General features: G+C 63.0%; 37 protein-coding genes (2 of these 37 cut by a window edge). 9 read left to right on the top strand and 28 right to left on the bottom strand.

What is annotated here, in order from left to right:
- Window positions 1-512, top strand: partial view of a TonB-dependent receptor gene (locus K2U94_RS04735; protein WP_243066111.1) — the 3' portion only. Its footprint begins 1,918 nt before the window's first position; the window shows 512 of its 2,430 coding nt (coding positions 1,919-2,430); the start codon falls outside the window, past its left edge; its stop codon occupies window positions 510-512.
- Window positions 513-781: 269 nt separating this feature from the next.
- Here K2U94_RS04735 and msrA read toward each other — a convergent pair whose 3' ends face one another.
- The 4 genes from msrA to K2U94_RS04715 all read right to left on the bottom strand — a co-directional run bounded on the left by msrA (window position 782) and on the right by K2U94_RS04715 (window position 4,119).
- On the bottom strand, window positions 782-1,468 hold the full coding sequence (gene msrA, locus K2U94_RS04730) for a peptide-methionine (S)-S-oxide reductase MsrA (RefSeq protein ID WP_243066110.1): 687 nt from the start codon (window positions 1,466-1,468) through the stop codon (window positions 782-784).
- 12 nt (window positions 1,469-1,480) lie between these two features.
- Entirely contained in the window at window positions 1,481-3,280 is a 1,800-nt protein-coding gene (locus K2U94_RS04725) for a cytochrome c biogenesis protein DipZ (RefSeq protein WP_243066109.1), read from the bottom strand.
- A gap of 1 nt (window position 3,281) precedes the next feature.
- On the bottom strand, window positions 3,282-3,749 hold the full coding sequence (msrB, locus tag K2U94_RS04720) for a peptide-methionine (R)-S-oxide reductase MsrB (RefSeq protein WP_243066108.1): 468 nt from the start codon (window positions 3,747-3,749) through the stop codon (window positions 3,282-3,284).
- A 100-nt stretch (window positions 3,750-3,849) separates the two neighbouring features.
- Complete coding sequence (locus K2U94_RS04715) at window positions 3,850-4,119, bottom strand: acylphosphatase (RefSeq protein ID WP_243066107.1); 270 nt, start codon at window positions 4,117-4,119, stop codon at window positions 3,850-3,852.
- A 238-nt stretch (window positions 4,120-4,357) separates the two neighbouring features.
- On the opposite strand from K2U94_RS04715, the gene K2U94_RS04710 reads away from it, so the two are divergent.
- Window positions 4,358-6,031, top strand: coding sequence for a SulP family inorganic anion transporter (locus K2U94_RS04710; protein WP_243066106.1), 1,674 nt, complete (start codon window positions 4,358-4,360; stop codon window positions 6,029-6,031).
- A gap of 96 nt (window positions 6,032-6,127) precedes the next feature.
- On the opposite strand, the gene K2U94_RS04705 is transcribed toward K2U94_RS04710, so the two are convergent.
- The 7 genes from K2U94_RS04705 to K2U94_RS04675 all read right to left on the bottom strand — a co-directional run bounded on the left by K2U94_RS04705 (window position 6,128) and on the right by K2U94_RS04675 (window position 14,077).
- Window positions 6,128-6,589 (bottom strand): hypothetical protein, encoded by a 462-nt coding sequence (locus tag K2U94_RS04705; RefSeq protein WP_243066105.1) that lies wholly within the window; start codon window positions 6,587-6,589, stop codon window positions 6,128-6,130.
- A gap of 255 nt (window positions 6,590-6,844) precedes the next feature.
- Window positions 6,845-8,518, bottom strand: coding sequence for a thiol reductant ABC exporter subunit CydC (cydC, locus tag K2U94_RS04700; RefSeq protein WP_243066104.1), 1,674 nt, complete (start codon window positions 8,516-8,518; stop codon window positions 6,845-6,847).
- Window positions 8,515-10,290 carry a thiol reductant ABC exporter subunit CydD gene (gene cydD / locus K2U94_RS04695; protein ID WP_243066103.1) on the bottom strand — a complete coding sequence of 592 codons (1,776 nt, stop codon included), beginning with the start codon at window positions 10,288-10,290 and terminating at the stop codon, window positions 8,515-8,517. Before cydD ends, cydC begins: the two co-directional genes overlap by 4 nt.
- Before the next feature lie 66 nt (window positions 10,291-10,356).
- Window positions 10,357-10,485: a cytochrome bd-I oxidase subunit CydX gene (cydX, locus tag K2U94_RS04690; RefSeq protein ID WP_243066102.1), complete on the bottom strand. Its 129-nt coding sequence runs from the start codon at window positions 10,483-10,485 to the stop codon at window positions 10,357-10,359.
- 15 nt (window positions 10,486-10,500) lie between these two features.
- Window positions 10,501-11,652 carry a cytochrome d ubiquinol oxidase subunit II gene (gene cydB / locus K2U94_RS04685; protein ID WP_243066101.1) on the bottom strand — a complete coding sequence of 384 codons (1,152 nt, stop codon included), beginning with the start codon at window positions 11,650-11,652 and terminating at the stop codon, window positions 10,501-10,503.
- A gap of 10 nt (window positions 11,653-11,662) precedes the next feature.
- Window positions 11,663-13,240, bottom strand: coding sequence for a cytochrome ubiquinol oxidase subunit I (locus K2U94_RS04680; protein ID WP_243066100.1), 1,578 nt, complete (start codon window positions 13,238-13,240; stop codon window positions 11,663-11,665).
- Between the two features lie 258 nt (window positions 13,241-13,498).
- Window positions 13,499-14,077 (bottom strand): ferritin-like domain-containing protein, encoded by a 579-nt coding sequence (locus tag K2U94_RS04675; RefSeq protein WP_243066099.1) that lies wholly within the window; start codon window positions 14,075-14,077, stop codon window positions 13,499-13,501.
- A gap of 160 nt (window positions 14,078-14,237) precedes the next feature.
- On the opposite strand from K2U94_RS04675, the gene K2U94_RS04670 reads away from it, so the two are divergent.
- Window positions 14,238-14,696 carry an RrF2 family transcriptional regulator gene (locus tag K2U94_RS04670; protein WP_243066098.1) on the top strand — a complete coding sequence of 153 codons (459 nt, stop codon included), beginning with the start codon at window positions 14,238-14,240 and terminating at the stop codon, window positions 14,694-14,696.
- Here the strand turns inward: K2U94_RS04670 and K2U94_RS04665 are convergent.
- Together K2U94_RS04665 and K2U94_RS04660 are read right to left on the bottom strand one after the other, a co-directional pair.
- Window positions 14,651-15,124 carry an RrF2 family transcriptional regulator gene (locus K2U94_RS04665; RefSeq protein WP_243066097.1) on the bottom strand — a complete coding sequence of 158 codons (474 nt, stop codon included), beginning with the start codon at window positions 15,122-15,124 and terminating at the stop codon, window positions 14,651-14,653. The two genes, K2U94_RS04670 and K2U94_RS04665, sit on opposite strands and share 46 nt — an antisense overlap.
- A 49-nt stretch (window positions 15,125-15,173) precedes the next feature.
- Window positions 15,174-16,697, bottom strand: coding sequence for an FAD-dependent oxidoreductase (locus K2U94_RS04660; RefSeq protein ID WP_243066096.1), 1,524 nt, complete (start codon window positions 16,695-16,697; stop codon window positions 15,174-15,176).
- 329 nt (window positions 16,698-17,026) lie between these two features.
- On the opposite strand from K2U94_RS04660, the gene cls reads away from it, so the two are divergent.
- On the top strand, window positions 17,027-18,457 hold the full coding sequence (gene cls, locus K2U94_RS04655; RefSeq protein ID WP_243066095.1) for a cardiolipin synthase: 1,431 nt from the start codon (window positions 17,027-17,029) through the stop codon (window positions 18,455-18,457).
- An 81-nt stretch (window positions 18,458-18,538) separates the two neighbouring features.
- On the opposite strand, the gene K2U94_RS04650 is transcribed toward cls, so the two are convergent.
- The 5 genes from K2U94_RS04650 to K2U94_RS04630 all read right to left on the bottom strand — a co-directional run bounded on the left by K2U94_RS04650 (window position 18,539) and on the right by K2U94_RS04630 (window position 24,491).
- Entirely contained in the window at window positions 18,539-19,957 is a 1,419-nt protein-coding gene (locus tag K2U94_RS04650; RefSeq protein WP_243066094.1) for a hypothetical protein, read from the bottom strand.
- A gap of 470 nt (window positions 19,958-20,427) precedes the next feature.
- On the bottom strand, window positions 20,428-21,213 hold the full coding sequence (locus tag K2U94_RS04645) for an ABC transporter ATP-binding protein (RefSeq protein WP_243066093.1): 786 nt from the start codon (window positions 21,211-21,213) through the stop codon (window positions 20,428-20,430).
- Window positions 21,210-22,454 (bottom strand): KpsE/RkpR family capsule polysaccharide export protein, encoded by a 1,245-nt coding sequence (locus K2U94_RS04640; RefSeq protein WP_243066092.1) that lies wholly within the window; start codon window positions 22,452-22,454, stop codon window positions 21,210-21,212. The genes K2U94_RS04645 and K2U94_RS04640 overlap by 4 nt, the downstream gene beginning before the upstream one ends.
- Before the next feature lie 19 nt (window positions 22,455-22,473).
- The gene (locus K2U94_RS04635; protein WP_243066091.1) at window positions 22,474-23,298 is read right to left on the bottom strand and encodes an ABC transporter permease; all 825 of its coding nucleotides are present in this window, start codon (window positions 23,296-23,298) and stop codon (window positions 22,474-22,476) included.
- A complete protein-coding gene (locus K2U94_RS04630; protein ID WP_243066090.1) occupies window positions 23,295-24,491 on the bottom strand; it encodes a KpsE/RkpR family capsule polysaccharide export protein in 1,197 nt (398 codons plus the stop codon). The genes K2U94_RS04635 and K2U94_RS04630 overlap by 4 nt, the downstream gene beginning before the upstream one ends.
- Before the next feature lie 192 nt (window positions 24,492-24,683).
- On the opposite strand from K2U94_RS04630, the gene K2U94_RS04625 reads away from it, so the two are divergent.
- The 3 genes from K2U94_RS04625 (at window position 24,684) to K2U94_RS04615 (ending at window position 28,196) form a co-directional block, all read left to right on the top strand.
- Window positions 24,684-25,748: a hypothetical protein gene (locus K2U94_RS04625; protein WP_243066089.1), complete on the top strand. Its 1,065-nt coding sequence runs from the start codon at window positions 24,684-24,686 to the stop codon at window positions 25,746-25,748.
- Between the two features lie 94 nt (window positions 25,749-25,842).
- On the top strand, window positions 25,843-26,907 hold the full coding sequence (locus K2U94_RS04620; protein WP_243066088.1) for an SAM-dependent methyltransferase: 1,065 nt from the start codon (window positions 25,843-25,845) through the stop codon (window positions 26,905-26,907).
- The gene (locus tag K2U94_RS04615) at window positions 26,871-28,196 is read left to right on the top strand and encodes a glycosyltransferase family 4 protein (protein ID WP_243066087.1); all 1,326 of its coding nucleotides are present in this window, start codon (window positions 26,871-26,873) and stop codon (window positions 28,194-28,196) included. The genes K2U94_RS04620 and K2U94_RS04615 overlap by 37 nt, the downstream gene beginning before the upstream one ends.
- Window positions 28,197-28,295: 99 nt before the next feature.
- Here the strand turns inward: K2U94_RS04615 and K2U94_RS04610 are convergent, their stop codons facing one another.
- Window positions 28,296-29,651, bottom strand: a complete 1,356-nt coding sequence (locus K2U94_RS04610; protein ID WP_243066086.1) for a glycosyltransferase family 4 protein — start codon at window positions 29,649-29,651, stop codon at window positions 28,296-28,298.
- A gap of 166 nt (window positions 29,652-29,817) precedes the next feature.
- The gene (locus K2U94_RS04605) at window positions 29,818-30,621 is read right to left on the bottom strand and encodes an FkbM family methyltransferase (RefSeq protein WP_243066085.1); all 804 of its coding nucleotides are present in this window, start codon (window positions 30,619-30,621) and stop codon (window positions 29,818-29,820) included.
- A gap of 222 nt (window positions 30,622-30,843) precedes the next feature.
- Here K2U94_RS04605 and K2U94_RS04600 point away from each other — a divergent pair, with 222 nt between their 5' ends.
- Together K2U94_RS04600 and K2U94_RS04595 are read left to right on the top strand one after the other, a co-directional pair.
- Entirely contained in the window at window positions 30,844-33,027 is a 2,184-nt protein-coding gene (locus tag K2U94_RS04600; protein ID WP_243066084.1) for a glycosyltransferase family 4 protein, read from the top strand.
- 165 nt (window positions 33,028-33,192) lie between these two features.
- Window positions 33,193-34,746, top strand: a complete 1,554-nt coding sequence (locus K2U94_RS04595; RefSeq protein ID WP_243066083.1) for a hypothetical protein — start codon at window positions 33,193-33,195, stop codon at window positions 34,744-34,746.
- 86 nt (window positions 34,747-34,832) lie between these two features.
- Here the strand turns inward: K2U94_RS04595 and K2U94_RS04590 are convergent, their stop codons facing one another.
- The 8 genes from K2U94_RS04590 to K2U94_RS04555 all read right to left on the bottom strand — a co-directional run.
- Window positions 34,833-36,224: a sulfotransferase family protein gene (locus tag K2U94_RS04590; RefSeq protein ID WP_243066082.1), complete on the bottom strand. Its 1,392-nt coding sequence runs from the start codon at window positions 36,222-36,224 to the stop codon at window positions 34,833-34,835.
- Between the two features lie 58 nt (window positions 36,225-36,282).
- Window positions 36,283-37,200, bottom strand: a complete 918-nt coding sequence (locus tag K2U94_RS04585; RefSeq protein ID WP_243066081.1) for a hypothetical protein — start codon at window positions 37,198-37,200, stop codon at window positions 36,283-36,285.
- 277 nt (window positions 37,201-37,477) lie between these two features.
- Window positions 37,478-38,848, bottom strand: a complete 1,371-nt coding sequence (locus K2U94_RS04580; protein ID WP_243066080.1) for a tetratricopeptide repeat protein — start codon at window positions 38,846-38,848, stop codon at window positions 37,478-37,480.
- Window positions 38,845-40,857: a preprotein translocase subunit SecA gene (locus K2U94_RS04575; protein WP_243066079.1), complete on the bottom strand. Its 2,013-nt coding sequence runs from the start codon at window positions 40,855-40,857 to the stop codon at window positions 38,845-38,847. The genes K2U94_RS04580 and K2U94_RS04575 overlap by 4 nt, the downstream gene beginning before the upstream one ends.
- The gene (locus tag K2U94_RS04570; RefSeq protein ID WP_243066078.1) at window positions 40,850-42,997 is read right to left on the bottom strand and encodes a peptidase M50; all 2,148 of its coding nucleotides are present in this window, start codon (window positions 42,995-42,997) and stop codon (window positions 40,850-40,852) included. The genes K2U94_RS04575 and K2U94_RS04570 overlap by 8 nt, the downstream gene beginning before the upstream one ends.
- A complete protein-coding gene (locus tag K2U94_RS04565) occupies window positions 42,994-44,859 on the bottom strand; it encodes a GAF domain-containing protein (RefSeq protein ID WP_243066077.1) in 1,866 nt (621 codons plus the stop codon). Before K2U94_RS04565 ends, K2U94_RS04570 begins: the two co-directional genes overlap by 4 nt.
- A gap of 32 nt (window positions 44,860-44,891) precedes the next feature.
- Window positions 44,892-45,656, bottom strand: coding sequence for a SapC family protein (locus tag K2U94_RS04560; RefSeq protein WP_243066076.1), 765 nt, complete (start codon window positions 45,654-45,656; stop codon window positions 44,892-44,894).
- 219 nt (window positions 45,657-45,875) lie between these two features.
- Window positions 45,876-57,671: the final stretch of an LEPR-XLL domain-containing protein gene (locus K2U94_RS04555; protein ID WP_243066075.1), read on the bottom strand. The gene runs 16,818 nt beyond the window's last position; 11,796 of the gene's 28,614 nt are visible here — the last part of the coding sequence; its start codon lies off the right edge, out of view; it ends in the stop codon at window positions 45,876-45,878.

Genomic DNA, 57,671 nt, shown 5'->3' with positions numbered 1-57,671 from the left:
GCCAGGGCGTCGAAGCGCAGATCAATTACCGCAAGGGCCCCTTCACCGTCCGCGCCACCTACGCCTATATCGACGCGACCTTCCGCAACTACCTGACGCTCGGCTCGAACAGCCCTTCAGCCGACGCCAGCGGCAATATCTATGTCGTCCCCGGCGACCAGATCCCGCTGATCCCGCGCCAGCGCGCGAAAATCAGCCTCGACTGGGACATCAATTCCAGAACCCGCGTCGGCGCGGACGTCCTCATCACCGGGCCGATGCGCTATGCCGGCGACGCCTCCAACCAGCAGCCGCAGATTCCGGGCTACGCCACCGTCTCGCTCAACGGCGCCTACAAGATTACGCGCGATGTCGAGGTCTTCGCCCGCGCCGAAAACTTGCTGAACCAGCGCTATTACACCTACGGGACCTATTTCGACACGTCGTCCCTGTTCCAGGCCTTCACCAATCCGGAAATGCTCGTCCCCTCCCAGCCTTTGTCCTTCTACGCCGGCCTGCGGGTGAAGTTCTAGAGCGTTTTCCGACCATATTGACGCAATCTGTTCGCTTTCGGAGAGACGATCCGGCAAGCGCGCGCCGAAGAGCGCATTGGGGATGCGGTCGAGGCGCGCGCGACGCCGGGCGTCCGCCGAAAGCGAACCCTTCGGGCCGGGGGCTTTCGCGCCGTCGCGGCGTCGGTCGGCTCGGCCGTGTCCCCGACACGGCCGTCGCCACCCTCCTGGCCACGGCGCGAAATCCCCTCGGCAGACTGCGTCAATATGGTCGGAAAACGCTCTAAGACTTACCGCGCGACAATCCCGACCAGGACCGGCCGGTCGCGATATGAGCCCGGATAGAGCCGACGCAAGGCGGCGATCTTGGGCAGATCGTTGATGACGATATAGGGATAGTCGGGATTGAGCGCCAGAAAGTCCTGATGATAGGCCTCGGCCGGATAGAAGGTCTTGCCCGGCTCGATGGTCGTCACGATCGGGGCGTGAAAGGCGTGGGCCTGATCGAGCTGGGTGATATAGGCCCGCGCTATGCTCGCCTGCCCCTCGTCGCTCGGGAAGATCGCCGAGCGATATTGCGTCCCGTAGTCCGGGCCCTGCCGGTTCAGCTCGGTCGGGTCATGGGCCACCGCGAAATAGATTTGCAGGATGCGCCCGAGACTGGTTTTCGTCGGATCGAAAGTGACCCGCACCGATTCGGCATGGCCGGTGTCGCCCCGGCTGGTCAGGTCGTAATGGGCGGTCGCCGCGACGCCGCCGGCATAGCCGGAAACCGCCCGCGTCACCCCCTTCACATGCTGGAAAACGCCCTGCACGCCCCAGAAACAGCCGCCGGCGAGCACAATGCTCTCCGGCCCCTGATGTATCATCTCGTCCTGAATGGGCGCGGGAATGGTGTGCGGCTTTTCGTCGGCCCTGGCGGTGGCGGCGCCGAGAGCCAGCGCCGCCGACAGAATGAGACTTTTCACGATTTTCATGAGCATTCCCTCTCAGCCGAAGGTGAAGGCATAGGCGCGCACGCCCGGATCGAGGAATTCGATCCGGAACAGGCGGTCGCGAATGTCGCCGGACTGGCGGACGAGCTGGTAGAGGCGGTCGCCGGTCACTGTCCCCTCGCCCTGCGCATTGACATCCACCCCGTGGCTGGCGCCGGGGACCGCGCCATCGACCGTCACCTTGAAGCGCACCGGCTTGCCGTCGGCGCCGGGTCCGAGAACCAGATTGAGATCGCGGGCGTGGAAGCGGAAGAATATGGCGCCGCCCGGCTTATCGAGTTCGGCGCGCTCCTCCTGGACCGTCCAGTCGCCGGCCAGGCTCCATTGGTTGAGCTTGAGGTCGGCGACGCCCTCATAGGCATGGGCGCGATCCTGAACGGCGCCGTCGGGCGAGGCGAAATTTTCGGCGCGGCCATAGCCGATATAGGTCTCCGGCGATTTGAGCGCGGCGAAGTCGGGCGCCGCCTCGACGCCTGACGCCTTGTCCAGGACCGGCTTCGACGGCGCGACCGCATGTCCGGCCTCGGCCAGAAGCTCCTGGATCGCCTTTTCGGTTTCGGCGTAATCGCCCTCGCCAAAATGCTGATGGCGCAGATGGCCGCGCGCGTCGATGAGATATTCCGCCGGCCAGTACTGATTGCCGAAAGCGCGCCAGATCGCGTAATCGTTGTCGATCGCCACCGGATAGTCGATGTGAAGGTCGGCGACCGCGCGCTTCACATTGGATATGTCGCGCTCGAAGGCGAATTCGGGCGCGTGGACGCCGATCACCACCAGACCCTGATCGCGGTATCTGTCGGCCCAGGCCCGGACATAGGGCAGGGTCCGCAGGCAGTTGATGCAGCTATAGGTCCAGAAATCGACCAGCACCACCTTGCCCTTAAGCTCCTTCCAGGTCAGCGGCGGCGAATCGAGCCAGGCGACGGCGCCGGTCAGCGCCGGGGCCGGGCCGTCGTCCGGCAGGTTGGCAACGAGACGCGCAGGCTCCGCCTTCAACGCACCCGCGCCGGCCTTCATCATCATCGCGCCCTCGCCCGGCGCCATGACGACCGAGGCCTTCTGGTCGGCGGCGGCATGCGCAGGCGTGAATTTGTCGATGAGCGCCTGTTCCCATTTGTCGGTGCTCGCCAGCGACAGATTGGCGAGAAAGCCGGTGTCGGCTCCAAGCGCGATGGCCGCGACCGCGACCAGCACCGCGACGCCGAAACCGCGCCGCGCCCATTCGCCGATGCCGAGCGAACGCTTCATCGCCGCGAAAACCTTGCCGCCGATGAGCAAAGCCAGAGCGAGCGAGGTCGCCGCGCCGAGGCCATAGGCGAGCAGCAGGAAAGAGGTCCCGGCGCTCGCGCCCTTGAGCGCCGCGCCGGTCAGAATGACGCCGAGGATCGGGCCGGCGCAGGGCGCCCACAACAGGCCGGTGGCGACGCCGAGCAGCAAGGACGCGCCGATTCCGCCCTCCCCGTCCGCGCGCTGCGACAGACGGCCGCCGAGGGAAACCAACGGCGCCGACAGCCGCTCGGAGAGCCCCGGCCACAGCAGCGCGAGGCCGAACAAAGCCATCAGCGCCAGAGCGAGATCGCGGCCGATGGAATTGGCGTGGGCCGCCCAGCCGCCGCCGACGGCGGCGAGCGTCGCGACCAGAGCGAAGGTCATGGCCATGCCCAGCAGCATGGGCAGGCCGCGACGCCCGAAAGATCGCCCGGCGCCGGCGAAGACGAAAGGCAGAACGGGGAGGATGCAGGGGCTGGCGATGGTCAGGGCGCCGCCCAGGAAGGCGAGCAGGTAGAGGATCATGTCAGGCCGCCTTGAATTTCAGCGCCGCGCCGTTCATGCAATAGCGCAGGCCCGTCGGCTTGGGACCGTCGTTGAAGACATGGCCGAGATGGCCGGCGCAGCGCGCGCAATTCACCGCCGTGCGGACCATGCCGAAGGAGCGGTCCTCCTTCTCGGTCACTGCATGGGGGAGCGGGGCCCAGAAGCTCGGCCAGCCGGTGCCGCTGTCATATTTGGTCGCCGAGGAATAGAGATCGAGGTCGCAGCCGGCGCAGGCGAAAATCCCCTTGCGCTTCTCGTGCAGGAGCGGGCTGGTGAAGGGCCGCTCGGTGCCGTCGCGGCGCAGAATCTCATATTGGTCGGGCGTCAGAAGCTTGCGCCATTCGGCGTCGCTGTGGACGATCTTGTCCTCGGCGGCGGCGGCCTGCGCGGCGCCCCCGGCGAGCGCGGCGCAAGCGATGAGGCCGAAGGTCGCGCGACGAGTGAACATGGGCTTTCTCCCGATTGCTGGAAATGTGTTCAAGCGGGATACGCGCGCCGCCGCGCTTCGTTACGCCTCAACCAACAAAATCTCGGCCGGATCAACAGCCTCAGGCGCTGGAGGCGATGACGAAGCCGCCGCTTTCGGGAGGATCGCCGTCCTCGACCACTTTCAAGGCGCGCACCTGGGCCATGGAGGGGCCGGCGCGCATGGCGTCGACCAGAGCGTCGAGATCGAGCGCCGCGCCGCTGACCCGCGCCTCGACGGCGCCGTCCCAGCGATTGCGCACCCATCCGGACAGTTGCAGGCGCAGGGCGGCGCGGCGCACGAATTCGCGATAGCCGACGCCCTGAACGCGGCCCTCGACAACAATCAGCAAGGATTTTGTCTCGTTTCCGGTCACTACCCGTCCGCCAGAACGATCAATGCGTCGTCATGATCTCCAGAATCCGGGCCCTGGGACGCAGATTCAAGCTTATCGCCCTTCGCGATCGATCGCCAAGCCCCATTGCGGGTTGCGACGATCGCGCGATCATGGTTCGCGATACTGGTCTGGCTGACATTTCAGGTTTAATCTGATCGACGCGCCTGGGCGCCTTTTCGCGGGGACTGACCCAATGACGACGCCATCCCACGCCGATCCCACGCCGCGCACGGACGCCAACGCTTTCCGTTTCGATCTCGTCGCCGGGCTCACCGCCGCGGCGGTCGTCCTTCCCAAGGCGATGGCTTATGCGACCGTCGCGGGCCTGCCTCCCGAAGTCGGGCTCTATACCGCCTTTGTTCCCTGCGCCATTTACGGCCTGCTCGGCTCGTCGCGCGTGCTCAGCTTCAGCTCGACGACGACCCTCGCGATATTGGCGGGAGCGGAACTCGGAACGGTCGCGCCGAACGGCGATCCGGCCAGGCTCATTGCCGCGACGGCGACTCTGACTGCGCTCGTCGGCGTCTTCCTCGTCCTCGCGCGCCTGTTGCGCCTCGGTTTCGTCGCCAATTTCATCTCCAGCCCGGTGCTGACCGGATTCAAGGCGGGCGTCGGGCTTGTCATCCTGCTGGACCAGGCGCCAAAGCTGCTCGGGGTCCATTTCACCAAACATTCCTTCTTCGCCGATGCGGTCGCCCTGGCGCATCACCTCACCGACGCCTCCCCGCCGACGCTTGCCGTCGCCGTCGCGACGCTCGCCTTTCTCATCGGCGCGGAATGGCTGCGGCCGCATTCGCCGGCGCCTTTGGTCATGGTCGGCGGCGCTATTCTCGCGTCATGGCTCCTGGGCCTCGCCGCGCATGGCGTCGCGACGGTCGGCGTCATTCCTCAAGGACTGCCCGCGCTCACTTTGCCCGATTTGAGCCTCGCCCGGGATCTCGCGCCCGGCGCCCTCGGCCTGGCGCTGATGAGCTTCACCGAAAGCATAGCGGCGGCCCGCGCCTTCGCGCGCCCGAACGATCCGCCGATCAACCCGAACCGCGAACTGATCGCCACCGGCGCGGCCAATATCGGCGGAGCCTTTCTCGGCGCGATGCCCGCCGGCGGCGGGACATCGCAGACCGGCGTTGTTTTTGCGGCCGGCGGCCGGTCGCAAATGACTTCTCTGGTCACCGCGGCGGCATCGCTCGCCACCATGCTGGCTCTGGCGCCGCTGCTCGGGCTGTTGCCAAACGCCACTCTGGCGGCGATCGTGATCGTCTATTCGGCGGGCCTGATCCAGCCGCGGGAATTCGCCGCCATCCACCGCGTCCGCACCATGGAGTTCTGGTGGGCCGTCGCCGCCACGCTCGGCGTGCTGGTTTTCGGCACGCTGCAAGGCGTCGTCGTTGCGATCATCCTCTCCGTCATCGGCCTCGGGAGCCAAACCGCGCATCCGCGCGTCTCGGTGATCGTGCGCAAGCGCGGCGCCGACGTCTTGCGTCCCTTGTCGCCGGACCATCCCGACGACGAAATGATCGAAGGCCTTCTGATCCTGCGGCCGGAGGGCCGCCTGTTCTTCCTCAACGTCCAGAACGTCGCCGATCAGGTTGCTGCGCTCCAGGCGCAATATCGGCCGCGGGTCCTCGTCCTCGACATGAGCCGCGTTCCCGACATCGAATTTTCCGCCTTGCAAACGATGATCGAGGCGGACAAGCGCGCGACCGAACGAGGCGCACAGTTCTGGCTTGCCGGACTCAATCCCGCGGCGCTCGAGATGGCGCGCCGTTCCGGCTTCGACCAACAACTTGGCCGCGACCGCCTGCTTTTCAACGCGCGCGTGGCGATCGAACGATTCAAAACGATGTCGGCCGAAACCCCGAAATGATTGAACCCGAATCGGACGGGAGCGGCAAATCCAGCCGATCCCGTCCCGGCTCTTTCCTTTCCCGCGCCCAGCTTCTGAAATCGACCGGCCGAAGCTTCAGCGGCAGACGTCCCAGAAACCGCTGCGTTTGCTGGAGTTGGTGTAATACCAGCAATAATTGGGTCCGGGAGGCGAGCCGGCCCAGGACGCCGCCGCCGCGGCCGAAATGACGCCGATCGCCGCGCCGGCGGCGATGGCGCCGCCAACCGGCCACCAATAATTGCGCGGACGGACCCACGCGCCGCCGCGATAATAGACATTGGGGCCGCGATAAATCCCGCGATTGACACGAACGTTGCGGTTGACGTTGCGGTTGACGTTCCGGTTCACATTGCGATGGACGCCCGCGCCACGATGGACCCCGCCGCCATGGAAGCCGCCGCCCCTTCCCCGCGCCAGGACGATATAATCGTCACCGTGAGCCGCCGGGCCGGGCATCGTCGCAACGCCCATCGCCTCCGACGGGATCGGCGTCAATGCGACAAGCGCCGCGAGCAGGCTGCTCCGCGCGAAAATCAACCTTTCATTCGCTCCCTCCCAATGATCGAAACATCCTGCCGCCGGGACGATCAAGGCCCCTGATCCGTTCGGCTGGCGGCGATCGGTCAAACCGCGCCCAATCAAACCGTGCCCAAGCAGGAATATCATCCGAAAACCGACATCCACTTTTCGGAGATCGCGCCCAGTCGCGCCGCAGCGCTTGCCGAAGCGCCGAAGAAAGGTCGCGGCGACCATGATTATGGGATCAAGCTGAACGGTTCCGCAAGCCTCGGCTCATACGAGGCGCCGCGCCACGATCCTGCCGCCGTCGAGCGTCACGATCTCGTTCATGGCGGCGCGTTCGGCGGGGCGGTGCGTCGCCAGCAGCAGCGTCTTGCCACGGCTCCGCTCTATGATCCTGCCGAGAATGCGGCGCGCGGCGTCCGGGTCCAGGCCTTCGGTCGGCTCGTCAAGGAAGAGGATCGGCGCATCCGTCAGCAGGGCGCGGGCCAAGGCCAGCCGTTTCGCCTGCCCGCCGGACAATTTGGCGCCCCCGACCCCGACCGGACTGTCGAGACCTTGGGGAAGAGCGCGAACGGTCTCTTCCATTTCGACCGCCGCAAGGGCGTTCCACAATTCCTGTTCGGCCGCTTCCGGCTTGGCGAGGCGCAGGTTGCGCGCGACGCTCGCGGCGAAAATATGCGGCGCCTGGCGCATGACCACGATGCGCGAACGGATGACGTCGCCGGGCAAATCCTTCAGCTCCACGCCGCCGAGCCAGATCGCGCCCGCATCGGGGTCGCGGAAACGCACGATCAGGTCGGAAAGGCTCGACTTGCCGGCGCCGCTCGCGCCGACGAAAGCGATGCGGCGGCCTTCGGGAATGTCGAGGTCGATGTTCCGCAGGGCCGGCCGCGCGGCCCCCGGAAAGGTCAGGCTCACGTCGTGCAATTTCAGGTCGAAGCCCTGTGGCGGCGGCGCCGGCCGGGCGGGCTCGACGACAACGGGGCGCCGGTCCATGAGGCCGAAGACGCGCTCGGCCGAGGCGATGACGGCGAAGAGGCCGGCGAAGGCGGCGGCGACCCCGCCGAAGGCTTCGAGCGAAGCGAGCGCCGTCAGCACGCCTCCGGTCAATTGCGGCCCGTCGATCAGGCCCGACTTCACCACCCCCGCCCCGAGCGCCAGAGCGGCGAGCGCCGTCAATTCCACAGTTGCGCCGACGCAGGCCTGGCCAAGGGCGCCGATGCGCGCGACATCCGCTTCGGCCGCGAGCAGATCGGCCATCTGGCGTTCGAGCGCGTCGAAATGACGCGCGTCGGCGCCGGTCGCCTGCAAGGCCGCCAATCCTTGCAGGTCGTCGACGAGACGAGCGCGCAAGGCCGCGGCGCGGGCGGCGACGGCCCGGCTCGGGCGGCGCGCCCAAAGGGCGCTCGAAGCCGGCGCGGCGAAACCGGCCAAAGCGAAAATGAGCGCCGCCGCGACGGCGAGCGCGGCGCTCCAGAAGGCAAGCGCCGCGACCAGAATCGAAGCCGCAAGCAGAGCGACGATCAGGGGCGCGAACAGGCGCAAAAAGACCTGCTCCAGCCGATCGACATCGCCGCGCAGGCTCGCCAGCACGTCGCCCGAGCGCAAGTCGCCGAGCGCGGCCGGGGCGATCCGCTCCAGCCGCGCGAAAATTTCCACGCGAAGGCGCGCGATCAGGCGAAGGGTCGCCTCATGGCTGATGAGCCGGTCGGCATAGCGCCCGCCGGTGCGCAGAATGGCGAAAGTCCGGATGACGGCGGCGGGGGTGAAATAATTGATCGCCGCGCCGGCGAGCCCCGCGCCCGCCATGGCCGCGATGAACCAGCCGGAGGTCGCCAGCAGGCCGATATTGGCGAGAAGGCTCGCGAGCGAAATCAGAATCGACAGCGCGATCCAGCCGGCATGGGGCCGGAACAGGCCGACAAGGCGCCAAAGGCTGGTCATGGCGCCGCGCCTTCAGGCCAAGGTGGCGCGAGATCGGGCGGGGCGAGATCGGCCGCCGCGAGACGGGCATAGAGACCGCCCGCCGCGACGAGCGCCTCATGCGCGCCGGCTTCAACCATATGGCCGCGGTCGAGGACGATCAGGCGGCCGGCTTTTTTCGCGGTTTCCAGACGATGGGCGATGGTGAGCGCGGTGCGGCCTACGGCGAGGCGCGCGAAGGAATGCTGTAATTCGCGTTCGGTCGCGGAATCGAGATGGGCGGTCGGCTCGTCGAACAGGATCAGGGGCGCGGGGAGGAAAAAGGCGCGGGCAAGCGCTATGCGCTGCGCCTCGCCGCCGCTTAAACCCAGCCCGCCCTCGCCGAGCGGCGTGTTCACGCCTTGCGGCAGATGGGCCACGACGGTTTCCGCGCGCGCGTCACGCAAGGCGCGGGCGACGGCGGACGCGACGTCGCCGTCCGGCGGGGCGCGGCCCATGGCGACATTCCGCGCAATGTCGCCGTCGAAGAAATGTGGGCTTTGCGGCACAAAAGCGATCTGCGCCCGCCAAAGCGCGAGGTCGATTTCGGCAAGGTCGAAGCCGTCGGCCAGGATGCGGCCCGAGGTCGGCTGGATGAAGCCGAGGAGGAGGGAAAGAATGGTGCTCTTGCCGGCGCCGCTCGGCCCGACCACGGCGACATGTTCGCCGCCCGCTATGTCGAGACTGAAATTTTCAAGCGCGGGCGGGCCGCCGTCGTAGGAGAAGCTCACATTGTCGAAGCGCAACGCCGCCGCCTTGCCCAGAACAGGCGTCAGCGGCGCACGCGGCCGCGCCGGCGCGGGGCGGTCGAGCAAGGCCACGATTTTTTCCGCCGCCGCGATCGCCTCCATCTTGGCGTGGCGCTCGACGCCGAGCGCGCGCAAGGGCGCGTAGAATTCCGGCGCGAGCAGTAGGATGAAAAGCCCGGCGTGGAAATGCATCTCGCCCCAGAGCAGCCGGAAGCCGACCAGAACCGCGACCAAAGCGATCGCCAGAGCGGTAAAGAACTCCAGCGCCAGCGCGGACAGAAAGGCGAGGCGCAGGACCGCCATCGTATCGCGGCGGTAGGCCTCCGCCATTTGGGCGACGATCGCGATCTCGGCCTTCGAGGCGCGGAAAATCTTCAAATCCGCCAGGCCCTGGACGGCGTCGAGCAGCGAGCCGCCGAGCCGGGTCAGATTGCCCCATTGCTTCTGACTCGCTTTTTCGGCGCCCTGCCCGACGAGAACCAGAAAAAGGACGGCGACCGGCGCGCCGATCAGAAAGACCAGCGCCGCGCGCCATTCGGCGACGGTGACCGCGAGCAGAATAAGAACGGGCAGCGCCGCGCCGGACGCGAGCGCGGGCAGATAGCGGCGCCAAAAAGGATCGAGCGCCGCCACGGCGTCGGTCAGCGCCGCAACCATTTCCCCGGTCGGCTGGCCGGCAAGGCGGATGGGCCCGAGCGCGCGGACATGGGCGAGCAGGCGGCGGAACAGGCCCGCGCGCGCCCGGGCGGAAGCCATGACGGCGGCGCGCTCGGTGAGGAGCGCGAGCGCGAGGCGAAGCAGGACCAAAGCGACGAGGGCGAACAAAGTCGGCGCGAGGCTTGTGGCGTCGGCCTTGTGGAACGCCGCCCGGTCGATTGCGCCCGCGAGCAGCCAGGCGAAGGGAATGGCGAGACCGCCGCGGGCGGCGGCGGCGGCCATGGCCAAGGTCAGGGCGCGGCCGGCGTCGGCGCGCGTCCGTTCAAGGAAATCAGCTGCGTCGGTCATGGGCGGGGCGCAAGATGAACCGCGCCGGGGCGGGACGAGGACGCCGGCCCGGGCGCGCGGAGCGGATCAGGACCGCTTGGGAGCCAGCCCCTCGCCGTTCCGATCGAGACTGTCCTGGCATTCGTACCACATGACATTGATGACCCCGATGGCGGCGGCGGCGGTCACGCCGAGGATCCAGGCGAAATACCACATCGTTCGAACCTTTCCTTAATAAGCGGAATGGGACCGGGTTTCGATTTCCCCGGCCGAGACCGTTCCCCACATTTTGGCGTAGCACCAGACCGTATAGCCGAGCACGATGGGCAGGAAGATCACCACCGCCCAGAACATCACGCTGAGGGTCAGATGGCTCGACGTCGCGTCCCACACGGTGAGGCTCGAATTGGGCTTGAGGCTCGACGGCATGATGAAGGGGAACATGGACAGGCCGGCGGTGCCGATGATCCCGGTCATCGCAAGGGCGCTGGCGACGAAGGCGAGGCCGGCCCTGCCCATGGCGGACAGCCGCGCGGCAAGGAGGGGGCCGGCAAGGCCGATCGCCGGGGCGAGCAAGGCGACCGGAAAAGCGCGATAGACGTCGAACCAGGCGTGGCTGGCGCGGACAACTTCCTTGGCCAGGGGATTGGGCATGGCGTTATGCGCGGGCTCCGACACGATGCGATAGCCGTCCACGCCGAACCACATCCAGATTCCGGCGAGCGCGAACAGGATCGTGACCGCCGGGGCGATGGTTGCGACGATTTTTTGGGCGCGGCCCGCGATCGGCTCGTCGGCGCGCAATTGCAGCCACAATCCGCCATGGACGGTGAGCATGCCGAGGCTGATCAGCCCCGCGACCAAAGCGAAGGGGTTGAGCAGCGGCAGCAGCGCCGTGAGCAGGCTGCCCTGGTAATGCGGGCGCAGCAGGTCGTCGAGCCAGAAGGGCACGCCCTGGAGCAGATTGCCGAAGGCGACCCCGAAGATCAGGGCCGGAACCGCGCCGCCGAGGAACAGGCCCCAGTCCCAGGCCCCGCGCCAGCGTTTGGCGTTGAGCTTGGAGCGATAGTCGAAGCCCACTGGCCGGAAGAACAGAGCGAACAGCACCAGCATCATCGCCATGTAGAAGCCGGAGAAGGCCGCCGCGTAAACGGAGGGCCAGGCGGCGAAGATGGCGCCGCCTGCGGTGATCAGCCACACCTGGTTGCCGTCCCAATGCGGGCCGACCGTATTGATCGCGATGCGGCGCTCGGTGTCGGATTTGGCGACGAAGGGCAGCAGGCTGCCGACCCCCATGTCCATGCCATCGGTGATGGCGAAGCCGATCAGCAGCGCGCCGACGAGGATCCACCAGATGAATTTCAGGGTCGCGAAATCAAACATGACGCCCTCCTCACTCGGCCGCCGAGAACCGGGCCTGCGCGCCCTTCTCGTAATGATAACGTCCAAGGCCCAGCGAACTCGGCCCCAGCCGCGCATATTTCTGCATGAGAAAGATCTCGATCATGAACAGGAAGGTGTAGAATAGGATGAAGCCCGATAGCGAGAAGATGAGATCGCCGGGCGTGAGGGTCGAAGTCGCCAGGAAGGTCGGCAGAACCTCGCCGATCGCCCAAGGCTGACGGCCGAATTCGGCGACGAACCAGCCCGCTTCGGACGCGATCCATGGCGCGGGAATGGCGAGGACCGCAAGCCACAGCAGCCAGCGATTGCGCTCGAGCTTTTTCGCCGCATTGAGCCAGAAGCCCGAGGCGAAGATGAACAGCATCATGAAGCCGAGGCCGACCATCACGCGGAACGCCCAAAACAAAGGCCAGACCGTCGGGATGGAGCTTCTGGCCGCCGCCTTGATGTCGACCTCGGTCGCCTTGGCCGGATTGTCGGTGAATTGCTTCAACAGCAGGCCATAGCCGATGTCCTTGGAATGGGCGTCGAATTCGGCCTGCGTCGCCGCCGATTTGTCGCCGGAGCGCAGCTTCATCAGCGCGTCATAGGCGAGCATCCCGGAGCGGATGCGGCTCTGGTGCTCTTGCTCCAGATCGATCAGGCCCGTGACCGGCGTATCGATCGAGCGGGTGGCGATCAGCCCCATGACCCAGGGAATCGAGATCCGGGCGTAAGTGTGCTGCTTTTCCTGCGAGGGCAGACCGAACAAGGTGAAGGAGGCGGGCGGCGGTTCGGTATGCCATTCGGCCTCGATCGCCGCGAGCTTCACCTTCTGCACGTCGCCGAGCACGTAGCCGGATTCGTCGCCGAGCACGATCACCGACAGGCTGGCGGCAAGGCCGAAGCCGACCGCCACCGCGAAGGAGCGGCGGAAGAAGGCCAGGTCGCGGCCCTTGAGAATATGCCAGGCGGAAATGCCGAGCACGAACATGGAGCCGGTGACATAGCCCGCCGCGACGGTATGGACGAATTTGACCTGCGCGACGGGGTTGAGGAAGACATCGGAAAAACTCTGCATCTCCATCCGCATGGTCTCGGGCGAGAAAATCGCGCCGACCGGGTTCTGCATCCAGCCGTTGGCCACGAGAATCCACAGCGCGGACAGGTTGGAGCCGAGCGCGGTGAGGAAGGTGACGCCGAGATGCTGGATCTTGGTCAGCTTCTCCCAGCCGAGGAAGAACAGGCCGATGAAAGTCGATTCGAGGAAGAAGGCCATCAGGCCTTCAATGGCGAGCGGGGCGCCGAAGACGTCGCCGACATAATGGGAGTAATAGGCCCAATTGGTGCCGAACTGAAACTCCATGGTCAGGCCGGTGGTCACGCCGAGGGCGAAATTGATGCCGAACAGCTTGCCCCAGAACTTGACCATGTCCTTGTAGATTTCCTTGCCGGTCATGACATAGACCGACTCCATGATCACCAGGAGCCAGGAGAGGCCGAGGGTGAGCGGAACGAAAAGGAAGTGATAGAGCGCCGTCGCGGCGAATTGCCATCGCGACAGCTCAACGACAGTTGGATCGATCATTTGGGACGCCTTTCAGCCGGACGCTCTCGCGCTTCGCGGCGCGGGAGAGGAATCCAAACATCAATTTTTGATATAAGATTAAAGCTGTAGTTTCAATATAAGAATTGTGCGGCGGCGCATCCGATGAGCGCCGCGGCGAGACAGATCCTGGTCCAACGAACTGATTTGGCGTAAAAATCCCCTGCTCTGCCGCGCTTGCGAGGAAGCGCGACAGAATGTCTCAGACCGGGGCCAGGCGGAGAGGCCCCTATGGCGGAGTCAATGCGCCCGTTCGGGACGCCGGCCCGCGCGATAGGCCTCGGCGAAACGGCGGAAGGCCGGCAGATGGCGTTCGCGCGAGGCCAGCATCAGCCGCTCGAAAACCTGCGCGACGAGGGGGAAGGCCTCCGCCTTCGGCAGAAGCTTCTCCTCATAGAGCCGGTCGTTGTGGACCTCCTCCTTGACGGCGAGGTCGCAGGCGCAGGCGATCGAGCCCGGAACGCTGCGGCTTATGGCCTCGTTTCCGATATAGGGATTGGGCGGAACCGCCAGTCCGTAGGCCGCGAGAACGCGGGCGAGCGCGGCGGCGTGCCTTTCCTCCGACTCGACGATATGGGCGAAGGGCATGGCGCCGGGGAAGCGCTCCAGCACCGCGAGATAGAAGGCGCGGGCGCGATATTCGTCGTCGAGCGCCTCCAGCACCGCCTCGTGGGCCTCCGCCGACAGCCGGCCCTCGACCGCGTCGAACGCCGGCATGGCGCAACCGCCGCCCATCCCATGGCCGCGACCGCGTCCGTGGCCAGATCCGCGACCGCCGCATCCGCAGCCGCCATGGGCCGCGCCGTTTTCGAAATGCATGCCATGCTCCTGTCCATGAAGATGGAGCGGCCGCCGACAGCGGGCGCCCATGTCCTTTTGTCGCCGCGCCGCGCTTGATCTGACGCATGGACGGCCGTCCAAGGATGATACATAAATAAGCCAAAATAGTTATACTAGCAATATATCTTTAAGGATCGGGATGAGACTTAACGCCGCAACCAATGGCGCGATGCGAATCCTCATGGTCTGCCGGACCGACCGTCCGCTCTCCATGCCGGAGATGGCGCGCCGCCTCGGCCTGACCGAGGCCCTGGTGCTGAAGACATGCAATGAATTGATGCAGGCGGGCTATCTCGTCGGCCAGCGCGGTCCCGGCGGCGGCTATCGCCTCGCCAAACCCGCGGGCGCGATCAACGCCGTGGAAATTCTCGATCTTTTCGAGCCCCAGGAGAATCTCTTCCCCTGCCGCCTGCATCAGGAGGACGAATGCCGCATCGTCTCTTTATGCATCCTGCGCCGAGCCTGCGAAGCCGCTTATCGCGCCTTCCGCGAGGAACTCGCCCGGCTGAGCCTGGCCGACCTCGCCCTCGACACGGCGGAGGAAGGCGGGGTTCAGAAAGCCGCCCGCGCCTCGTCGCAAGCGGCGGCGGGACGCTGAAGCGCGAGCGCGTCGAGCAGATCTTCGCCATTGGCGGCGATTTCCGCCAGAGTGAAGCCGTCGAGGGTCGCCAGGAACACGTCGGTCGCCCGCAGCAGGGCGGGACGCAGGCCGCAGCGCGGCAGCAGCGGGCAGGTCGCGGTTTCGGCGTCGAAACATTCGACCACGTCGAAGCCTTCTTCCGTCCGTCGGATCACCTCGCCAACCGAGATCGCCGTGGCGTCGCGCGCCAGGCGGAACCCGCCGCCATTGCCCCTGACGGTCTCGATATAGCCCCATTGCCCGAGCTGATGGACGCAGCGGGTCAGATGCGCCTTGGAAATCTGGAAGGCGTCCGCGATCTCGCCGATCGTGGTCAGCTCCGGCTGCCGGGCCGCGGCGACCATCAGGACGCGCAAGGTGAAATTCGAATAGCTCGTCAGCTTCAATCTGGTTCGTCCTCGAGGCCGATCCTGCCCGCTTTCTTCGTGACGAGAACTACGAATCGCGCTCCATTGCAAGCTCGGCCTTGAGGCTTTCGAGATCGCGGAAAATCGACGCGACCGCCAAAGCGCGGCCATTCCGGTTGAAGCGCAGCAGGCAGTCTTTCGCCCTTATGTCGCCTTCGATCGTAAGATCGTCCCAGTTCTCGGCATGGCCGACATAATTGATCGGAACGTCGTAATGCTGGCTCCAGAAGAAGGGAACCGCCGCATATTGTTGCCGCCGTCCCAGCATGTTGAGCGCCGCCGTCTGCCCCTGGCGCTCGGCAACGACCCAATGCTCGACGCGAATCGGCGCGCCGCCGTGCGGATCGGGCCAGCGCGCGATGTCTCCCGCGGCGAAGACGCCCGGGGCGCTGGTTTCAAGATAGGCGTCGACCGTCACGCCGCGATCGACGCGCAGGCCCGCCGCCTCCGCAAGTTGCGTCCTCGGCCGCACGCCGACGCCGAGGATCACCAGATCCGCGTCGAGCTTTTTGCCGCTCTCCAGTATCACCTGCCTGTCCTCGATTGCGGCCGGTTTTTCTTCTAGGTGGAATACGACGCCGTGCTCTTCGTGAAGCGCGCGAATGAAATCCCCCATCTCCGGACCGAGGATTCGTTCCATCGGCCGTGCCTCGGGCGCGACGACGTGAACTTCGATCTTGCGGGCGCGCAGCGCCGCGGCGGCTTCGAGGCCGATGAAGCTCGCGCCGATCACCACCGCCCGCCGGGCGGCGCCGGCCGCGGCGATGATCGCCTGGCAATCCGAAAACGAGCGCAGGGCATGGACATGCGGCCGGTCCGCTCCCGAGATCGGCAAACGGACCGGCTCGGCGCCCGTCGCGAGCAGCAGGCGGTCATAGGGAACGCTGCCGCCATCGCAGAGGATGACTTCGCGACGTTGCGGATCGAGGGCGGTCACATTCGCCTTGAGGCGGAGGTCAATGCCGCTTTCCGCATAAAATTGTTCCGGCTGGAGGGGAACCCATTCCTCCGGCGCGCTGCCGGCGAGATAGTCCTTGGACAGATTGGGCCGATCGACGGGCGGCGCATCGTCATCGCTCAGCATGACGATGCTTCCCTGATAATGCTCGCGCCTCAATTTCTCCGCCGCGGCGAAACCGGCCGCGCCGCCGCCGACAATGACGATGCGTTCGGGCGCGCCGCCAAGGGCGCGCGGCGCCGTCGCGGCTGATTTGCGCTGTTCACGCACGAAAATGCGGCCGTTGCGCTGCTCCACGGACCAGCACGCCAGCGGGCCGAAAGCCGGCGGGCGCAGGGCTTCGCCCGTGCGCAGGTCAAAGCAGGCGTGATGCCACGGACAGCGCAAGGCGCCGTCCGCAACAAGACCGTCGGCGAGCGGACCGTGATAATGGGTGCAAAAGGCGTCGACCGCGAAGAATTCCGCGCCGACGCGAACCACGAGAACCTGGGCTTCGCCGACATGGCCGAGAAGCTTGCCGCCATCGGGGATGGCGCCGCATTCAACGCCACGGGTCAGATCGGGACCGGCGGTTTTGGACTGGTCTTCGGCCATTTCGTGCGACCTTTGCTGGAAATTGCGATTGTCGCTCGGCGGCCCGACGAAAAACCCGCAAAGCGGCGAATTTCAATGCGCGGGCTGGCTGCAATTCGCTCCAATCCAACCCGACCCGGGAATCCTTTTTCGTTGCGACGCTTCGAATGGCCCCTCGGGTTCAGGTCTTCTCTTCAAAACGCTCCCGTGGGAAAAAGGTTGCCGCGCCGGGCGAAGGCGTCATGCTCAAGCGCAAGGCCAGCCCCATCTCGCGCGGGCGCCCCGGGGACGAAAAGCGCTATGATCGCGAAGCTGGCAATGACAAACGAATCTCGGCCGCGTGAGGTCTGATGGCTCTCCCCTCCCCCCTTTCATTCGGATTGTCCGCGGGGCTTTTCGCCCTTCAATTCGTGGCGGCCTTTTTTGCCTTGCGCGCGATCCGGTCGGCGCGCACGCCTCAAGGCGCCGTCGGCTGGGCCTTCTTTCTAATGGTTTTTCCCCTGCTGGGCGTGCCGGCCTTTCTGGTCTTCGGCGACTTTCGCTATCACGGCATGGTTCGCGCGCGCCGGTCATCGCAAATGACGATTCACGCCAGCAGCAGGGGCCTGGACGATCGGTCGATGCCGGCGCCGGCCGAAGAAGCCGACCCGATGCGAAAAGGATTCGAAGCGCTGGCCGGGCGGAGCGCCGTCGGACAAAATGCGGCGGCGCTCCTGACCGACCGCGCGGCCTTCGAGGCGGTTTTCACCGCAATCGCCAATGCGCGCCGCTACATTCTGATCGAAACCTATATCCTGCGCAACGACCGGCTCGGCCGCGCTCTCCAGGAACGGCTGATCAAAAAGGCGCGCGAAGGCGTGCGCGTCGAAATCCTCTACGATCCTTTCGGCAGCTATAGCCTCGATCGCGCTTACGTCCGGCGATTGCGCGAGGCCGGCGTCGCGATCACCGATTTCCACTCCCGTCATGGCTGGCGTCTGTTCGCGCCGATGCGCCTCAATTTCCGCGATCACCGCAAGATCACGGTCATCGATGGGGAAACGGCCTTTACCGGCGGATTCAACTTCGGAGACGAATATCTCGGCCGCAACCCCGCGCTCGGCGCCTGGCGCGACACCATGGTGCGCCTCGAAGGGCCGGTCGTGGCGCAAATGCAAAGTCATTTCGTCGACGACTGGCATTGGGCCACGGGCGAAAGCCTCGACCTGTACTGGCGGCCGCGGGCGGCTCCCGGCGGCGTCAGCGCGCTCGTCCTGGCCTCGGGTCCGGCCGATGCGCGCGAGACGGGCAGTCTCTATTTTCTCCACGCACTGACCTCTGCGCGAAAACGCCTGTGGATCAGCACGCCCTATTTCACCCCCGATTCCGGCCTGATGAATGCGTTGTGTCTCGCCGCGGCGCGCGGCGTCGACGTGCGCGTGATCATCCCGGCGAAACGCGACCATTGGCTGTCCTGGCTCGCCGCCTTCGCCTTTCTCGACGAGATGCGCGGGTCAGGCGTCCGGTTCTATCGCTACGCGCCCGGCTTCATCCACCAGAAGGTTCTGCTGATCGACGACGCGGTCGCATCGATCGGCAGCCACAATCTCGACAGCCGGTCATGCCGGCTGAACTTCGAGGCAAGCGCCCTGATCTTCGATTCGGGCTTTGCGCAGGCGGTCGCCGCCATGCTGGAAACGGATATCGCCGCCTCTTCGATTCACGATCGACCGCTTTCCGACGAATCGGCGGCGCTGCGCATCGGCGCTCCCATAGCAAGGCTTTTTAGTCCGATCCTTTGAGGGCGAAAGGATTGGCCCGGACGCTCGACCGAAAGGACATGGGCTTGGCGGCGAATCTTGGCGGCGAATCTTGGCGGCGAATCAAAGACTCTCCTCGAACGCCCGAACGGTTTCCTCGGCGACGCGAGTCATCAGCGGAATTTCGGCGAGCGGGCGGTCGGAGGCGATGTCGCGGCCCGCCCGCGCCAGTTGCGGCCAGGCCGTGTCAATGCGGTCCCTGCCGGCGCGCAGGACGAGCGCCGTCATGGCGCATTGCCGCGCCCAGAAATGGCGCCGCCCGGGCAGATAGGCCTCAAGGAGCTTCTTGATCCGCCTTTGCCGTCCCTTCACCGGCTTCAGCAGGCTTTCGACATCCGCGACGCCCTCAAACCAGCCCTCCACAAAATCAAGCTCCGCAACCTGGATCTCCGGCTTGGCGGACGCGGGAGGCGCGTCGGCGAGAAGGCGCTCGATCACTTCGGACGGCGACGCGCAATCAGGACATATTTGCCCGAGCCCCATCGCTTCGACCGCCTGCACGATCTGGAACGGCGGCGGCGTTTTTGACGTCAGATTGTCGCCGAGGGCGATTCGCAACAGCCGCGCCAGCGTCGACGCGTCCGTTTCTCTCGTCGGGACCGCCGATTTCACCTGGGCGAGCACGGCCTCCATTTCACGCTTGGGCAGGCCATCGAGAACGAAAGCGTCGGCGACGCCGGCCGGTTTGGTCATGATCGCCGCGATGCGAAAGCGCGTTCCAACCTTTTGCGCCATGGCGAATTGCATCGCGCCCGATCCGTCGCAAAGCGTCGCCACGCATTTCACGACTTTCGCGGCCGGCGCCGGCTCGGCGGGCAAGGCGTTGCGCCGCATGGCTTTGATCGCCGCGTCGACGGCGGGTCGCCGCGCCGGCTCCAGCCACGGCCGGATGAGAACAAGTCTCTCCAGCGCGACGCTCTCGACCGGCGCTTTTTTCGCCGCCTCGGCCAGCGCCTCCGCCGTGGCGATCGCCACCGCGTCGTCGGGATCGAGCAAAAAGCCGGCGGCCGCTTGCGCGGCCAGGGGATCATTGGCGAGATGGCCGATGATCGCGATTTTCGCCGCATCAGGCAGAATGCAGGTCAGCGAACGCGCGTGGTCATATATGTCAAAAGGATTGTCGCCGACCTTGAACGCGTCTTCCCCCAATACGGCGCCGAGATCTTCCTGACTTTCGGCCCCCGGCGCTTCCGTTAGCAGGCTGAACACACGCGCCAGAGCCTCCTTCAGACATTGCGGCGGCGGCAAGCCGGCGTCGATGAAAATTTTGCCGGTCGCCATCATCTCCGCCGGTTTCAAGGCGCCGTCCGCCAGTGCTTCCCGCAGCAGCCGGTCGATTTCCGCGAGCGCCCGCCGCGCGTCAGGAGCGCCGCCGTTGGCGTCTATGCGCCCCTCCTCCAGCGCCGAGGCGAGATCGGCGATCAATTCGTCGCTATCCTCCAATCGGCCTTCGCGACAAATTTCGAGAAAATCGGCGAACATGCGATCCAGGCTCGCTGGCGCCGCCCCTGGCAAGACACAGGCGCCCTGTGTCAAGAGCGCGTCGAGCAGAGCAGATAGAACCTCGTCGTCGATAAGCGGCGCGGCCCGTTTTCGCGCTTTACCGACCGGTTGCGGCGATTTCGCAGGCTTTCTGGCCATGAGGGTTCTTCACCTCCGTTTGCTCACCCGCCTTGCGGCGACAGCCGGGCGTGAGATTGGCAAGCGCCGCCGATGGCTCGACAAATTCGGCTTGCGCCCGGCCACGCCCAGAATAGCCGATGCTACCGACCTGCTATTCTCGATTCCAGCCGGCAATGGCGCGAGATCACAACCTTTTTCGACCGCCAAAGCCGCGCGGGAGCCTCATTTTGCGCCGCCCACCCGGCGCCGCCTCGGTGATCGCCGAGGTAATCCGGGCGCGCGTCTTCGTCATTCGATGGCGCGCTCTCCATCCGCCGGTTTTCGCAAGCTCACAACGTCTGATAGATATTCAGCGCGAGATCGACGTCGTCGAAGAATTTGCTGCGGCCAGCCTTCAGAACCAGCACTTTCGAGCAGAATTCGCGGATGATGTTGACGTCATGGCTGATGAGGATCATGGCGCAATCGCGCCGCTTCTCGAACAAAGCTTCGTGACATTTGCGGTGAAAGCGCTGATCGCCGACCGACAGGACTTCGTCGATCAGAAAACATTCGAAATCGACGGCAAGCGTCAGCGCGAAGGCGAGACGCATGCGCTGGCCGGTCGAATAATTGCGCACGGACAGGTCGAGCTGGCTGCCGAGTTCGGCGAAATCGTCGACGAAATCGATGACCTCGTCGAGGTCGCGCTCGTAAAGCCTTGCGATGAAGCGGGCGTTGTCGCGCCCGGTCATTTCGCCCGACAGTCCGCCGGCAAAGCCGAGCGGCCAGGACATGAACAGGCCGCGATGGATCTCGCCCGAAGTCGGCAATTCGACGCCGCTGACGATCTTGAACAGAGTCGATTTGCCGGCGCCGTTGCGGCCGACCACCGCGATCTTTTCCCCCGCGCCCACTTCAAAGGAAATGCCGTCGAGGATGCGCCGGCGGCCAATGTTGGTGTGATATTCCTTGACGATGTTTTCGACGCGAAGGCTGCGCCGGCCGGCGACTGTCCCGACGGGGCGCGGCGCGATCGGCGTCTGCCCCGGCGCGGCCACGACGGGCAAAGCCGCGCCCGGCGCCGCGGGCCGCCGGCCGAAGCCGGCGAGGGAATTTTTGAGAAAATGTTTCACAGCGCGTGCTCGATGGCGAATTGCCGCAGATTTTTGACGATCATATAGATCGCCTCGGCGGCGACGAACGTGAGAAGCAGATAGAGCAGACGGCGCGGATAGGTCGATTGATCCGCCAGATTGGGCTCGACGACGACCTGGAGGTAAAGGTGCTGCCGACGCGCCGCCTGCCGCGCCGCTTCGCGGTCGGCGACCGCCTTGGCCAGCGCCCTTTCGGCGATTTTCTCCTCCAGGCTCAGCATTTCGAATTCGCCGGTTTTCGAGGCGATCGACGACCGGCCGCCGGCGATCGACGCCTTGGCCTGGTTGAGTTGCGCCTCATAGGCTTTGATCTTTGCGGCAAGATTGGGGATCCCGGGGTTGTCGGGCGTCAAGGCCTGCGATTGCTTGAGATTGGCCTGCGCTTCCGCCAACTGGGTCATGAGGCTGGTGACGGTTTTCAGCGCCGCCACATCCTCCTGCTGGGCGCTGACGAATCCCGCCCGGCTGCGGAACTGGGCCAGTTTCCGCTCGATCTCCCCAAGCCCGCGCCTCGCCTCCTCGACGACGGCGTCGGCGTCGGTCACCGCATCCGCTTCGGCGCGCATATTCATGTTGTTGACCAGGATTTCGGCGGCGCGTAGCAGGCCTTTCGCCACCTGCTGCGCATCCTGCGGCGTGAAGGCGACCACGCTGACGGTGCTGATGCCAGTCTCCTCATCGGGCTCCGATTCGACCATATTTTTGTAATATTCGAAATAATTTTCCAGATTGTCGCGCGTGAAGGAATTCGGGAACCGATTGATGAAATCGGCTTCGGGACGGCTGAACACCTGACGCAGACCGGCATTGCGGATCAGCCAGTCCATGGCGTCGCGCGAATTGATATAGGCGTTGACGACATAGGTCTCGTCATGCGCGCGCGACAGGCCATTGCTCTCGATCAGCGCCGTGGCCGTTGCGGCGCCGCTGTCGCTGGCGGAGCGCACGATGAACTGTGCTTCTGAAAGATAGCGGTCCGACGCGATGACGAACAGATAGATCGCGGCCAGGGCGCAGGGAATGACCACAATGGAGACAAACAACCGATAGGGCGCGAACCGCGTCCAGAGCGACGGCGCCGTTTCGGCGACCGCGGGCGCATCGGCGTCCACGATTATGTCCGTTTTCTGAACGAGGGGCGTAAGCGTGATTTCATGCAGGTCGAAATCGTTTCGCAAATCTGCGAAATCCGCCGCCTTGTCCTTGATCTTGATTGACACCTGCGCCCGCCTTTCCGGATCAGCCGTCCAAATTCGCATGGCGTTGCGCGTAATTGCAGAAGGGCACGCCGATCGCCGTCAAGGCCACGCACCAGGCGATGACATAGGGAACGTCATATTGCACGGGCATGGTCGGCGGAAAAATCCCGCCGCGAAACATCTCCATGGAATTGACCAAGGGCGACCAGGCGAGCACTTTCTGCGCCTTGGCGGGCAGCCAATATTGCATGGTGAAAATGCCGGTCGCCGGAATGGTGATATACATGGCGGGATGGATGAACCGCTCGGCGGTTTCATTGAGTTCCGAAATACCCGCGATGACCAGCCCGAAGGCGAAGCCGAACCAGCCGGTCAGCAGGAAACCTCCGATCGAAAGCAGCGGATCGTGCATCACCGGCACATAGCCGAGCAGCGTGAGCGGCGTATAGACGATGAGAAAGGCCGCGAAGATAGCGACGATTTCGAGCAGCGCCCCGGCGAGAAGCACATCGAAGAATTTGACGCGACTCAAATAGAACAAAGGAGCGTTGCGCGTAATGCCCAATATGGAGCGGCCGATGAGATGCCGCCACAAGGTGATGTGCGAATAGCCGGTCAAGGCGAAAGGCACCACGCCGACTTCCGCGGCCTCCTTGGAGCCGGAAAGGCTCCACATCACCATTACGCCCGCGGTGAGCGTCATGGGTTCGCCGATGATCCAGAAAAAGCCGAGCGATTCATGGCCGAACTTGGCGACGGCGTCGCGGACCATCAAGGCCAGAATGACCTTCGCCTGGGCCTTGAAGCCGGACAAAGCCTGCCCCAAGGTTCCATGGTTCTGCATATGATTCAGAATCGCATTCATCTGACGACATGTTCCTTGGTTCCGGCGACCAGCAGCCAGATCACGCCGAAAATGGCGAAGGACAATACGAAGACCGTGGCGATCATGCGCAATCGTTGCGGTTCGGTCGATTCGTCGGCAAGATTGGGTTCGACCACCTCCTCGACATAGATCGACTGCTTGCGGGCGTCCTGCCGCGCGACTTCCAGCGAAACATTCGCGGCCTCCACCCCGGTTTCGGCAAGCTTCTCATCGAGCAGCAATTGTTCGTAGCGGGCAAGCTTGGCCGCAACGGCGCGGTCGCCGCCGGCGATTTTTTGCCGTTCGGCGTCGATGGCGTCCCGAAGCGAATTGATTTTCTGCGACATCGAGAAAATCGCGGGATTGGCTGGCGAGGTCTTTTTCATCTCCTCCGCAAGCGCCGTCGCGGAGGCGAGATCGCTCGAGAGACTGGTGATCGTCTCGAGGATGGAGGCGGAGGTCGAGGCGGGGTCGAGGAATTGCGCCTCTTTGCGATAGGCGGCCAGGCTCTTTTGCGACGCCGCCAGCCGCGCGTTGGCCATGGCGAGATCATCAAGCGAGGATTTCACCGCATCCTTCTCGGCGCGGGCGTTCATGCGGTTGACCATGGCCTCGGCCAGTTGCAACAATTCCTGGGCGATTTCCTGCGCGTCGCGGGGGTCGAAGGCGATGACGCGCAAATCCGTGATTCCGGTGGTCGGATCGCGCACGACGGTCACCCGTTCGAGGTAATAGTCGTAAAGCCGTTCGAACGAATTGCGCGGCCAAAGATAAAAATGGGGAAAGCGCGCGAATACGTCGGCTTCCTTGCGGCCGAACATCTCTCGCAGCGGCAACTTGCCGGCCAGCGCGCGCACGGCGTCGCGCGACTGCAAATAGCTCTCGACGGCATTGGCGTCGTCGGCGGCCGGCGACAGACCGAAGGAACGAAAGAACATCTGCAGGCCGCTCAGCCGCTGGCTGGAGACGCTGCGCACGACGAATTGCGCCTCGGAAACATAACGTTTGGACGCGATCAGTCCGTAATAAAGCATCGCCCACAGGGTGGGGAGCATGACCGCAAGGATATAGAGCCGGGAACGTCGGCTCGCTGGCGCCCATTTCAGAGCGGCGCCCGCGGCGCGCTGCGCCAGGGAGCCGTCAAGCTGGATCGTCAATCCCGTCGCGGCCTTCGGTTTCAAAATATTGCCCATTGCGCGCTTTCATGCGACTTTGCGGCGATCGCCGCGAAATTTCGCCGTTTCCAAATCAGACGTGCAGCCGCCAACTACGCAAAAACCATGTCGAAAATTTAGCGCCCCTCAAGAGATGACGCAATCCTGGCCGACGATATTGTGTTTCGGCGCCCTCAATCCACAATCCGGAAATCCTGTATTGGGCCCGTCATGCTGATCGTTTCCTTCGGCTCGCCGTCATCGCTGTCCTATGCGACCGCAAATATCTTGCGAAGCATGGGAGATGAACTGTTCGGCGAGCACGTTTTCATTCAAGCCATGTTTCTCGAGGAATTGCGCGAGAAATGGTTCAGCGCCGAAAACCAGCAAAAGAAATGCGTCATCCTGTTTTCCGATTGCCCGCACAAGAAGATCAGCGAACTGGTGTCCAATGTGCGCTCCCCGATCGCGCTGGTGGTCGAGGATTTCGCCCACATCGTTTCCTATGTGATGCGCTCCCGTGGGATGGAATTTGCGCCGGCGGCGCGTTTCGCCACCCAGGTCGTCTGCGCCCTCGCCGCCCTGACCAGCACGCCGCGTGTGTTGCGCATATCGCCGTCCGATCTTTCCCGCAACCTCGGCGCCTTTGTCGAAAGCCTCTGCCAGTTCTACGGCGCCGCCTTTTCCGACGCCCAGATCGCATCGATCATGACGGCTCTCGCGCCGGAGGGAAGCGACATCGACACTTTGAAAGATTATGTCGAACGCCATTTCCCCCATGGCAGCGATCTGGCGGAGCCGTTGCGTCTTTCACCTTCGCAGCGCGCGGCGCTCAAGGTTCTCAGCGACCGCTACGCACCCTTGACCGCCGGCCGGACCGTCTCGCAATTCGTCTGGCCGACGTCTCTTTTCCTCAAATGGGATGAGCCGGGCGCCTTTCTGGAGGGGCCGATCGAGCTTCTGGGACCGGCCCGATTCATCGTCTGCGGCCCCTATCTTCACCTGCCGGAAGGCAAATGGCGCATGACGGTGGAAATCGAGACGGAGCATTGCCATTCCGACAATCGCCTCGGCGCCGATATTTTCTCCGAGGCGATATTGACGGCGATCACCGCCAAGCTTCCTCCCGCAGGACTTTTTGCCTTCCACCTCGATTTCGAGGTGACCAATCCGCTGGCGCCGGTCGAAATCCGCATACAGGTCCTGACCGGCTGCATCGAGGGCCGACTCGCGCTGAAACATGTTCAGATCGATCGAAGGGAAGAACGAGGCGGAATCCGAGCGCCAAGCCTGTGATTTAATTGTAGCGGCGCCGGCGCCGCGCCGCTAAATTGGCGGCGCTCCTTCACCCAATTCGATTCTTCCATTCATCGACGCCTTTGCGAGCCGCATGTCGAATATATCCAGCACTCCTCCGCCTCTCGATCCGGCCTGGCTGGACGACGCCCTGCGCCGCAACGTGGCCAATGTGGACGACCAGTCGCGGCCGAACCTGTCGGCTCTGGCTTTGCGGCTGCGCGACATCGATATTCTTGCGCTCAACATCAAATATTTCGGTTTCGAACTGGCCCGGCGGCTCGCGGCGGAACTGCCGCCGCGCCAGGACGCCGCCTATCGTCCCGTCGGGCTGGCCTGCAAGCCGAGCACGCAAGCCGATCTCGAAAGCGACTGGTGCGCCCATTGGTGCGCCCAGCTGCGCATTCCGGTGGTGTTCCACCGCAAGATCTGGGAATTTTGCTTCCTGCTTCAGGCCCTGGCGGAAAGCGGCCAGCTCGCCCCCGGCCGGCGCGGCCTCGGCTTCGGCTGCGGCGAGGAGCCGATCGCGAGCTATCTCGCCTCCCGGGGCGTTCAGGCGACCGTGACCGATCTGCAGAGCGAGGAAGCCGCCGCCGCCGGCTGGCGCGACACCGGACAGCATCTCTCCTCGCTCGAACAGGCCTACAAGGATTATCTCGTCCCGCGCGAGGCTTTCGACGCGCTGGTTTCGCACCGCTCTGTCGATATGAACGCCCTTCCCGATGATCTCGCCGGCCATGACTTCTGCTGGTCGATCTGCGCGCTGGAACATCTGGGCTCGATCGAAAAGGGCATGGATTTCGTCGTCAATTCGCTGCGCACGCTGAAACCCGGCGGCGTCGCCATTCATACCACCGAGTTCAATTTCCTCGACAATGGCCGTACGCTCGACAATTGGCCGACCGTTCTGCCACAGCGGCGCCATTTCGAAGCCCTGGCCGAGCGGCTGCGGGCGGACGGCCATGAGGTCGCGCCGCTCGATTTCGACATTGGCGAAAAGCCGCTCGACCGTTTCATCGACGTGCCGCCCTATCCTGGCGATCCGAGCGGCAAGCTCGAAACCATGCGGGCGCAGCACGACAGCACCCATATCAAGCTATCCATCGACGGCTTCGCCTCCACATGCTTCGGCCTGATCGTACGCAAAGCGCGGGCCTGACGCCGGCGGCGGGTCCGCGCCGTCCGCTGGTCTATGACGCAACTCATCTGGTGGCGCGGCTGAACCGCCGCGCCCTCACCGGCATGGATCGCGTCGATCTGCTTTACGCCCGCCGCTATGCGGAGGATAAAGGGCTGGCCGGCGGCCTGCATTACGGGCTGCGCGAGCCGCATCTCTGGAGCCCGGCGAGGCTGCGCCGGCTCGTGGCGCGTTTCCACCGCAAGGTCGGCGAGGACGACGCACTGCCGGACGACGCGACATGGAACGATCTTCGCGCCTGGATCGCCGATCCCTCCGGGCAACGGCAATTGCCCGGCGAATTGATCTGCCGCAGCGTCGACGAGGGGCCGCGCGCCCTCGCCGACCAATTATTCCTGCGTCTTATTGACGATTTTGGCGCATCCGTCCCCGAAGGCGCGATTTATCTCAATGTTGCCCAGGCAGGGTTCGAATATCATCGCTTCTTCGACTGGCTCGCCCGCCGTCCCGACGTCACCCCGCTTTTCGTCGTCCACGATCTTCTGCCGCTCGACCATCCGGAATTCTTCCGCGCCGGCTATTGGCAGCGTTTCGATCGCCGCGTCCAGACGATCGTCCGGCACGCGAAAGCGGTCATCACAACCTCCGCCGTCGTCCGCGACCGGCTCGCCGAGGAATATGAACGCCGCCGCAAGCCTGCGCCGCCGATGATCGTCCGTCACCTCCCGTCGCCGCTCGGCGCCAGGCGCGACCGCGAGGATGACGATCCGCTTTTGGCCGAGGCCCCCTATTTCGTCATGGTCGGGACGATCGAACCGCGCAAGAACCACCAGCTCATCCTGAATATCTGGAAAGAGCTCGGCCCCGAAGCGCCGAAACTGGTTCTGGTCGGCGTCGACGGCTGGGATCACGAACATGTCCTGCGCATGCTGGATCGCTGTCCTGCGCTGCGCCGCACGGTGCAGAGGGTCAGCGGCCTGCCGCGCCGCGCTTTGCGCCGGCTGGTGGCGAACGCCCGCGCCGTGCTGATGCCGAGCTATGCCGAGGGCTATGGGCTACCGGTCGTCGAGGCGCTGAATCTCGGCGCGCCGCTCATCGCCTCCGACATCGCGATTTTTCACGAAACCGCCGGCGCATCCGCGACCTACCTGTCGCCGATCGACGGGCTCGGCTGGAAAAATGCGATCTTGGATTTCGCCAAACCGGATTTTCCGCGCCGCCGGGAGGCGCTGCGCGCCGCCGCCGGTTGCACGGCGCCGACCGAAGCGGATTATTTCGCCGCCATCGACAATTTCATCGCTGCCCTGTGAGCGCCGCCTGGAGCGGATTGCGATTCTGCCGAATCGCAATCCGCTCTCGATTCGTTTGTTTTCGCAGCGTTTTTACGAAAAACAAGCATCGACTTTTGTTCACGCCGCTCTGGCGTTTTGCCTCGGCGGGCCGGCCAAAGCCTCGTCATAGACCCGGGCGAGCCGCTCCTTATGCGCCTCGGGCGAGAATTTCGCCGCCTGGGCGTAACCGCGCTGGCGCAGATCGGCGCAGAGCGCGTCATCCTCGTCGAGCCTGCGCAGCGCGCCGGCGATGCCGCGCACATCGGTGGGATCGACCAGCAGAGCCGCGTCTCCAGCGACTTCCGGCAGCGACGAGCCGTTCGAGGTCAGCACCGGCGCGCCGAGCAGCATGGCTTCCAGCACCGGGAGGCCGAAGCCCTCGTAAAGCGAGGGAAAAACCACCGCGCGGGCGCAGCGGATCAGAGCGGTCAGCTGAAACAGCGGCACATGGCTGAGACGTCTGATCTGCTCGTCGGGCGTGATCCGGGCGCCGTCGATTTTCAGGGCGTGGGAGCGCAGATCCTCGATCTTGGCGAGGTCGTCGTGATATTCCCAGCCAAGCCCCCCGGCCAACGCCAGCTTTCGCTTCGTCCCGCTGACGATATAGGAATCCAGCAGCCGGCCGACATTCTTCTTCGGCTCCAGCGCGCCGAAAAACAGATAATAATCGTCGGCCTCCAGCCCGAAGGCGCGCCGCACGAGATTGGCGGATTCGGCATAGGTCTGCGCCAGCAGCTCTTCCGGGAAGGACACGGATTGATAGGTGTTGACGACACGGTTCGGGTCGATCCCGCAAATGTCGATGAGATCGCGGCGCGAGGCTTCCGAAACCGTGACGATCCGGTCGGCCGTCGCGCCGAGATGGCGGACCATATTCAAGAAGAATTTCTTGTCGTCGAGGGTCGATTGCGGCAGTTTCAACGGCACGACATCGTGGATCGTATAGATATTGCGGGCGCCCTCGACCCGCAGCGGGATCGCCTGGGTGGCGTGAAAAATATCCGGCCGCGCCTTGACCCGAAGCTTCGCGGATCGCCCGTAAAGCTTGAAATGATAGCGCGTCGCATCCATGAACAGGGTCGCGACATGAAGGCGCGACAGGCCCTGAAACGGATCTTGCGCCGCGGTCGGGGTCACGATCTTCCGTTTGGGCATTTCCAACGACGGCAGGCCGAACGGCAGACCCATGAGTCGTCGCAAGATCATGGTCGTGTAGAGGTAAACCGGATCGGGACTGCGGTTGCGCGCATCGAAAAAGGCGATTTCGGCGAGAACCGGGTCTTTCGGGTCGATGGGCCGATTGGAATGCAGCAAACCCTCGGCATCGAAGCCGAGCTGATTGGCGAGCGCGCAGAGATTGCGGGCGTAAGTGGCGATCCCGGTGCCGCGCGCGAGGGTCAGGTTGAACAATTCGAACAGGATTTTTGTTTGCACGACAAGCGCTCGGCTGGAAAATATCGCCGCAACAACGGTCGCGCCCTGCCTAGCTTGAACCAATGCTGGGCGCAAGTTCAACGCGCGCGTCGGCCACAATCCGCAGCATTCGAATGACGACCTGCAGCGTTTCACGCGACAGGTTACGCCTGCCACTGGAAATAATTCAGCCCTCCTCGTGGCCAGGCTTATCGCCTTCCTCGCTTTGTTCGTTTCGACGGGACCTCGCGCCGGCGTTCAACTGAGCTTCGAGACCTGCGATTCGCGCCTGCAATTTCGCGATCGCACGCGCGTGCCTCGCCAATTCGATCTCGTCCCAAACGTTCGGCGGCGTGGCCAGAGCCGCATCCAGCTCGCTATGTTCGTCCGCGACGTAAAATCGGTTTAATCCATCGAAATAAGCGAAATGATAGGCGGAGCCAAGCAGCAGCGGCTCCCAGTTCTGATGCGACGGAATCTGTGACAGGGGCCGCGTCGCCTCGACGACGATGATCCAGGGGCGGAATCGCTGGAGATCGAAACCGGCGAAAACCGCTGTCTCCGCGCCTTCGCAATCGACCTTCAAAAAATGCGTTTCCGCAGGCGCATATCTTTCGAAAACTTGCGTCAATGTCCAGGTTTCGACGCGAATGCGGCTTTTCGGAAAACGGGCCAGCGCCGGCAGTTCGGCGATTGCGGGATCGCTCGTCGAGCAGCCCGATCCTTCCATGACGAAAAGCTCAGTTTCGCCAGAGCCCGCGCCGATCGCGACAGGAAGGTTAACGTCGCCTGGCCTTTGGCGCGCCAGCGCCTGTGCATAAAAAGGCGCGGGCTCAATATTTACGCCGCGCCAACCCCTGTTATAGAAATAAGCCGTAACCGAATCGACAATCGGGTCCCACGCGCCAACATCGACATAAAATCCCTTTTCGACGCCACGCAAGGCGCGCGCCAGCATGACATCTTCGAAGTTTTGCGCAAATGATAGCATTCCTGATTTCCATGAGCGCGTGACTAAAAACGCCTTATACCAGTGTCGACCACCGAACCAACAATTTGGCTGCCGAGGCAGTTACGAAGACCGGATTGGGCCAGCGACCTCGTTGCTCCCAAAGAAGTAATGGCCGCCCGTACCATCGGCGAAATTATCTTGTAGTCGAACCATAAAAATTGTAAACGCCGAGAATTCGATTGCTTAGAAGAGAAATCCCCGATGAAGGCGTGGTTGTCCAAAACGAATAAGTCAACGAACGAGTCGAGCGACTCGGCAATCGACTCACGCCGAAATAACGAGTTACGCGCGTCAGGAGATCGGGCGCGTGTCGAAGGCGATTGGAGCAAGGCAGCGGAGAACTATCAATCTTACCTTTCGAATGCGCCGGAAGATTTCGAAATCTGGGTGCAACTGGGCCACGCTCTGAAGGAAGCAAACAGATTTGGCGAGGCCCGCGCCGCATACGGCACAGCAATACGCCTGAGGCCAGACGATTTTGATGTCCATCTCAACCTTGGCCATTTGGAGAAACTGGCGGGTCAGCGCGATGCGGCCATAACCGCCTACAAACGCTCTTTCGAATTGAATTCATCAAATCGCGATGCGCTCCAGGAGTTAATCGATCTCGGCGCGGATTTATCGGATGCAGAAGGCACATACCTGCCAAGCGCAACAAAAACGATTTTTGTTGATATGACCGATTTGATGGAATATGTAAAAACAAATCCATCTTTGAGCGGAATACAGCGCGTCGTCGCTAATTTAATTTCAAATATTGATGAATATGTTAAAAACAATGGTCCAATTAGAATTGTGCCTGTTGTGCCAGAATACGATAATATGCGCATTTTTGCGGTGAATCGACGCCTTGTTCTTGGAATGATCGATGCTCTACATGGCGCACGCGCAGGTCGTGCCAATCTTGATAAAGCCATCGACGCCGTTTACGCATCGAGAAAATTGGTCGCGCCTAAACCGGGTGATATATTCACGATTGCTGGCGCATTCTGGATTTACGCTCATTTCGACATGGTGCGCCGCCTTCGCGAAAGTGGCGTGGGTTTCGTCGTTTTCATTCATGATCTCATACAAATAAGCCATCCGGAATATGTACATGAAGCAGCAACCCTGGCATTCCGTCGCGCGTTAATCGATGTCCTCACCTTGGCGAACGGCGTCCTCACCAATTCCGAGTTTGTCGCGGAAGACGTTCGCAATTTCATGCGAACAAGAATGAATTTCGAAATCCCGGTACAGGCCGTTGTGCTTGCTACAGAGCTGGCTTCGCCCGACAACGAGTCCCATGTTCTGAGTGAAGAAGTAAAGGACATTCTTTCCGAGCCTTACGTCTTGTCCGTCTCAACAATTGAGGTTCGCAAAAACCACATGTACATAGTTCGACTTTGGGAGAAACTGATCGCCAACAAGGCACAGAACATCCCAAATCTAGTCTTCGTCGGCAAAATCGGATGGGATATCGAACAATTCACTAACTATCTAGCTAATTCTAACCAGCTTGGCGGAAGGTTGCGCGTCGTTCATGGTGTGACGGATTTCGAATTGAGCGAATTGTACCGGCACGCGATGTTCACAATGTTTCCGAGCTTTGTGGAGGGCTTCGGCCTTCCCGTTGGCGAAAGCCTCGCCTATGGCAAGCCCTGCGTTTCGTCCAACCGCGCCTCCATGCCCGAGGTTGGCGGCAAATTCGCGCGCTACATCAATCCGGATGATGTCAACGAAGGTTACGAGCTGGTACGCGACCTTCTAGACCATCCAGACAAGCTCCAATCTTGGACCCAGGAGGTTGTCAACGGATACGCGCCGAAACGTTGGCAAACATTTGCTTCCGAATATTTCGACGCTCTCACGACGATCTGCGAAGGCAACCAAAAGACACAAAATGGTTTTATCGAAGTCGGTGATGTCGTTGGCTTGGGGAGGGACGAAATTGCGCGCCGCGACCAGCTTGACCTCCCCCTGACCTATCTCGCGAATGCGCGCGGGAGGGGATGGTTTGCAGCCGAAAATTGGGGCTGCTGGACCAGCGCCAGGCGCGCAACATTAAGGTTTGCGACCAAATTGGCGCCAAACACCGCCGTTGCAGTGTACCTTGCCATGCAGCTTCCTGGTGAAACCGACCCCCAAAAAGTTTCAGTGCGGATTGAAATCGGCGGAATCGCCAACGTCTTTAAACAATTGAGACCGCGTGCGCGCTGGCTCGTCGCCGACGGTAAAACAGAAACAGACGGTTCGCTGTCCATCGTGCTATTCAGTTCTGGCCCATTTGCCGTGCCCGACCACCGCGAACTTTTCGTCGGCCTCACCGCGCTGGCATTCTGCGAAAGCGCTGACGCCCTGTCGCGAGTTAAAATCGTGGAGAAAATTACTTTCAGCGTAGCATAGCGATGGCGCGGCCGTGCCGCCGCCGCGGCACAGCCGCGAGAATGGAAATACGTGTGGCAATTCCGGCGCAACTTCAACGCAGAGGGACACCTTAATTTGTGTCCACGCACCGCCCTTCCAAATATATGCGGGCGTCAAGCGAATGTCTCGTCGCAGGAGTATTCCATGCAAAAACAGTTTATCAATTCTGTTCGACTAGTTCAGCGAATGAAACGTATCAGTGCGATTGCTGTTGGCGCGTTGATTCTTACGTGCAACGGTTGTCTCGCTCAGGCTCCCCATGTAGCAAATTACCCGTTGTCGGCCGTTGCAACGGAGTGGCTTGTCAAAAGCGTGTGCGCCGATGATGCGAATGAACCAGTCGCCGCGGACCCGTATTTCGTTTGCCCTAGCGGCACGCACCGCAAAAAAATTTCGGTTGGCGATCCATTACCGTACCACAACATTAATCAGACAAGGAATGAGGAAAGCGATTCTTTTGTCCTGGTGGATAAAAAAGGTGCCCCATTATACGTTCGGGACTTCGACTGGGGACCGAAATTCAATACTTTTTTTAACAATACCGACGGATACGATGTCTATTCTATCGCCAATGGATGGATTTCGATCGCGGCGACGAAAGCGGGAGATGCCGCAGGCGTAACCTTTTTTGGCGCCAATTGTACAATTGGCAACGGCTGGTTATCCTTTCCTGAGAACGATTTTTTAAGGGGTGGAATCACGACATCGGCCATCGCAGGCGTCTATTGGGAACAGAAAGGGCAGACATTTCCCGGCGCCTGCACACAAGTTACCAACAGAACGACGACGCAATGGGAATTAAAAAAAGACGTAACTTTTGGGGGCGTCCGTAAAAACCCTCGCAAGACGATGGATGCACTTATTTCTTATCATGACTTCAATACAACACCAGAATTTCTGCAGCATGGCCATATGGAGGTTTATTACTTTACGCAACAGTATGGCTTAACAAGATGGGAATTTTGGACCCCCGCCGCTCAAGGCCGACCGGTCACAAGTAATTGCTTGGCGCCCGATGTCGTTCAATATCGCGACGTGGATTTCAACATAGCTGATTGTCAGGACTTTTCGAACGTTGTCTTGAGCAAGACGCCCGACATACCCGAATGGCCGTTGCCCCAAGCGAACGTCCTCGCCCATTCGCACTTTGACGCCGTTTCCCAAAATGAGGCGCCTTACGTTTGGAGCGTCGTCCCACCTGAAAGCGGTCAGTCTTCGGCGACTTGGGGATTAAAAAACTCGACTGCATCGGCTGACCGAGTCTTCAATCAAACCGGCATCCGATACGTCAGTATCAACTGTTCCCGCGGCAACAGTTGCCTATCGTTAAGCCAAGAACTTCCAGTTGGCGCGGTACACAGCGGGAATTATTTATACGGAGTTACCGCGAAAACAACTGCCGGTGACGTCGGAAAGATTAAAGTTTCAGTCCAGCAATTGGACGCCCGCGGACAGGTCATTTGGGAGGATTCGTTCGTTGGCGTTGTTCAATCCTATAATGGTTCCCATCCGAGCGCCACGCGAGAGAGCCGTTCGATCTATCTGTCCGCAGGCTTTTTGCATAAGGTTGCGGCCCTGCCCCCCCGCGTTGACGCGCGCACCGTTCGCTTCGTGATTGCTCCGGAACCAGGGGCACAGTACGATATACTTGAAGCTTGGCTCAACAGATGGCCGCAAATGCGGCAACACGCAAAATAGGCGCCTAGGTTAGAGATGGAAATCCGTAAGCGTCCAAGGCCTTCGCAACTAGTGCGATATCTGGCGTCCTCCCATTCGCGTTGCGCTTAGCCGGCGTCGCCTCGCGGATCCGCATCAACGAGTAGTGACTCCTGGCTTTTCAGTTCAAGCTGACCCAAAGCCATGCCTAGCGTACGTGAATCCGCAACGCCGAACAATGAGGCTGGCTTGCAAGGCAGGTTCGCAAACCGAATCCTGAAATAGGCGAATATGTCCCGATCAAACGCGTCACACTCATGATCTTCCGCGAGTTCGCCATCACTCAACAGCTGCAAAGAAACGCGGCACCGCCCCCTTGTCACAAGGATTGTCCGCTCCGGGGCAGCCCCATCCGCGCTGATATCGCGAACATCGAGAACATGGCCAGGATTCAGAAAGACAAGACGAAACTGCGCAGGTTTGTCACCTAACCCGATGTCGACCATGTTCCAACGACGCGCGTCAGGCAGAAACGCGACAAGATTCAGCAAAACGACCGGCGTGGAAATTTTTGCTAGGTCCGACCGCAATATCTTGAAGCGCAGAAAGGAAAGCCCGCCCAACGTCCATGCTTGCGTATCGCTCTTAGAAGACCACTCCCCCCAAAGGAAGATTCGATTCCGTTTATTCTCCGCGAAAACGTAACAGATATCAGCCACAATCTCCGCAACATTCATTCCTCGGATTTGCACGTAGCGGCTTTCTGCCGTCGTCGAAACCTTCGCGCGTTGGCGATTTAGGTTCGCAGCGAACGCATAGAGCCTCGCGTCGAATATGATCGCTGGTCGGATATATTCGAATTCAGCATCACTAACTTCTGCCGCCTCGTCCGAAGGCGGCGCGGCCCAAGCGTTCGGGTCATTTAAGTGCAACTTATCGGTAACATTGCGTACAGCTACGTCAAATATCGGCGCGCGTCCCAAACGTTCGAAAACCCTTAAAAGATCACGGTTAAGAGTTTCAACAAACAGCAACTCATCTATCATTTCAATATTTTTGCAGGCTTCTTGGAAATGGTCTTCAGTCACACGGTCCTCGACGTGACAGAAGTGACGAACCATAGCGTTGTCGACATGCGGAAGAAGTAAGGGATCTTCGGACGAGGCAAATTCACGGACCGACAAATTACGTGCCAATTGCACACGCGCTAAGGCCGCGGGGTCGGCGAAACGGGTCATAAGCGCCCCCGATTTCATTGCCGCCCAATAACGATAGAGCGAACGCAGTCTCGTTGAAGGATCACGGAAACTCGCGATTAGGAAGTCCCGCTCGGGATTGTGTCTCACACGGTAATAAGCGGTATGGGTAGAGACAAATGAGGCCGCCGCGCCATCAACGTTAGCGTCTGAACCATCATGCGACGTAATCGACCTATCAAATAATGGTGAAAGCGTCGAATATATCGTTGTACCACCGCATTTTTCAACGTGAAAAAAAACGAGCCGTTCTTTCTTTAACATTATTACCCTGACTTCTGCTAGCTAACTACCACGTATTGTCGGATCTCGGAGTGTATCGTTATCGTCCACGACGCACGACGATACCAAATGAGGTCGTGACAAAATCACCAAGTCGAATTTTCAAATGCACGTTCCCTGTAAACGGGGACACGTCAACCAAATGGTCGACATACGAAAGCCCCGGAGTGAAAGGCAAGTTGACCACCTCATGGCCGCGCGCAAGCAACCGCTCAATAAGACGTTCAACATCTTTCAAACGGTACAAGACTGTGCCGCCGCTGTCTATAGTTTCCTCATTGGACGAGACATTGAACTCGCTCGTGTGGCACGCGACGCCGCCGACCCGCAGCGTTTTCTCGACACTCTCAACAACAAAATCCGCACCAGCTTCGAGCGACCCTAAATGTTCGAAGCAACATGCGGACCAGCAAAAATCGAACCCATCTTTGAAAGTGTCAGGAATAGCGGCCATATCACAAGACGCGAACTTGACATATTCTTTGAACACGTCGTCAGAAACCACTTCTGGCCTAAATAGCTTCGCAATATCTTGACTCCATTGCGCGGTTTCGCTCCATCCTGGATCAGCCGCGCCAGGAGGCGCATCGGTCGCCAAGATAGGACACCCTTTCGACGCAAATAGTGCAGGAAGCGGTTCTGTGCCTACGCCGAAACCGATGCCCTGCGACCCCGGCGTCAAGACCCCGGCGCTCGACAAATGTTCGGCGATAAAAGCAAACTCCCAGAGCTTACGATGCAGATACGGCTCTTCGCGTATGGAAAGACAAAAATCAAGGTATTGTTGCGAATAAAAATCACTCGCTACACAATTTGCTGACGCCATATAGGATCTACTGAAAGGATGAAAGACCTTAGGCTCTGGCATTACAACCTGAAGAACGCCGCTTGCAATATTTCCTTGCTTAACGTGACGAATGTACGATGAAGCATTGCTTTCATCAGGTTTCTCGATCATATCCGCCCCCGTTAACGTTTTTCAGGGGCCTTCCCTAGCGCCAAAAACTGAAATGAGCAATCCAAATATGACGAACAAATGGGCATAGTTATTTGCAACAATGATTATCTTTCGCTAACTTATTTGAACCGTCCCGGGTTTGGCAGACGCTATTTTCGTCAAATCCGGCCGCCATGGCGGCATGCGCCGACAAGGCGTAGAAGCGCTCCCAGGCTTTGGCTGGCGGATTGTCGCCGATCGGCCCGAGCAGCCGCCTGTCAGGCCCCTCGTCCTTCCCTCACGCGCCGGCGCGCTCGGACAGTTCCGCCGCCTCCCGCCGGACCTCGTCGATGACCGGAGCCCATCGACCCGCGGCCTTCTGGCGAAACAGCCGCAGGGTCGGATACCAGGGGCTGTCGGAACGGTTCAGCAGCCAGCGCCAGTCGGCGGCGAAGGACAGCAGGCCCCAGGTCCGCGCGCCGAGCGCGCCGGCGAGATGAAGCATGGAGGTGTCGACGGTGATGACGAGGTCCATTTCGAGGACGATCGCGGCGGTATCGACGAAATCGGCGGCGTCGGCGCCGAAGAATCGCATTTCGGGGAACAGCGCCATCTCCGGCACGTCCCGCGGCGGGATCATATATTGAAGGCAATGGACTTCGGCCCCGGCCGGCAGAAGGCCCCGCGCCATGGCGAGAGGCATCGAGCGCTGGCGGTCGGAGGCGTGCTCGGGATTGCCGGCCCAGGCCAGACCGATCCGGAACGCGCGCCGCGGCCCAAGGCGGTCGCGCCATTTGGCCCGAACCGAATCGGGAACGGAAAGATAAGGCGTGCGGCCGGGGATGGTTTCGGACCGCGCGCCGAACGCGAGCGGCAGGCTGAGAAGGGGGCAATGGAAGTCATAATGGTCGGCGACATCGACGCGCGAGGTAAATTCCCCAACGCCGGCAAGCGATGACATGAGCCGGCGAAGCTGCGCCGGCGCCGCCAAGGTGACTTTCGCGCCAAGATCGGCGACCAGGCTGGCGTAACGGCAGAACTGAATGGCGTCGCCAAGTCCCTGTTCGGCATGGAGCAGGATCGACTTCCCGGCCAGGTCTTCGCCGCGCCATAACGGGCGATTGACGATCGAACCCATGCGATCGAGGTCGGAGCTGCGCCAACGGAATTCGTAATCGGGCCAGCCGCGTTCGAAATCCCCCGTCAGCAACAGGCAGGCGCCGCGATTGAAACGCGAAGGACCATTGTCCGGACAAATCTTGACCGCGCGATCATAGCTTTCGAGCGCCTCGGCGTTTCGGCCCAGGGCGCGCAGGGCGTGACCGCGGGCGTTCAGCGCCGCGCAGCAGGAGGGATCGAGCCGAAGCGCGGCCTCGGCGGCCGCCAGCGCTTCCTCATTATCGTCAAGGGCGCGCAGCAGGTTCGAGCGGTTGTCATGGCTTTCGACACGATTCGGATCGCGGTGCAGCGCCATGTCGAAACTTGCCAGCGCCTCCTCCAGTTCGCCAAGATTCTTCATTGCGACGCCGCGCCGATCCCACGCCTGCGGGCCATCGCACCCGGTGGCGATGGCCCGATCATATTCCGCCGCGGCTTCGTCCCAGCGCTCGAGCAGCGCCAGGCGTTCGCCATGCGCGAAATGCAGGTTGGACGTCTCGGCGGCGCTCACTCCCTGCGACCCGAAAAGGCAAGGATTTGCTCCCAGCGCTCATCGCTTCGCATGCTGGCGACCCGCTGCCGCGAATTTCGCGACTCGGCGACATATTGGGCGTGGAGCCGTAAAATGCGAAGCGCCAGCGGCTGGAATCGCCTGTCCATCTTCAGGATCCGCGCCGCCTGGGCGGCGAGCCAGGGTGAATTGGCGAGGAAGAAATCATCTTCGAGCGACACGATCGTGTGACAGGAGCCGGGGTCGCCCTGCCTTGCGCAGCGGCCGAACAGCTGCCGGTCGATGCGCTGCGATTCGTGATATTCGGTCAGGATCACGTTGAGCCCGCCAACTTCCCGCACGCCATCGGCCAATTTGATGTCCGTGCCTCGGCCGGCCATGTTCGTCGCCACCGTCACCCGCCCCGGCTCTCCCGCGGCTGCGACGATCTCCGCCTCGGCGTTGTCCTGTTTGGCATTCAGCAAGGCGTGGTCGACGCCGCGCGCGCGCAACAGGGAACTGATCTCCTCCGACGCATGGACCGAGCGGGTGCCTATCAGCACGGGCAAGCCGCGTTCGCGCGCGACTTTGACGACGCGCTCGACGATGCGCCATTTCTCTTCCTTCGTCGGGCAAAGGCGCGGCGTGGTGTAACGGCGTTGCGACGGGCGGTGAAGTGGAATGCGCGCGACGTCAAGGCCATAGACGGTGCGGATCTCGCGCGCGACCTCCTTCGCCGTCCCCGTGATGCCGGCGAGCAGAAGATATCTGCGAAACAAGCGCTGATAGGTGAGTCGCGCGATGGTTTCGCGCCTTTGCGTCGGCTCGCAATCCTCCTTGACCTCGATCATCTGGTGCAGCCCGCGCTCCCAGGACCGGTCGGGCAGGATGCGGCCGGTGTTCTCGTCGACGATCTGGACCTTGCCGTCGGCGACGACATAATGCTTGTCGCGTTCGAACAGGCAGATCGCCGACAAGGCCTGAATCACGCGCTCCTCGCGCTCGCGCTCGGATTGCCAGATCCCTTCGAAATCGCGCGTCGCCAAGGCCAGCTTGTCGCGTCCCGCTTCGGTCAGGAGGCAATAACGCTCGGCGTGCTCGATCTCGAAGTCCGATCCCGGCTCGAGTCCGGCCGCGAGGTCCAGCGCCTGGCGAAAGGTCTCAGTTTCTTCGGCGTCTCCCGCCGAGGCCGACAGGATGAGCGGGGTCCTCGCCTCGTCGATAAAAACGCTGTCCGCCTCGTCGACGATGGCGAAATGGAGCCCGCGCAGAACCGGCGCGTCGTCGTCCGAGGCCAGGCCGCCGAGCCTGTCCAGACAGAGGTGCAGCCGGCTCCGCCGCCCCGAGCGCGCAGCCCCGTCGCGCAGATAATCGAAGGCCAGCTCCTTGTTGGTGCAATAGACCACCGACTTCTTGTAAACCGCGCGCTTCTCGCTGCGCGTCATGCCCTGGACCGCGGCGCCGACGCTCAGGCCGAGGAAGTCGTAAAGCGGCTTCATCGCCTCGGCGTCGCGTTTGGCGAGATAATCGTTCACGGTCACAATATGGACCGGCGCGCCGGCCAGCGCCGCGGCGCAGGCCGGGAGCGTCGCCGCGAGCGACTTGCCCTCGCCCGTCTCCATTTCCACCAGCCGCCCCTGCAGCATGGCCCATCCCGCCATCATCTGCGTGGGAAAATGGCGGAGGCCGAGCGTCCGCGACGCCGCCTCGCGCACCAGCGCAAAAGTCTCGCCCGCCAGGGAAAGCTCGAAGCCGTCGCGGCGCAGGCCCTGGCGCAAAGCGCCGGCTTTCGCCTTCAATTCCTCGTCGCTCGCCCGCTGCAAAGCCGCTTCGTGGCGTTCGCTTTCCACAACGACGCGGCCCAGCGAACGGGTCGGGCGGAACGCCGTCCGCCACAGCGGCTTGGCGACGTTGAACCACAGAAATTCGGCGACATGGTCGTGCCAGCCGAGCGTCGGCTCCGCGCGTTCGGGATAGGGGCGCCCGGGCGCGAGCTTGACCGAACGGGACAGGACCGTCGCGCTAGGCATTGAAACGCGTCAGGAAAAGCAGACGAACCGCCCGATAGATCTGTTGCGAGAGGGTTTCGTCCTGATGTTCGAACCGCACATAGGCGCGCTGGCCGAAATGTCTCATTTCACGCGCCCCGATCAGCGCTATGTCGAACTGGAAAACGCGGCGCAGGGCTTTCGCGGCCTTGGTGTCTCTCGGATCGGTCGCGATTTCGCCGCCGCCCTCGAAAGCGAGCGCCCGGCTCGGCAGCAAATCGTCGCCGCCGGGAACGGCCCGGACGATCTTGCCCTTCCAGGTGGTCCCCGGCTCGTCCACGACCCGCACCAGGATGTGGTCGGTCGTCGCGCGCACCCGGTCGACCGCGTCCTGCGGCACCACGGCGCGGACGATCGGATCGACGTCGCCGATCACATGGCCGATCAGTTCGCCCTTGTGAAAATAGCGGCCGATCAGGTCTTCCGGCTGCGGCACGACGAACTGGCCCGAGGTCTTGGCCGCGGTCTCCAGATTGGCCAGCTTGCCCGAGATGATGGCGAGGTCCTGTTTCTCGGAATCGAGCCGCTTCAGCGCCAGTTCGGCGCGGGCCCGATCGCCGGCCGTTTCGACCTGGGCGGCGGCGTCGAGCTCCTGAACCCGGTCGGCGACGAATTCATACTGCGCGGTCGTGGCGCGATCTTCGAGGCGGATCAATTTTTCGCCGGCCTCGACGCGGCTGCCGGGTCTGGCGAGATAATCCACGAGCACGCCATTGGCCTCCGCGCGGACGAAGGACTGGTCGGGCAGCCAGACGACGCCCTCGACTTCGGTATGTGACGGCAGCGGCACGAAAAACACGAACGCGGATATAGCCGCAATCGCGCCGACCAGCATGGCGATAATCCGGTCGCGGCGCCTCTGCAGGCGCGGGTTCGACGTGAGATACAGGACGCCCCTGACGACCGGGACGACCGCCATCGCCGCCACCGCCCAGAGCGCAAGCACCACGCCGATGAAGAAGAACCGCGACGCGATGAACAAAGCGATCACGATGGTGATGATCATCCGGTAGATCGTCGAAGCGGCGCCATAGAACAGGAACCATGCTTTTTCCCCGAGCGTGGCGTGCGGCGGCTCGAGCTCCCAGGCGCCGAGGACATAGCGTTCCGCGAGATAGATCCAGTAGCGGGCCGCGCGCATCGAGAGATTGGGAATCTCGATCAGATCGCTCAGGATGTAATAGGCGTCGTAGCGCAGCAGCGGATTGCCGTTGAAGACGAGGGTCGAGACCCCGGCGATCACCATGACGTTGAACAGAGCCGCGCGGGTCAGTCCCGGTTCGACGAGAAGCCAGAGATAAAAAGCCAGAGCGGCGATGAAGACCTCCACCGCCATTCCCGCCGCTCCGACCACGGCCCGCCGATATTTCGACCGGAACGCGCTCGCCGCCGAGGCCTCTACGAAAGGCACCGGCAAGAGCACGAGCAGAATGACGCCGATCTCGTGCACCTCCCCGCCGCCGGCCTTGATCGCGGTCGCATGCCCCATTTCGTGGGCCGCCTTGATGAGGGGAAAGACCATGTAGAGGACGACGAGATTGTCGACCGCCAGGATGCGATCCGCGAAATTGTGGCTGAGCTCCGGCCAATGCGCCGGAACCAGAGCCAGCGCCGGCAGGACCACGGAGAGCCAGATGAGCGCGCCCCAGCCGCTCCAGATGAACTGGATCGGACCGGCCATGCGGTTCAGGAACCGGTCCGGGTCCCACAGACCGATCCGGATCGCCATGGGATTGCCGAAAGCCTGACGCTGGCGCGCGCGCCAATCCCTTTCGCTGCGATCGAAAATTTCAGCGACGTCGGGAGCGACGTCGCTCTGCAGGAGGTCCGCGGTATGGAGCTGGCCCAGAAGCTGGATCATCTCGTCCTGGGTCGGCGCGTCGTCGCCGAGGCGGCGCTTGGCGATATCCCAGAGAGTCGCGACCGTCCGCTCGCCATCCATCAAGCCGATGATCAGCTGCGCCGCCGGGCTGAATCGATGCACGCGGCCGGAGGCCGGGTCCTGGAGCAGGCGCCAGACCTCGCCGCGATAATGATGCCGATGCATGACCGCGTGCGCGCGCAGCCGGGGCTTCAGATCCGCGACCCTGTACCAGAGATTGCTCAGGATCGGAGCGTTCAAGGCGCCTCCTTCCAGGCCCACATGCGCAGCCAGTCGAACAGGCTGTGGGTCCAGATCCAGATGAGTCGCCGCCGGCCGACATCGACTTTCCCCACGCCTTCCATGCCGGGCCGCAGCCGGTCGATCGGACCGTTGAGATGCGCCTCGACGCGGAAATAATTCAATCCTTCCTGGGTCGTCGACACCGGGGTGACCTGCTGCACGACGAAGGGAAAGACCTGGCCGGGCAGGCCGGAAAGCATCAGCGCGCCTTTCTGATTGGCGCTCAGGTTCGAAATGTCCCGTTCGTCGACCTGCAGGATGACGCGATAGGATTCGAGCGGCGAGATCTGGAAGAGCAGCTTGCCCTGCTCGACCGGGGTATCGAGCAGCTGGCTGAGATCGCCCGAAACGACGACGCCATCGAAAGGCGCAATCAGATTGGCGCGGTTCAGCCTGTCCTGGTTCAGGGCGAGCTGCGCCTGCAACTCCTTGATCTGGGCCGCCAGGATCGCCATCGCCCCGCGGTCCTGCTTCGCCTGCGCCTCGCGGAGCTTGCCCTGCACCTGGTCGAGGTCCGAGAGCAACCGGGTGCGTTCGAGTCTGAGATCGCGATTGTCAAGCCGGGCCAGGACCTGGCCTTTGCGCACGACGTCGCCGGCCCGGACATAGCTGTCCGCGATATGGCCGTCGAAAGGCGCGACCGCCGCCCGCTGTATCCGACCCTCGAGCACCGCCCGGGCCGAAACGCGATAGGTCGTCGTATAGAAGCTGAAGAACAGCGTGAGCGCCGCCACGGTCAGGACGATCAGCTTGAGGCCGAGATGGCCGCTGCCGAGCAGCCGGCCGAGCGCTTCCTCGCCCGCGTCGCGCAGCCGACGCCAAAGGCCGCGCTCATTGCGCTGCTTGAGGACGATGATCGGCGCGAGCAGAGCCGCGACCGTCTCCATCAGCTCCACGGTCTCCTTGTCGAACGCCTGTCCCGTCGTCCTTTCGGCCGTGACGACGCCGATGACACGCGTCTCGTCGCGCATCGGGACGGAGCAGATCGCGATGTCGCGCTGGTCGCGGACGAGATCGGCGTGAGCCGCGGCGCCCGGCGGCGCGTCGTCCAGAGGCGGAATGACGATCGCCGCGTCGAGATCGAGCGCTTCCTCCATTGCCGCGCCGATCGACCTGGCGAAAGCCATTTTGGGATTGAACACGGCCGTGTGCGAGATCGCGGTCAATTCGATGTCGCCGTCGCGCTCCAGCCCGATCGAAACGCGGTCGCATGGGAGTTGCACCGCCAGTTCATTGGCGATGGCCAGCGCCGAAACCATGACGCCCGGCTCCCGCAGAATTGTCGCGGCGAGGTCCATCGCCAGTCCCATCCGGGCCAGACGCGCGTTGGTTTCCTCGTGATGCTGCTGGCGCAGATGGTCGACGAGCCAGGCGGAGCTCCAGTGAACCAGGCGGAACGAGCGTTGCAGGCTCATGTCGGCGCCCGCGCCGACCTGGACCACGACGGCGCCTTTCAGCTTTCCCGCCACCTCGATTGGATAGCCGAATTGCGCCGGCTGATCCCGCGCCGGCTCCGACTGTCCGTCGGGACCGAGGATCACGCCCTCGCGGCCGTCCAGAACGCGTTGGGCGGCCGCGCCCAGATGGCGCAGATCGTGCGAGGCGTGCGGCCAGAAGGCGACCGGGGCGAAGGACCCGCTCGCGTCGGGCCCCAGCACAAGAAGGCCGCCTTCGGCCCGATCGAGCTGCGAACAGAGAATCGCCAGCCAGCCGGAAAAGAACTCATCCGACCGGGTGGCCGACGAAAACCGCGCCCAGGCAATCGATTCTGCGCGGACGCGATCTTCGGCGCCCAGCGAGTGGAATGACGCGACCCCCATGCCGAAGCCTTCACCACCTCAGATGGAGGATGTCAGTTCAACGCGCCCTCGGCCTCGATCCGAGCGCCGTCGCCTTCGTGCAGGCGGTGTTCGAGCCGGTCGCGCAGGCCTTCGAAATTCCGCATCGACTGGAGATGAAGGTAGAGAAGCTCCAGTTCGTCGGTCTTGGCGAGTTCGCTGAGCGTTTCGGCCGGAAGCGCCTTGAGCTTGTCGCGATTGACGGCCATGAAGCCGCTGAGCGAAAAGCTCGGGCCGTCCCCCGTCTTCACCTGGGCCTGCATCGGCTCAAGCAGTCCGAGTTCGCCGATGCGCGCGCAGAAACGCTGGGTGCGCAGGAACTGGGCCTGATATTCCTTGAGGAAATTGAGAACATTGTCGACATAGGGCGTCGGCGCGCCGTCCTCGCCGAAAAGGCGCAGACCGCGGCCATCGCGATTGAAGCCGGCATATTCCTCGTCCACGCACAGCAGGAAGCGATCGGCCTCACGCGCAAAAACGAAGGGATAACGCCGCACGAAGGCCGGGATATATTTGGCCTTCCATTCGCTTTCGCCCGACACGAAAAGGTTTTCCGAGCCGCGCACCCCGAGTATGACCGCCGGCACGATCTCGGAGCCGCTTCCCGCGAATACGATTGGATATTCCCCCGCCGCCTGGGGAAACTCCACCGCCATCAGCGGGACGGAATTGACTTCGCTGCTGAAGCCATAATCGGCGCTGCCTTCGATGTAACAGTCGCCGTGCCGTCCGCGCGTCACGGGAACCGCGGTCTTGTAAATGAGTAGTTGCGTCGACATTAAACAATCGCCTCCCAAGGACCGACCCACTCTACTCGCCGCGCCGCGGTCGGCCGCCGCAACGCGTCATAGTCATATGACCGGCCTTTGCTTCCGATTCGTCGGAGCCCGGCCGATCCGTGAGGACGGGCGTCTTTCGACGCCCTAACGACGCCCGTCGCGGCGACGCCATCGGCCATGCGCAACGCCCGATGGCGTTCTGCGCCACGCCCGAGCGGATCAACGCGCTTCGTTCGTCGTCTTGAACCGCATGCCCGCATTGGGTTTTTGATGGAAGAAGTCGTCCTCCGTCTGATTGAGCATTGCGGCCAGCCAGGCAGGCATTCCCTCGCGACCCTCGGCGCCGGAAAGGTCGGACGAGAAGTCGGCGCCCTTCGTCTGCGTCCAGTCGATCGACGCCGGCGCGCCCGGCGCTTTGCCGGCGCCTGGCGTGTGGAGCATAGCCGAACCTCCCGGAGCGGTCCATGGCGCCGCAGCCGCGCCTTGAGCCGGGGAAGCCGTCCCCAGGTTGAACGCCATGGCGTTGAAGTCGCCCGGCAGGCGGCGTTCGCCCGCCGACAGAGTCATTCCGGTGACGTCCTGGCCATGGTCTTCGGCGAAGCCCATGGCGTTGCCCAACTCGTGCAGCACGGTCGAGAGGAGGTCCATATGGCCATAGGCGGCGCTGTTCGGCTTGGCGTAGAACACATCGTCCGACGCGTGCAGCGCGAATTCGCCGTTGTCGCCGGGCGTCGGGTCGACGAACCAGCCCCAGCCGGCGGCGTCGGCGGAAATGGTGATCACGCCATTATGAGTCGACCCCAGTTCGAGCCCGGGCAGATCGCCGATCTCGATGGTCACTGTCGTCAGCGCGGCAAGCCGCGCGTCATTCGGGCCGAGGGCCGCGATCCACAGCTCCTCCGCCTCCGTGACGATGGGCGCCAGTTCCTGCGGCGTCAGCAAGGCGCCGGCTGAATTGGTCGGCGCCGCCTTGGCCGCAACCTGAAGCAGGGTCGCCGCGCCGGCGGAAGTATAGGGGAAGGCCGGATCGTTGGTCCGCACCTGGATGGACTGGAACTGGTTGGTCCCTCCGATCGAAATGAGGCCGAACTTGCCCGTGGTGACGACATTGCCATAGGCATAATTGATCAGCAGTTTTCCGTTCACGGAAACATTGACCGTGCCGCCGTTCAGCACGACGTCGAGCGTGTAGGACGTGCCACTGTTGAACTTATAGCTTATGGCGCTGTCGATCACCCATCCTCCCGATGTCGTGTAATGGCCGACGACGAGCTGCTGCGTATCCTCGTACAAGGCGGCAAATTTGAACTTGCCGGTCCCGTAAATATCGAAGGCGACGCCGGCGCGCGGATAGATCTGCTTCATCGTCGTCGTGATTTCGAGCGTCGAACCGGCCTGCAGCTTGAATGAGTCCGGCTGCATGCTCAGGGCGAGGCCGAGATCGACAGTGCTGATCGCGACTCCGCCCGCCGGCGCCGTTCCGACATAGGCGCCATTGACGCGCCAACTTCCCACGGCCGGCGGATCGAAATATTTCGGCGTCGTGGTGAAATTGTCGACGTAATTGGCGGTCATCGGCATGACCAGAACCTGAACGGCGGTATCGCCGAAGGCGGCGGTCGAATTGTTCGTCGCAAGGCCAGCGATACCGTAGTTCAGCCCCACCGCCGTGCCGTCGACCATGCGCGGCGCGTAGGTATAGGCCACCGTCCAGCTGCCGTTCACCGTCAGCGTCGCCGTCGTGCCGTTGATGGCCAAAACCAGAGAATATTTCGTTCCCGCCGAAATTTTCTCGGAGACGGACGCGTCGATCACCCAGTTCGTTCCGTCATAATGGCCGATCTGGATCGCGCCCGAACTCAGGCTGACGCCGGCGAACTTGAAGTCCGTCGCGCTGACATAATCGAACACCAGATAGCCGTTCGACAGATAGCCCGCCGCCGGCTTGCTCATCGTCACCGACGAGGTCATCTCGTAATAGCTCGGGAGATATTCTTCGTCGTTGAGCACCGCGAAAGTGCTCGTCCCCGCTGTCGTCGGCGCAGCGTTGAGCGCTCCGCCGGAGACGGAGAATTTGCCCGTCGTGGGCGCAATCGGCCCCAGAGCGCCGCTGCTTGCTGTGAACCTGCCCGTCACGAGGCGTTGGACGCCGCCCAGATTGCCCGGAGGCTGCTGGTTAGGCGCGCCGGTCTGCAGATGCCAGAACGGATCGTGCTGGTTGACGAGGCCGATTTCGCCATAGGGCTCGCCGTTGCGCGTCGGATCGAGCCCGGCGACATTATCGACGCCGGCCGCATTGTAGTCGGCATAGAGATTGTCCGCGCCATCTGCAGCGGCCAGCTGCATCAAATAGGTCTGCAGCTGCGGCGACACCTGCCGGCTGACCGTCGGCTGGCCCCATGGCGCGAAGGGCACGACGTAGGTGTTGAAATTGCCGGCCCAGTCGATCAGGCGGTCATAGGCGCCGCCTGCGATCAGCGTGTCCGCGCCCGCGCCGCCATAGGCGACGCTGTGGAACACGGTGTTGTTGTCAGGCTGGTCATTGAGACCGCCATGGATTGTCAGCGTCCGCCTGCCGTCGAGCAGGTCGTCGCCGAAGCCGCCGAACAGATTGCTCGCGCTATTGGCGCCGACGATCCAATTGTTGCCGAGATCGCCGAAGATGACCTTCGACCCGGCATAGGCTTCCGTCGCGCCATTGAGCGCGAGCCCTTCGGTCGAGTCGAAGTTGAGGAAGAAGCCGTTCAGCGTTCCGCCGATCAGGCTGCGCGGATTCGATTCGCTATAGGCGGCGAATTCGCGGGTGCTGGCGTCATAGCCGAGGATGCCGCCGCCCGAGGCCGGCGCGCCATAATCGTGCGGGTTCTTGACCGGATCGTTCCAGAACATGGGCAAGGCCTGCGCGCCGGAAATCGCATCGCTGCCCGGGCCGCCATGGATGAACGTATTGCCCAGACCGCCGTAGATGATGTCGTCGTAATGGCTCGGCGTGTAGGGCGTCCCGTTGAGAACCCCGGTCTGCCAGTCCATCACCCCGTTCGGGTCGACATTGAACGGCGTCATCTCGGCGGTCACGGTCAAGGCATTGGCGACATTGATTGTCGACATTTGCGCATTGCCGGGCGTGCTGATCACCTGGTCGAGCGCCGACAGGGGCTGAATGCCGTAAAGCGGCTCACCATAGGTGGTCGAATTGCGGCTCATGAACAGCCGGCCGTCGGCTCCGAGAATGCCGGTGGTGTTGATGATCGGATTGCCGCTGGAATCGACCTGGCCGGTTTCGCCATTGCCGCCCGCGATCCACTTGCCGCCATAGCCGCCGATGATCAGGTCGTTGCCGGAGCCGCCGAACAGATAATCGAGGTTCGGGCCGCCATAGATCGTGGTGTCACCGGATTCGGCGTGGATTTCCGCCACGCCGCCGCGATCGCTCGCCGCCGCGGTCGGATTGAAGTCCGGCCCGCCATAAGTGTAGTCGAGCAGTTTTACGGCGCGCGGGATCACGAATTGCGTTCCGCCATAATAATTGGTCACCGCGATCCCGGGCTTGTTGATCAGGCCGTTCTGCCCTGAATCGTAGTTGAAGGTCAGGAAGCCGCCGCTGTCCGTTCCATTCGTGCCGACCAGGTCGTAGATGTCGCCATTATTGGCGACGATCACCGAAGCGTTGCGGGCGTGGGCGTCGCCCGCGCTCGTTCCGGCCGGAAGCTGATAGAGATCGCGGGCGATCTCGGTCCCGGCGCCGGCGAAGATGATGACATTGCCGTTGTCCGGACGCTGGGTGGCGGTGGTCAGGCTGAACATATCGGAATTGCCGCCGATGATGTCGTTCTGGCCGATGCCGCCGAAGATGACACTATTGCCGCCGCCGCCCTCGATATAATTATTGCCGTCGGTCGCCGCCTCGAAGGACGGGTTGACATGCAGCGCGCCAAGCGCCGTCACCGTCTGGCCGGGCGCCACCTGGAGCTGGATCTCCGCGTCGCGATAGGCGTAGACCTTGCTGTTGGCCGAGATGGCCACGGAGCCAAGCGTCTTGTCGAAGGTGATCGAATAGCCGGCCGCTGAACTGCCGGAGACTGTGATCGTCTTGCCGGCGAAGATCGGCAGGGCCGCAATCGCGCTCTGAAGCGCGGTCGCCGTCGCGGACGCACTGATCCCGTCGACGACCTGGGTCGCCGTCCCGACCGTGAACATCAGGCTATAGGTGCTGATGAACGGATTGAGCGTGAGGCTCGCCACTTCAGCAGTGGTATTGACGACGCCCGGCGTCGTGACCGCCACGGTCGGCGGATTGAGCGCGCCGAGGATCGAGCCGGCGCCCTGGATGGCGTTGTCGCCCTGGCCGCCGAAGATCATGTTGTCGCCCGGACCGCCGGCGATGTAATTGTCGCCAAAATGGCTCGCCGGCGTGCCGTCGGATTGGTCCAGGCTGGCGACATGCCAATTGTCCCACAGCGGCAGATGGCCGGATTCGGTCCGGAAGTTCAGCGGCGTCCCCGTGACATTGACCGTGTCGGTCGTCGCCGTATCCGTATAGATGGTCGTGCCGGTCAGCGCCTGGAAGCGCGGATTGGCTATGCTCGCCGCAAGCGTCAGCGTGACATTGTTGCCGAAGACGAGATCGTCGCCAGCGCCGCCGCCGATCCAGCTGTTGCCAGGACCGCCGATCAGGATGCTGTCGCCGCCTCCGGTGATCTGATAGCCGTTCGCGATCTGCGGATAGGCTTCGATAATGTCGTTGACGCCCGAGGTTCCGCCGACGGTGCGGCCCGGGCCCCTGGAGGTCAGGCCGCTCGCGCCGGAGTTCGGATCGATGAAATCGGTGGTGATGAGCACCGCACTGCCATAGCCCAGCCCCAGCCCGTTCATCTGGACGAAGCCCTGTTCGCCGAAGATCAGGTCATTGGCGCCGCCGCCCCAGATGTGATCGTCGCCGCCCCCGGCGATGATGATATTGTCGCCGGTTCCGCCGTGGATCGCCGTACCGACCCCGGCCGCGCCGCCGCCATAGGCGAAATCGGTCGATTCGATCGTGTTCAGATGCGTCGGGGTGGTGAAGGTCACCAGGCCGTCCGCGCCCAGGATGATGTCCGCGCCGTGGCCGCCCCAGATCGTGTTGACGCCGCTGCCGCCCAGGATGATGTCATTGCCGGTTCCCGAGCCGCCGCCGGACCAGCCGCCGGCGCCGCTGCCGAAGATGGTCGCATTGCCGTAATCGGTCACGCGCGCCGTCGAAATGGCGATGACCTCTCCCGTCGTCATGATGCGCTGCGTCCCGGCGGTCTGCGTAATGACGCCGTGGTCGCCGATGATGATATTGTCGCCGCTGCCGCCGTAAATCGTGTTGTTTCCGGCCTTGAGCGCGTCATGCGTCGCCGCATAGTCGCCGGGCGCCGGCGCGTTGACGACCGACAGCACCTGCGTATCGGCGGCGACGGCCAGGCTCAGGCGCTGCGACAGATCGAGGTTGAACCCGTCGGCGCCATAAATATTGTCGTCGCCCGAACCGCCATAGATCGTGTTATTGCCGCCGCCGCCCGCGATCCAGGCGCCGCCCGCGCCGGAATAGATCGTGTCATTGCCGGCGCCGCCATAGAGAATGACGGAATTCGGGTCGTTGCGCGCGTCCAGAATGTTATTGCCCTGATCGGCGAATGCGCGCGCCTCGCCGGTGATATTGGCCGTGGTCGAATTGTAGAACGATCCGTCCTGGGTCGTGGAGCCGACCAGGATCAGCGGCGAATTGGCGCCGCCGCCGCCATTGGCGATCAGATCGTTATTGCCGCCGCCGCCCTGGACGACGGTAATGCTGTCGCCAACATCCGCCCCGAAGGGGCTTTGCGGCTGCACCGGCGTCGCATTGACCGTGAACGTGTCGTTCCCGGAGCCGAGCATGATGTCGGTAACCTGGATATTCCGGTAGGTGATGCCGGCCGGGTAATAGACCAGGTTCGGACTATGGACCGTGCCGTAATTGAGAGGCGTTTCGCCGCCCATGTTCAGGCCGGTGATCTGGCCGAATTCGGCCGCGGAACCGGCGATGTCCGCCGGCGTCTCGACATATTCCTTCGCGACGCCGTTGATATCGCGGCTGTTCGCCTGACCCAGCAGGCCGAGCGTCCCGACGTCGTTCTGCGTGCTGCCGTCGTTGAAGATGTTCAGCGTATTGGTCTGGGTTTCCGGATGATCGGTCTCCTGGGTCTGCGCCGGCAGCGGAATGTCCACCTCGGTCGGCAGCATGACCGCCGTGCGCAGCGAGCGATCCTTGTTCGGGATCTTGTCGCCTTCGATGATCAGCGAGCCCTGGATCGACGACAGCCGGTGCGGCTGCGCCGGATAGAGCTGAATCGGCTGGCTCTGCTGGATATAGACCTCTTTGGCGGTCTCCGTCGCGACGAGCGGCGTCGACGGATTGAGGGTGATCACCGTCGCGGTGACGCTCTGGATCAGATAGGAGCCGCTCGCGCCGGTTCCGTTGGCGGTGGTCTGGCCGCCCGCCGGCTCGACGCTGATGAACTGGCCGGCGGCGAAGCCGTCGGCGAGCCAGCTGCCGCTGCTGGTCAGCGTGATCGTATTGGCGTTCTTGTCGAAATTGACCGTCGGGGACAGCGTGAAGTTCGGGTTGACGCTCACCTCGACGGTGAACGGGACATACCAGTTGGACCCGTCGAAAGTGACCGTGGCCGGGGTCGTGGCCGTCGCCGCCGTGAAGCGCGGGTCGGCCGGGTTGGCGGCCGTCTCGATCGTCTTGCCGTCGCCGAGCAGGCTGACGGTTACCGGCGCGGTCGGCGCCGTGGTGAGTTGCATCGTATAGGTCGCGCTCTGCGTGTCCGACACGATCATCGGATCGCTGCCGGGCGTCACCAGAACCTGCGCCAACTCGCTGTCGGTGACGTCCACGCGCACCTTGTGCTGGGTGTTCACGTCCGCAAAGGCGCCATTGGTCTGGTTGCTGTCGACCGTGTGGATGATGTCGGCCTCAACCGGGTCTTCGAGCGTGGTTCCGTCATAGGACGCCACATTGACCGTGACCGGGCTGTTCCAGTTGGAGGAGTCGAAGGTGATGGTCGGCGCGTTCGGATTGCTCGCGTTGAAGCGCGGGTCCGCGGAGCTCAGCACCAGATGGTTGATCGCGCTATAGACATCGCTGCTCAGAGTGACCGTGACGATTTCGCCCGGCGCCGGAGCGCGGGTGAGCTGCACCTCATAGCTGTCGGTCTTGCCGGCATAAGGTCCGTTCGGCTCGGCCACGCTCAGGTCGCCGGAATGCGCCGGCGTGATGACCACGTCGGGGGCATTGTTGTCGACGACATCGACCTCGACATTGGAGATCGGGAGCGCGTTGAACAGCGGATTCGAGCTTTTGATCGAATGGCTGATGACGACCGTCTGCTCGCCGACCGCGACATTGTCGCCGTCCGCGCGGACGTAAATCGTCCGCGGCGTGTTCCAATCGGCCGCCTGGCTGAAGGTCAGGACCACCGACTGGTAGAAATGGACGCCGTCGGTTGACACTTCGAGCGATTTCGCGCCCTGCGCCGACACGTTATACGGCCGCAAAGCCGCCGAAACCGTCAGATAAGCGATCGTACCCGCCGTGACGCTCGCCGCCGGAGCCGCGAGGGCGACGGTATAGGTCCCGATATTCGGGCCGACCGTCGGGTCCTTGAACAGGCGCATGGTCGGCGTGCTGACCACCACGGTTCCGGTCTGGCCGGTCGCGACATTGACCGGAATTCCGGCCGCGAAAATGCCGTTATAGGCGGGATCCGCGCTCGACACGCTGTGGTTGATGAAACCGCTCACGCCGCTGGTGTTCTGGGCGATGACCGGCGTGGTCACGTCGCCGGCGACATTGAACGTGTCATTGCCCGAACCGCCGATCAGCGTGACCACCTCGCCCGGCGCCGTGCTCAGCACATAGAAATTATTGCTCCCCGCAATGCCGTCGACTTCGAGGATCTGGACGTTCGTCATGCTGACATTGAGGCCGGCGCCTTCGACGCCGTCCTTGGTGATGACGAAATTGTCGCCATGTCCGCTGCCGATGACCACGACGGTGTTGACGCCGTCGCCGCCGTCAATCGAGAGCGGCGCGTTGACATTATATTCGATGTGGCTCGTGCCGCTGCCGGCGTGGATCGTCGTGTCCGACGTCGCCACCATATTGGTGTCGACAATGACGAAGGCCCGGACGACGAAAGTATCGTTGCCCGCCTCGCCATAGAGCTTCGCCGGCGCCTTGTTGCTGTAGACATAGAAATAGTCGTCGCCCTCGCCGCCATAGGCGGTGGTCGAATAGCTGACGCCGCGGCTGAGATAGCCGGCGTCGGTCAGCACGGTTTCGATATTGTCGCCGAACTGGACGCTGACCCCGCCCGTGCGCGCCTCGCCGAACATCTGGCCGAACTGGAACGTGTCGCCGCCATCCGCGCCGGTGAGCACGGTGATTGCGCTGTTGTCGTCGAGATAAAAGTTCGTGTGGCTGGTCTTGCTCGACGCGACATAGGCCGCATCGGGCAGTTGCGCCTGAACCATGCCCGTGGCGTCATCGTAGACGTAAGCCGTCGGTTCGAGGCCGTTGACGTCGAGGACATTGATCGACGTGTCGTAATTCACCCGCTCATAGGTCGAGGCGAAGCCGCTATCGACCGAGCCTTGCAGCAGCGCGACGAAATTCTTGCGCAGCAGGAACGTGTCGGTTCCCGGAACGCCATTGATCGTCAAAGTGTCCGTGCCCGAGCCTTCGGAGCCCGCGCGCGCGACATTGATGATCGCGTCGCTCTGGCCGGTCAGATTGACGATTTCGTTGTTCGTGCCCTCCCCGCCGTAGAGATTGACGGTTTCGCGCAGCGGCGTCGCTTCGTGGCCGGTCACGATGCTGGTCGGACCCGAGCCGGATGCGCCAGTCGTGTATTTATGCGCCGCGTCGAGCGTGGTGAGCTGGTTCACGAGCAGGGTGTCGCTTGTTCCGCCCCAGACATTGAACTGTCCGATCGCGCCCTCGGCGCCGATCGACAAAGCGTAGCCTCGGTCGTTGTCCGGGTTGAGCGCGAGAAGATCGTTGACGCCGTCGCCATAGACGTCGACCTCGTTGGCGTCGATCGTTCCCCAGACGAGGATCTGGTCCGTGCCGCCCTCGCCGCGCAAAGTGATCTGCGAGTCGGTCGAAAGGCTCGCCGGATAGGTCGCCATTCCCTGGAAGACGGCGTCGAACGCGGCCTGGCTCATCCACGGATTTGTCGCTTCGAGCGCGCCCGTCGTCACCTGGATGACGTCATTGCCGCCGTCGCCATGGATGAGAATGTCCGGCGCGAGGATCATTCCCGCCACGGTCAGCACCGTGTTGTCGTCACTGGTCGCGCTGGCCTGTTTCGGCCCGCTGATGTCGAAGGCGTCGGGCGAACCCGTCTTGTCGCCCTGATAGCCGCTCTTGAGCTCCACGGATTTGGCGCTCTGGATCAGCGCGCCCTTCTCCACGGTGAGATTGTCGCCCGCAAGCAGGCGGATCGTGTCCGCCGACTTGATATAGAGCGCGGCGCCATTCAGATCCGTCGCATCGACGACAAGATTGTCCGACAAGGTCTCGCCGCCCTCGTCCTCATTCGCCGGTTCGAGGGCGATGAGCAGAACCTTTCCGCCGGCGACGACGCTCTTCTTCACTTCAATCGGGCTCGAAGCCGTGATCGTCGTGCTGCCGCCCGAAACCTGTCCGACCGCATTGCCGCTGAAGCTGTTGCCGACCTGGAGCGCGCCGGTATTGGCGACCCAGGTGTCGCCCGTCGTCGACTCGCCTTCGATCGTGCCGACCTCCGTCGAGATACGATTCGACTCCGCGCCGATGTCCTTGTTGGCGAACAGCATGACATTGCCGGACAGGACGTTCACGCCGCCAGGATTTCCATTCAGAATGCTGCCGGTCGGCGTGGTGATGAAGGCGGTGTTGTCCTGGGTGAGGCCGACGCCGGTCACGTCGATCGTGTTCAGCTTGATATCGCCGGTGGGCTGGACGATGACCGTCGCCAACAGGCCGCTCTGCGTGGTCAGCACGCCGCCAGCGCCGGCATAGGCGCCATTGGTCGCCTGCGTTTCGATGTCGAAGGAATTGCTGAACGTCCCGATGCCGCCGCCCTGGGCGATCAGCGTGATATTATTGCCGAAAACGCTGGGCGCCGGCGTCGTGTCGTCGAGGATCGACAAGGCCGCGCGCAAAGTGACGTCGCCCGAATTGGAAACGACATTGCCGACATAGAGGTCGAGCGTGGTCTGCGAGATCCAGATGCTCCCGTTCGCCGTCGCGAACAAGGCGCCCGAGGGGAACTGCCCGGCGTCGATGTCGAGATAATTGATCGTCCCGCCGACCATATTGCCGATTGTATTGCCGGCCGTCAGGTAGATGTGCTGCGCCTCGATCTTGGTGAAATCATTGTTGAGAGCGTCGACGATCGAGCCTGCCGCGACAAGCCGCGCGTCGTTGGCGGCGGAATAGATCGATTCGATGTTGAGATCGCCCGGACGCCCGCCGACGGCGACGCCCTGGAGATAGACGACGCCTTCGGCGCGCGCGGTGATCGTCCCGCCGTCGATCGAATCGAGCGTCACCGCGACATGACCGGAATTGTCATATTCGCCGATGGAGCCGCCCTGGGATTCGAGGACCGTGTTGGAGCCGCGAAGATTCACCCCGCTCGTCGCGACATTGTAGATGCTGCCCGTTCCCTGGACCTTGATCCGGATCTGGTCGCCGGTGACCGTGTCGCCCGCGGTCACATGGTCGAGGTGGACGTCGCCGGCATTCGAGTTCAAGAGGACATTCTTGCCCGCCGTGATGTCGAACTTGCCGGTGGCGTTGGCGGTGATCGGATCGCTCTGGAGGACGAGGATCGTGGTGATTTTCGGCGGGACGCCTTCCGCCAGAGTCAAGTCGACCGGCGTCGACGCGTTCTGCACGACGTCGCTCTGTCCCAAAGTGATGGTCGAGGCGGTCGCCAGCGTCACCGACTGGGCGACGGCGTCGGTCGCCAGCGCGTCTCCGGCGGACAGGGTCAACGTGGTCGCGGAGACTGCCGTGATCGTGTAGGTGTGGCCCGCGGCCGTGTCGTTGTCGGTCGATCCCGACACATGGATCTGCTGCCCGGCATGGAAGCCGTCGGCGACGAAATCGCCGCTCGTCTGCGTGATGGTCGCATAATTGCCGCCCGACGCCGCCGCGAAGGTCACGCTGGCATTGACGGACATCGGCCCGGTCACAGCGGTGATCGTATAGACGAAACCGCCGCTGGTCGAATTGACCGAATTCCCCGAGACCTGGAGCAGGTGCGGGTTCGCGCTCGTGCCGGCGCTGAACCCGTCGGTGAGGAAGCTGCCGCCGTCGGCGCGCGTGATCGTCGCATAGCTGCTGCCGGTATTGCTCTGGAACGTGACCGGAACCGCCGCGCTGGTGGCGACGCCATTGGCCTGGAAGGTCGGATCGAGCACGATCGGACCGACGAGCACGGATTTGCTCAGTTCGCTGGCGATGGCGATGGAGCCCGTCGTCCCGTTGTTCCCGCTGACGGTGATCGTCGCGCCGGAAATATTGGTGATCGTGAAGAACAGATTGGCCGAGGTGGCGTTCTGGGTCACCACGCCATTGTCGCCCGAGATCGTGATGAGCTGACCGACCGAGAAGCCCGACCAGTCGCCGCCGTCGATGCGGGTAATCGTGCTCGTTCCCGCGTCGAAATTCACCAGCGCCGAAACCGGCGCGGCGCCGAGATATTGCACGTCCTGGCGTTCCGCCGCCGCCAGCGCGACGCGCTGATCGTCGGTGAAACTGACCGGCGGATTGGAGATGTCGATGCTCATGGTCTTGCCGGCGCTGCCGACGCTGCCTTGAGTGAGCAAGGTGACATTATTGGCGACGATGTTCGGGTTCGCCGTCACCACCACGGTGCTGGTGACGTTCTTCAGCAGGCCCTCGCCGAAGGCGTTGTAGAGCTGCGAATCCGTCCAGTGATGGAAGGTCTGGGT

Origin of the sequence: Candidatus Rhodoblastus alkanivorans (assembly GCF_022760755.1) — a bacterium.
Taxonomy (GTDB): Bacteria; Pseudomonadota; Alphaproteobacteria; order Rhizobiales; family Beijerinckiaceae; genus Rhodoblastus; species Rhodoblastus alkanivorans.
Note: the sequence above shows the minus strand (reverse complement) of the source record. Positions and strands in the feature narration are given on the sequence as shown.

Excerpts from the sequence above, each read along its gene's own strand:
- msrA (WP_243066110.1), bottom strand. The coding sequence starts at position 1,468 with ATGAAAATCGTGAAAAGTCTCATTCTGTCGGCGGCGCTGGCTCTCGGC.
- K2U94_RS04725 (WP_243066109.1), bottom strand. The coding sequence starts at position 3,280 with ATGATCCTCTACCTGCTCGCCTTCCTGGGCGGCGCCCTGACCATCGCC.
- msrB (WP_243066108.1), bottom strand. The coding sequence starts at position 3,749 with ATGTTCACTCGTCGCGCGACCTTCGGCCTCATCGCTTGCGCCGCGCTC.
- K2U94_RS04710 (WP_243066106.1), top strand. The coding sequence starts at position 4,358 with ATGACGACGCCATCCCACGCCGATCCCACGCCGCGCACGGACGCCAAC.
- cydC (WP_243066104.1), bottom strand. The coding sequence starts at position 8,518 with ATGACCAGCCTTTGGCGCCTTGTCGGCCTGTTCCGGCCCCATGCCGGC.
- cydD (WP_243066103.1), bottom strand. The coding sequence starts at position 10,290 with ATGACCGACGCAGCTGATTTCCTTGAACGGACGCGCGCCGACGCCGGC.
- cydX (WP_243066102.1), bottom strand. The coding sequence starts at position 10,485 with ATGTGGTATTTCGCCTGGATCCTCGGCGTGACCGCCGCCGCCGCCATC.
- cydB (WP_243066101.1), bottom strand. The coding sequence starts at position 11,652 with ATGTTTGATTTCGCGACCCTGAAATTCATCTGGTGGATCCTCGTCGGC.
- K2U94_RS04680 (WP_243066100.1), bottom strand. The coding sequence starts at position 13,240 with ATGATCGATCCAACTGTCGTTGAGCTGTCGCGATGGCAATTCGCCGCG.
- K2U94_RS04675 (WP_243066099.1), bottom strand. The coding sequence starts at position 14,077 with ATGCATTTCGAAAACGGCGCGGCCCATGGCGGCTGCGGATGCGGCGGT.
- K2U94_RS04670 (WP_243066098.1), top strand. The coding sequence starts at position 14,238 with ATGAGACTTAACGCCGCAACCAATGGCGCGATGCGAATCCTCATGGTC.
- K2U94_RS04660 (WP_243066096.1), bottom strand. The coding sequence starts at position 16,697 with ATGGCCGAAGACCAGTCCAAAACCGCCGGTCCCGATCTGACCCGTGGC.
- cls (WP_243066095.1), top strand. The coding sequence starts at position 17,027 with ATGGCTCTCCCCTCCCCCCTTTCATTCGGATTGTCCGCGGGGCTTTTC.
- K2U94_RS04650 (WP_243066094.1), bottom strand. The coding sequence starts at position 19,957 with ATGTTCGCCGATTTTCTCGAAATTTGTCGCGAAGGCCGATTGGAGGAT.
- K2U94_RS04635 (WP_243066091.1), bottom strand. The coding sequence starts at position 23,298 with ATGAATGCGATTCTGAATCATATGCAGAACCATGGAACCTTGGGGCAG.
- K2U94_RS04630 (WP_243066090.1), bottom strand. The coding sequence starts at position 24,491 with ATGGGCAATATTTTGAAACCGAAGGCCGCGACGGGATTGACGATCCAG.
- K2U94_RS04625 (WP_243066089.1), top strand. The coding sequence starts at position 24,684 with ATGCTGATCGTTTCCTTCGGCTCGCCGTCATCGCTGTCCTATGCGACC.
- K2U94_RS04620 (WP_243066088.1), top strand. The coding sequence starts at position 25,843 with ATGTCGAATATATCCAGCACTCCTCCGCCTCTCGATCCGGCCTGGCTG.
- K2U94_RS04615 (WP_243066087.1), top strand. The coding sequence starts at position 26,871 with ATGCTTCGGCCTGATCGTACGCAAAGCGCGGGCCTGACGCCGGCGGCG.
- K2U94_RS04605 (WP_243066085.1), bottom strand. The coding sequence starts at position 30,621 with ATGCTATCATTTGCGCAAAACTTCGAAGATGTCATGCTGGCGCGCGCC.
- K2U94_RS04600 (WP_243066084.1), top strand. The coding sequence starts at position 30,844 with ATGAAGGCGTGGTTGTCCAAAACGAATAAGTCAACGAACGAGTCGAGC.
- K2U94_RS04595 (WP_243066083.1), top strand. The coding sequence starts at position 33,193 with ATGCAAAAACAGTTTATCAATTCTGTTCGACTAGTTCAGCGAATGAAA.
- K2U94_RS04590 (WP_243066082.1), bottom strand. The coding sequence starts at position 36,224 with ATGTTAAAGAAAGAACGGCTCGTTTTTTTTCACGTTGAAAAATGCGGT.
- K2U94_RS04585 (WP_243066081.1), bottom strand. The coding sequence starts at position 37,200 with ATGATCGAGAAACCTGATGAAAGCAATGCTTCATCGTACATTCGTCAC.
- K2U94_RS04575 (WP_243066079.1), bottom strand. The coding sequence starts at position 40,857 with ATGCCTAGCGCGACGGTCCTGTCCCGTTCGGTCAAGCTCGCGCCCGGG.
- K2U94_RS04565 (WP_243066077.1), bottom strand. The coding sequence starts at position 44,859 with ATGGGGGTCGCGTCATTCCACTCGCTGGGCGCCGAAGATCGCGTCCGC.
- K2U94_RS04560 (WP_243066076.1), bottom strand. The coding sequence starts at position 45,656 with ATGTCGACGCAACTACTCATTTACAAGACCGCGGTTCCCGTGACGCGC.